Raw genomic sequence first — 57,671 nt, 5'->3', positions numbered from 1 at the left:
CCCCCCTCTCAGATTAGATACAGTTTATTGAACTGTATCTTTTCCTTCAAGTCTCACTGAACACTCCGCATGTGTCGTCTTGGGAATAGGAACATGATCACTCCTGTATATCATACGACCTCAATCACTTCAAACATCTCTTTTCAACTTGTTCTACCCAACCTGGAATTGAATCTAAGCGATGTGTAATTGAGCCATGGCTAATCTGAAGCACCATATCACCTTTATCGCTACTGTTATCAATGACAATTAGATGATCGATTAGGTGCATGTTGTTAAGTAAATTCTGAATTGAAGTGTCATGCCTTCTGATAATGTCCTCAGTTGGAATATGATGTCCGCCATTTCTAACTCGCGCTGCAACTCGTTCTATATTTAAATGATAATCACCCAAACCTACATAAAACATCGTAATTTCAAACTTATTGGCCTTAGCATCCCGCATGAGACGAATGGCGTTGCCACCTGCCAATGTAGTTTCAACCGAAAAGTCTCTACCATGACGAATACAGTCTCTAGCCAATTTGATGGCCTCTTTGCCTGCAGATACTTTTCGGCTTTCAGGATGCAAAGAATCTATCCCTCGTGCCAAAGCATCCGGATCAATGTTCACACTGATTCCTAGTCGATCAACGATCAGATTTCGAATCGTACTTTTACCGCTGCCATTATTACCAGCAAATATATACATAATTGGCGTTGGTTCATGCATGAGAAGCATCCGAATTGACAACAGGAACAATATCCCCATTGTTATATTCCTTCACAATTTGACCTTCTATGGTTTTGTATACAATGTAAGTGTCATTAGCTTTTGCGTCCAGCTTGGCACGATCTCCGGTGAGCTTAATAAGCTTCTCTAAATATTTAAATTTATCCATGGGCTTCACCTTCCTATCATCAGTATCGACGTCTAAATTAAATTATAACACAGCAGAACGATTTGACTTCACACCTTGATTGCATGTCAGTATTCTTCACCCGCAATTCTTAATAAAACAATCTTCGTTATCCAATTCAACTTGGCTTAACAACTTGAAAATTTAGTGAGAAGAGATATTTTTATTCTCCAAACACATCTCATCTCATTTTCGGGTTATCATAGAATTGAAGCAGGCTTACGTTTTCTAAAGTCTAATAGGGATATATTTATGTACAATTGTATTGTGTCAGTATAAACATGTTCTCTAATGAATCGCATACTTTTATCGTACTCATCATCTGTGAAACAAGCAATTAAATAAAAAGCATTCTTATATTTGGTAGATCGCATATATTCCGTTAATTGCTTTTCATATCCTTTTTTTAAATAAGAACTGCTTGCCCTCTTTATTTCTACTAGAACCTTTTCATCTTCGTTACTATTTTTATATAACTTAAAATCAACTTTCCCATTTCCCAATGCAGCCTCTCTAGTAATTTCTACTTCCTGATTATAAAAGTAAGCATCCATTATATTTTCTAAAATTAGCTGTATACGTTCTTCTTTTACTGGAACATCGTTCTCCCAAAATAATTTATATAAATTTCCGTAATGTATTCTTTCTGTGATATATTCCAACATTGAAGAAACTTCACCGGTAAGTTTAATATGCTTTGTTTTATATTGCTCTTGAATATCAAGAGGGAGTAATTCAAAATAGTAGTCTATGTTAATACCCAATCTTTCTTCTATGATTGTCTTTCCAAGTTTACGATTATTATATACAGAATCAATAAACAGAAAGTCTGTATCTGTAAACAAAGAATCTGAATAATAAAAGATATCGTAAAAGTGACTCTCATGTTCTTCTATGGAAAACTCACAACATTCTTCAAATTCTGCTTGACTAGCTTCTTGAATTAATAAATGACATCTTTCATCAAAATAAATTTGATTAAACTCCGGCAATTCCTTTTGCAAATCTGCCATATAATCAATGAATTTATACAAAACAAATTCATGAATCGCATTCATTTGATGATAAAATGTGTCTCCTGTCCAGTAGTATAATTCTTCAAGTGTTTTTACACATTTATGATATTTTTCTCTGTATAAATACTTTGGGAGAATTTCTTCAATTATATCCCCAATATCCGTTTCTTCATTAAATACTTCCACCTTTAAAAAATGGTGAACTATATAATTATATACGTCTTGGTAACCAGTCTCAAACAGAATCAGCTAATTACCTCCCTTCAATTACCCCGCCCTATTTATTACCTGATCTGCTCCAAAAGCAAATTCTTTACTTCAAGCGCTTGTTATGTCTCAGTTCGCAAACAATTTAATTAAGTTTCTTCATACTTTTTCAACGAAATTCTAAATACCGGCCAATGTTGCAGAATTTAGATACGGCTGTCCAAAATGATATGTTGTATTTAGAAGCTGCTCTCCTACGATTCGATTAAACTTACTAACATCGATTATGCTTCTATCTTCCAATTCCTGTTCTACGGATTTCCCATATATGAATTCATATTCCTTCATCCCTTGTTTCAACCAAAATGTATCATAAAATGACGTACTATATGCTCGAAGCCAATCCCACATGATATCCTTATCTGCAATATTCGGATTCTCTAAATGACATCTGTGACATAGCAGTATAAGATTTGAATCCTCATCTTTACCACCCAAAGCTTCAGGAACAATATGACAACGTTCTAGTGAATTTTCGTACATAACAACATTTGTATGAAAATGAAATATTTGATTTGATTCTTATCACTTCCGGTGCTTCATGCCTCTTATTGTAGCCACAATCCAAACTATAGCTAAAATGTATGCAATAATATCTGTGATCAAGTAGTTCATTTTAAGCAAAACAAAGAAAGTGACAATAAACAATATTGGGAGAAGGATAGCTATGGCAGTGACTAGCCTTTTACAATTTTTGTCTTCCAAACTCTCTTACCACATTAAATCTTCTTTTTTTTGCCGGTGATCTTATCTATAATGAACATAAATACACAGAACAAAAGGGACATAATCAACATGTCTAGTATAGTTACACCCGAGTCACTTTTTATGACAAAGAACATAATAATCTGTAAAATCAAAGATATCACAAAAAGTGATATGTATCTAATGCTATTCATGCAACACCATTCCCTTCGATGAGTAACTTTACTGTCCTATGCAACGGACACTAAACCAAGCCAAACTAGCAGCAAGTCCTACAACTCCGCCTTTAATTGCATTTTTTCCGATGATTTTGATGATTTCAACGGCTAACTTATCCCACAATTTCTTTTCGATCATTTCTGTCATTGCGCCAGTTAAAAGACCGATTCCTGTAAAGTCAATAATTTGGTTGGCAACACAAGATCCCCATGAAGCCGTGGAAAATCCCCCATCTTCTGGATGAGGCACTCCCTTTAGGTTATTTGCTGTTAGTTGCTCACCGTTTGCAAGCTTAACAAATGCCGAGATGGTTGCAACATTATCAGATCCGAACTTCTGAGCAATTTCCCCCTCATTCAATACATACTTGCCGTCTTTTTTCACAGATGCCTCTTCAAAAATGAATTTCAGGTCAGATGCTACTTGAGCTGATTCCAAATACTCAGCCGGAACGATATCACGTACATCAGCATCTTTCACAGTAGTGCCCATCATGCTAAACTTGTCTTCGCCAATTTCGATCATGTGACCTTGATTTTGTGACCCCACTTGCCGTTTTGATTCTGATGCTGCAACAGCCATCGGTGCAAACATCGAAAATGCCATACTCACACTTAACAACGTTCCGATCCATTTTCTCTTCAAACAACTCGCCTCCATATTTTATTGGAGAAGATTACCCTCTATACATGGAAGGACTCTGTATCACGATAAACTACATACGCAACTGTATGTAATGATACATCATCTATTTCTAAGGTGATTTAAAGAGTACCCTCACGTAGCGAGTATATAATATGTTGCATATATTCCATATTTTAGTGATTTGAGAAACAAAAAGTAAAAGCAAGCAGCTTTTTGGGTGCTTACGCTATGCTTATACTATATCACCAAGGGAAAACTCCCTTTTAAGTGATTACGAGCCGATAATCCACGGCGCGCCGCCTCCAAATTGTGCTACAGTAACACCTGTGATAGCCAGTGAAACAATAATACGAGCAGCCTTATAAAAAATAATTTTTTTCATGTTGTCTATCTCCTTTTCTGAATTATTTGCTCAACATATTCAGGGCTGTTCTTAACTTTTGAATCACTACATTAGTTGTTTCAACATCACCATTAGCAGCATCTGTCATCAACCCTAATACCTCATAAGCTTTCCTATCTAATGAAATTTTCTTATATTCTAATGCGCTTTGAATATAGCTGTCGAAAGCTTCTTCAATGTTTTCTTTTTGTAGCAAATCCCCTTTAAGCTTATAGTAATGAGCAAGTTTTGAACGTTTGTCAGGAGTAGTACGATAATCTTCAATGGATCTTGTCATTTCGTTTTCATAGGTAATCAATTTTTCCGCTGCGGTGTAATTTTGTTTGAAAAGATATAAATCCATTAGCATAGTTACTGAATAGATGAGATTATATTCGGAGTGATTTTGCAAGTAATTTTCAAGTTGTAAAATGCCAAAATCGATATTTCCTGTTTTTGCACGTAAACATCCATTCATCAAATCAATGTTGTCTTTAATATAGGGGAAAGAATATTTGTTATACTCACTAAGGTATTTTTGACTATTCTCGTAGGCACCGAGATAATAATAGCAATTACAAATGTTGAAAAGTGCATTAGCCTTATATTCTTCAGTTATTGTATTATCATTATCAACAACATATTCGCTAAATCTTATTGAATTGTCATAATGCATTAAGCTGAAAGCATGAACTCCTAATGAATAATAAAGTGTAATTTTTTCAATATCGTTTAAAAAACTTTCGTAGTTCAAAATATAATGGCCTGATTGGTACGTTTCCTCCAATCTACTGAAATCATTCCGTTCGATCATATATTTTTTGTACAATCCTTTTGCAATATAGGGCATTATTCCATGTGAGCGTGAGTAGTCGATGATGAGGTTATACAGAGATAGTTTAATAGAGGTATCTTCTATGGAGTCGATGTGTTGATATAGCTTCTCGGTTAAGTCAATGCTGTCTTCGTTCGGAGATTCAAGGTATTTGTTCGTAACTTTCCTAATTAGTTCAGCACTACTTCCTTCTGCAATCGCTGTTTGAAGCATGCCCAGCAATATTTCAGCCCTTTTCTCAATCTCAGCATAATAATCAATCAATGTTTCAAAGGGGATACCCAATGCTGTTGCCAACGGATATGCGGTCGAAAATTCTGGTCGTTTTACATCGCCGTTCTCAATTCTAGATATCGTACCTTTGTTAATGCCTGACAGCTCTGATAACTGCGTTAATGTCATATTCGATGCACGTCTAGTGTCTTGGATAAGTTCTCCGATTGCTTTTATGATCGGCGCTGCCTTCAATATCAGCCCTCCTTCTCCTGAAATAATATCCTATATTTTACCATGTTATGAATGGTGTGTAAATTGAGCGTTATTCTGAGGTGAACATAACTTAAAAGGAGCGAGAAAATAAACTGGTATCCATAGACTGGACACTTTAGAAAGAAAGATGTTCAGGCTGTGAGTATCTTTCGTATTCTCACATCCAATGCGCAGCCTTTTCACCACGAACGACCTTACCTTTTGTTTAGACAGTTCATAAAAAAATGGGATCTGTTGATAAAATTTGAATCGTTGTTTACCTCTAATTCAGTAAAAGGACATTAAAGAAGACGCCTAGGAATTTCCTGACGTCTTCTGATTACTTGGGCTGATCTCCGATCAATTTTCACATCAATTATGTTCTTCGAACAACCCTGACACCACATATTTATTATTATAACGTACTACGCCGTAGTTCATAAAAATATTGCACAATGGGATGCTTTACCTTCATCTTCTCAGCCATGTTTAAAATCCGCTTTTTTCCAACTCGTCTATCCACCAAAGCCAGAATATTCAATAAGATATCATCGCTCTCTATGCTTTCCTCTATAGAAATGGATAAAAACTTACTTGCTGCAACGATAAAATTTGATTTACTTAATGATGACTGTGCTGACAAAAGCTCTTTTGCATATCCGGACATTTTTCTACTTCTAGCAATTACGATTAGACGATCCTCGGGAGCACCCTTGGTATCCTTTCTAACCGCTTCAATTTCTTCATTGCTGATCGGAATTTGGATATCTGAATCATTCTTAATTTCCTGCTCCGTCTGATACCATTTGATCAAGCTCGTTTTATCACTCATATTGAATACATTCTTTTTATCTACCGAAATATAACAAATACCTGCTTTATCAGGTGAATAACGGTAACCTGTTGCTCGGTATTCAACCCTTCCATGTAACGCAGGACAGAGAAAGCTCTCCAGTTGTTGCTTCAATTTGCTCCAGGACATGTAATCCCCCTATATTCTACTAGAATTCCTTCCCCCATATTATCACATCTTTATTCGATTTTTAGTACGTGTATATTGCGAATGTCCGAAAAGGCTGGACAATAAAACGAATAAATTGTTATTCGATTATTACAAGCAATGCAACGATACGTATAAACAACGACAAACAAATAAAGGGCCTTCTCAATTAAACACGATACGGTGATACACGTGTGTACAACATCCCAACCACTTCCCCTTCACACTTGCTGCTACAATAAAATACGACCCACACGAAAAGGCAGGCTTTATTTATAGATGATTGATTTTTGCAGAGAGATTATGCCATTATTAAACAAGGATCTGCTGTAACATTACTAAGGAGGGATGATTTTGACGACAGGATACACAAAGTTTGTGCCAATTAATTTGAAGGCTGTGGTCACAAGTGTAGATTTAGTTGCGAAACAAGTCTCCACAGATATTTTTTTTCAAGGGAGTTGGATTGCTGCACTTACAATAAATTTAGCTGAAAATACTATACACAAGATTGGAAGTTTCGACGAAGTGAACAAACAATTTGGACTGAATGAAGAGTTTATTGTCATGAGGATTCAAGACAGGGTTGTTTCAATTATTGAAAACGGCACTACTAATCCTAAGGACTTTCCGATTTAATTTTTTGTGCTTATGATCACCACATTAGGAATATAGCACCACAACATTATGTCAAATACTTAATGATGACTAAGCCGACAAAAGCTCTTTTGCATATCCGGACATTTTTCTACTTCTAGCAATTACGATTAGACGATCCTCGGGAGCACCCTTGGTATCCTTTCTAACCGCTTCAATTTCTTCATTGCTGATCGGAATTTGGATATCTGAATCATTCTTAATTTCCTGCTCCGTTTGGTACCATTTAATTAAGCTAGTTTTATCACTCATATTGAATACATTCTTTTTATCTACCGAAATATAACAAATGCCTGCTTTATCAGGTGAATAACGGTAACCTGTTGCTCGGTATTCAACCCTTCCATGTAACGCAGGACAGAGAAAGCTCTCCAGTTGTTGCTTCAATTTGCTCCAGGACATGTAATCCCCCTATATTCTACTAGAATTCCTTCCCCCATATTATCACATCTTTATTCGATTTTTAGTACGTGTATATTGCGAATGTCCGAAAAGGCTGGACAACAAAAAGCCGCCTCCCTTATTGGAGAGGCAGCTCGTTCAATTCCAACCCCGTACTCAACCCATTCCATGTTCCTTTATTTCAAACACCCCGGTCTCTTTCCATCTGAGATCAACTGATTGATCGCTTCGATTAATTGCGGAAGCTCACGCATCGTACTAATTGTAAAATCTGCACCATATTGCATAAAGTTTTGCTTCGTCTTCGAGATCATCTCGGCTTTTTCTGCCTCGGACAGGCCTTCGAATTGCGCTTGGCTGAGTCCCATCTCGGAACTGCCGACAGCAACACCAACCGACCACACTCCAGCATGGACTCCCTCTTTCACATCCGATGCCGTATCGCCCACTTTGACCACTTTCCAGCATGCGGAGAGCTTAAGCTCCTCCATATTGCGATGGATCATGTAAGGATATGGTCTGCCATAAGAATTCGTTTCACTAGGTGTGACCAGATGATCGGGACTGTACCCCTTTTCCTTCGCGATAGGTACGATCACATCCATCATCGTGCGGGTATAGCCTGTTGTAGAGCCAAACTTCAATCCTTGCGCTCGCAAGGTTTCGATGGTATCCACTACACCTGGAATCGGATCTGTGTATTCAGCTAGTGAGGACATTAACGCAGGCTCAAATGCCGCATAGAGCTGCTCCACATCCTGTTCTGTAAATGGCTTCCCATATTGGTCTTCCCATAATGCCGAAACTCTGGGCATCGACAGCATCGCCCGAATATGATCGATTTTCAGCATCCCCATAGGTGTTCTAGCCTCATCCATTGTCACCTCGATACCTGCCTGCTTGAAGATATCGATGAATACATTCACAGGTGCAAAACATCCGAAATCGATGGCCGTACCCGCCCAATCCAATATGATTCCTTCTACTTTATTCATGGTTGCAATGCTCCTTCATATATTGCTCAATAATACGGCATAACTCATCAATGTCTTCCTCATAGATTTCCCCGATGTTCCCAATACGGAACGTATCCAAATTCGTCAACTTCCCTGGATAAATAACATAGCCTCTTGCTTTCACATATTGATAGAATTCGGCGAATTGAAATTGTTCGTTTGGAAACAGAAAGGTCGTAATAATTGGCGACTGGTAGTCCGCTTTAATGTAAGCTGTCATGCCAACCTTCGCAAGTCTCTCCCTGAGCAGCAGGTTATTGTGCTGATAGCGAGCTTGTCTTGCTGCGACTCCACCTTCTTCTTGCAGTTCATCCAATGCCTTGGAGAATGCAGCAACGACATGAGTTGGTGAGGTAAAACGCCATTTCCCGTCCTTGTCCATACACTTCCATTGATCATACAAATCAAGAGCCAAGCTGCGCGCAATCCCTTGACATTGCTGCAATTGATCAAGCTTAGCAATAACAAAACCAAAGCCAGGAACACCTTGAATGCATTTGTTCGCACTGCTGATTACATAATCAATATGAAGACCAGCAACATCGATCTCAATACCGCCAAAGCTGCTCATCGCATCCACAATGAACGTTTTTCCATAAGCTTTTGCCAGCTTCGAGACCCTATCAATCGGATTCAGTATCCCTGTAGTTGTCTCGCAGTGAACCATTGCAATATGCGTAATCTCTGGATCAGCTTCAAGCATGACCCCCAGTTCCGTCATATCCGGATACTTATCATAGTCTGCCTTATGCTCGACATACGACAGCCCTATCACTTGTGCCATCTGTATCATGCGTTCCCCATAAGCGCCGTTGGAGATGATTAGAACCTTATGTTCGGGAGCAATCACGGATGTCATCACCGATTCTACGGCAAAGGTTCCGCTGCCCTGCATCAATACAACTGTATACTGCTCCGAATCCACTCCTGCAATCGTCAATAACTGGGATCTTATTTTCTGCGTAATCGATTTATAGTCATCATCCCACGTGCAGCGATCAAGCAACATTTCATGCTTAACGGATTGGGTCGTCGTCAACGGTCCTGGGGTCAATAATTTGTAGTTATTCATCATGATCCCTCCCCCTATTGTTATGAATTATTTAGCATCTTTAAAAAACTGCTGATGTTCCTTCAATAACTCTACGGTTAATGGCTGATCGAACTTCATCGGGTTCGTTGGCTTATTGACCGCATCTGTGGACTCCCCTTTGTACAAGGCAACAGGATAGTTCGTAATCAAATCTTTTCTTGCATCCTTACTAATCGTCTCCGCCATTTTCATGGCAAGATCCGTCACTTCGTTGTTCTTATTGATAACTGCAATGGACTCTGTCAACGAATAATTCCCTTCGATAGGATCAATATAATCAATCGGAGCTCCTTTTTCGTGTGCACGTACCGCCTGATGACGGAGTCCAAATCCAGCAGCTACTTCTCCCGCTTCAACTTTCTTAATCGGCCCGGAACCGGATTTTTCTATATGCTGGCCTGCATTGGCAATGAGATCATGGAGTACAATCTTCCCTTCCTCCGGTCCATAAGCACTGATGATAGCCTGTATAAGCAGCCAAGCTGTAGAGGAATCGAATACATTTGGAATCGACACCAAATCCTTATATTCAGGCTTCGTTAAATCTTTGATCGATTGGGGAGCCTGCAGCCCTTTTTGCTTCAACACTTCCGTATTCACAAAGATAGATCCTGTATTTGCCAAAATAGGCGTGTAGTAGGACGGATACGAATCCATAGCTCCTGTTTCAAATGTTAAGTCTTTATACATCTTGTATTGGCTCTGTGAACTGTCTAGGAAATACGAGCTCATGGTCACAAGATCGGCCTCAATCTTATCCCCTTCAGCCATCAGCTTGCCGCCTAATTCTGACGTCCCCATCGATTGGAGTTGATACTGTCCTTCATAGCCTGCGGATTTCAGTGCAGACTCCATCGCTGTTACGGCTTCTTCATCTGCGTTGGTGTAGATAATCACTTGCTTCGATTCCTTTGCACTGCCAGCACCACAGCCTGCCAATACCACCAACATGCTTATTGCCATTAATGACAAGAGCACCATCCTGGATCTTTTTGACATTCCAACCATCGTAATCCCTCGCTTTTATTATTATTTAGGCATATCATAGATAAGTTTCAAGCCTGTTTAACGATGAATCGAAAATCTCTTTTGCCCATAATCACATAGCAGTTTCACAATCAGATTGCTGAAGAAGATCAGCATCGACAATACGAAAATGTCATTGAATTTGGCAAAATGCTGAAGCTCCTTGATTTTACTAGCAACGACAGCGGTTTGGGTGGATACGAGAAATATGATGCCGCTGATCGTAACCATCGCATTGAGGAAATAATATCCCAGCATCTCGATCACCGTCGCAGCCGAATTAGGCAGGACTACTCGATAGACCGTCTTGAACCAGCTATCTCCAAGTAGTTCTCCCGTCGTTTCCCAAGAAGGATTCATCTTGGAGAGCGAATTCTTCGCCATCAAATAAGGTGTTGTAAAGAAATGCACGATATTGCACAGCACGATGATCGTAACGGTCCCTTTCAAGCTGCTTCCATTAAATAAGAGCAAGTAAGAGATACCAAGAACCATGCCAGGCACCGTATTCGTGATCATCGAAGCCATATCGGTGAGTGATCTTGCCCTTAATGAAGTCCGTACATTGAGAAGCGCAGCACAATAAGCAACCAACGTACCAAATACGGAAGTTAACACGGCAATCCAGATCGAGTTCCGATATACCTTCGTTAAATCACTGGATTGAAGTACACTTAGGACATGTTTTGATGTAAAAGTAAGATCATAAGGATATCGGCTCAACCACGGCGCGATAAACATGATGGCGAATATCGACAGCATCATAAAGACGATGACAGAAGACACGGTCACGAAGCTAATATCGCGCAGTCGATGTGTGGGCAGCTCGATTTCTCCAAGTTGATCATAGTGAAAGTTGAGCTTCTCTAAAGACTGCAGCAGCCATATTGCGAATATTGCTGGCACAAGCATGAGCACCGCGATGACAGCCCCCTGATTCAGATCAGGAATGGAGCCCAGCATGACTTGATATAACTGGCTAGCCACCACCGAATAGGTTCCGCCCACCGACGCCGGTATTCCAAAGTCCGTAAAGCTTAGGATAAAGGAAAGCACAAATGCCCCGCCCAATGCCCCTGCCAACGGTCGAAGAATCGTATTCGCAAAGCTTCTTAACGGTCTGTCGCCCATCAGATGAGACACGATAATAAACTTTTTATCCATATATTTAAATGCGTTATGAATCAATAAAAAGGCTGGCGGAAGTGTATAAATGACGTAACCGATCAGCAATCCATTAAAGCCATAGATATCGAACAAATTTTGTCCTGCAAGCTTGGTCAGCAATCCCTGATTGCCAAGTGAATACATCATGGCAAATCCATACGTAATTGTCGGAAGCAGCATGGGAAGAACGATTGTCGTCTTCAGCATGCCTTTGAAGGTCCGATGAGCACGTGTACAGTGAATCGTGTACGCAGGGATGAATGCCAATATTGTTGTTAGGATTGCAGTCACAGTTGATACCTTTATACTGTTCAAGGCAGCTATCATCATCTCATCGTTCATCCAAATCGAGCGGTAATTGGCAAATGAAAAGCCTTGGTCTGTCTCGAAGGATCGAATAAATAGGACAAGCAGCGGCAAGAACAAAATAACGGCGAACAAAAAGAATATGGCGATGAGCAGAATCCGCATTTCCGGCTTTACTTTATGCATATCGCTCACCAAACAGATTGAATATATTCTGCCGCTTAATCTGCAACTGCTTGATAATAAACTGTTTTACAAACTCATTACTCGGCTGCCCAATAATCTCTCTCGGCGTACCATATTGCGAGATTGTGCCTTGATTGATAATCAAAATTTTATCGGAAAGGGTTAATGCTTCCTCAGGGTCATGGGTAACAATGATCGTCGTGAGCTTGAACTCCCTGGCAATGGATTGGATCCGTTGTTTGATCGATTCTTTAATGACTCCATCCAATGCGCTGAGCGGTTCGTCTAGCAGCAGGATCTTCGGCTTCGTAACCAAAGTTCTAGCTAAAGCCACTCTCTGCTTCTGTCCGCCTGATAATTCACTGATTCGCTTGCTTAGATGCGGCTTCAGTTCCAAAAAATCAATATAGTCTTGAACCTCCCGCTCGCTCACGCTTCCTTTCTTATTGCGCAACCCATAGATGATATTCTCGTAAGCATTCAGATTCGGAAATAACGCATAATCCTGAAATACGATATTAAAGCCGCGCTTTTTCATGGATACATGTGTCATGTCCAAGCCGTTATACATAATGCTGCCATGATCCAGCTTCGTTAGGCCAAGAATAATATTAAGCAGTGTCGTTTTCCCGCTCCCGCTTGGGCCGAGAAGCGATACAATCTCGCCAGATCCTATCGCTAAGCTGATATCTTGGAGCACCATTTTGCCGTCAAATTGTTTGCTGATATGTTGCAGCTTAAGCAATCGGCTCACCTCCCTTAGTCACACCCCCATTATATAAATCAATGATCAAAGCAAATGCAGTTTTATGTAAATGTTGCGTAAATCATGCATATATATTTCATATCTTTTGCATATATTGTGCGCCATGTTTAATGTTCAGTTAAATATATAGTCCATTTATTGAATGTGAACGGTGCAGTCGGTACACTGTAGGTACAATATCAATCGATAATAGGTGAACTTATGCTGCCACTTGAAAGACAACAAAGAATTATAGAATTGCTTGCCATCAAAAAGGTGCTTAAACTGCCAGAGCTGGCAGCCGAATTAGCGATCTCCGTGGATACACTGCGACGAGATCTGAATCTATTGACCAAGCAAGGGAAGATCGAAAAGATATATGGCGGTATTAAAATCGTGGAGTCGAAGTATGGAGAATCCTCCATGGATGAGCGGATGGTTAGCTTATTTGAGGCAAAAGAAAACATCGGTAAAATATGCAGCGAGATGATCGACGATGGGGATTGCATCTATATTGACAGCGGCTCCACCACCTATCACATCGCCAAGTTTATTAAAAACAAGAGCAATCTCACGGTGGTCACCAACTCCATCCCCGTGATCAGTGAGCTCATGAATACCGATGTTGAACTGATTATTATCGGAGGAAAAATCCGCAAAGAAGAACATTCCGTAGTCGCGTACGATTATATTTTTAATTTTCATGAATTAAATATTCGAAAAGCATTTATCTGCTGCAGCGGCATTACGGTGGAACGAGGGATCTCGGATTACAATTTGGAGGAAGCGATTACACGCAAGAAGATGATCGAACTGTCCAAAGAAGTGTATATCGCGGCAGACAGCACCAAATTCGGGAAAGACGTTAAGATTGCCATTACACCACTAGATAATGTGAACGCCATTATTACCGATGCGAATATCGATCCCCGTTACCCGCCGCAATTTAAGTCGATACGAACGAAGCTAATCCTTGCAGATTAACAGGCTTGCGGACGGATAAAAACATACTGCTCGTACATTGAAGCGGAGCATAGCACTAACTGGCTTATTTACCATCAGGAGAAAGATGGGGCATGGAAACCACATGCTTATGTATTGAGTCAGGTAATCATGAAAAAGAGGGGTCATCGCCCCTCATTACTATTTATACCAATACGTACTTGATTTAATTGTCCTTACGCACCATCACTGCCACCGATTCCACATGCATGGTCTGTGGGAACATGCTATTGGGGTAGAAGAAAAAACTTACGTGCCGATGGTTTCTAGTACGGTCGGCTTCGCCTTGTATAGTAATTCGGAGCAATTCAAAGAAAACGGAAGACTGAAAAAGTAGGAATTTATCTGTTTTTTTGTGATGTTCCACGGAAGCAAAATCACCGCTCAAGGCTTAATTTGCCCGAATACAGCGATCGAGGGGCTAAACTGTTTCACAAAATTCTAGGGTTTGGTGCATATGTCAAAGGGATCTAAATTTTTTTACTACCGGTATCCAGGATTATGAAAATAAGTCGAGTTTTAGCGATAAGCTAGTTAGTATTGCGGTGGGGTTAATAGCCTTACGCAGTGCGTGGAAAGCAGCGCGAAACAAGAAAAACCACCGGGATTAGGTTGGTCGCCTTGCAATCCGATGGTTTTTCGATCATTTGATTAAAACGCCGTAGTCGCCCACAAGCTTTTGTTAAGAGTCACGATGCTGGATACATCGTGCTTTTTTTATTTTACGCTTCTTAAAAAATCGTTGACGTGTACATGGTATGAGGATTTGCATTCTTTTCCTTACACATTATTAAATCTTACCTAAGGAATGTAGTACATTTAAATAATGCTCATAATAATCGTTACCTAAAGCACAATCCTCAGGGCGAATACCTTTAAGAATAATGAGTTCCCATAATATTTTTTCACATATACCCTGCATGGTAAACCCTGAAATAGTTTTTTGGTCGGCGCTCTCCAGTATGATATGAATCCGCTTTCCTTCTTTGATTTCTTTCCAAATTTCCTCTGATTTTGTACGAGATAATCCTTCCGGATGAACATAAGTAGAATTTACATGCGACATTTCTATGTGAATTTCTTTTTCATATTGAGTATATAGAGTGGATAAAAAATCGACATCGTTTATTACAAAATATTTAACAATTTGATCAAAGTTAACACAATGGTCCTTCTTCAAGTCGTCAAAGAATGTTTTATCATCCATCTCAACTGCTTTATAATTCGTCATCAATATTTCTTGAACTGCGGATATACTGTATGATGTTGGTAAATTAGACTCTTTAAATTTATGATCAAGTTCGTTTAGCATACAAGCTCCTTAATTTAAAAGAATGAATGTCCACCTGTTCTATCATGCGTATGATAGTGTGCATAATAGAAGAATCCAGGAAGTTGGTCGCAAGTTAGCTCAGGACCTTTCGATTCTTTACCTCCTCCAGCTGTTCGAGCAACTAAATCTGCATAAGCGGATGATTTAGACCACACATTCTGCTCGGCTTTAACAAGCATAGGATTTACCAATCTAAATGCCGCTGCCTCCAAAGACATACCATCACCAACCCAAACTTTCCCCCCTATTATTTTTGCCATGAAATGATTAGCAGTTTTATCTTCTCGTAATTTGGATAAAACACCTGCTTCATTAAGAGCAACATAAGTTACTCCTGCAATCAACATTGCCGTTCCAGCAGCAAGCAATTGACCTAAAAGCCATTCGCCGATGATAACACCGATTGGAACAAACCACACCAAAGTAGGTACAAATTTATCCTGATTAATATCATATGTTTTATTTGTCTCTACATCAATAAATGTGGCATTAATTTCGCCGTCTTCTTTAATGTCATTAATAACAACGCTATAAGTTCTTCCTGTTTCATTCGTTAGTTCAGATTTTTCATTGGTCGTTAAAACGATTTTACCTGTTTTCTTATCAACTTTCATATTTCCAGTAACTTTTTCGTTTTCATTAAAATACGAGCTGTAAGAACTATTCACTGGTTCACGGAGACTAGTTTCAATTACCAGTTCCTGATCATTGTCTGAAATCACTTGATAATTCGAAGCGAAAGAATCTGTTTGATGGCTTTCTGCGTATACTTGGGGTTGGACTGAGAAACATAAAAACATAACTGTTGCAAGAATACTAGCTACTAAAGTTCTCATGATAGATTTCGAAATTCTCAAAAACGACACCACCTATTTTCTGGGATTTTTGTTCAAATTTAATATATCATGAATGTATATTCTTGGGAAGTTTTATTTTTTATGGTATTATAGGCGCTTTTTATTCTATCATTAAATATCTCCATGTATCTTATAAAGAGCGTAAAATATCTTGTGTAAATAGATATATAGCAAAAAGGAAGACCTTTTTTTCTAGATTGAGCTACCACACTACAATCCAAAGAGAAGAGATGTTAGACATTTTATTGGTGAAAGTAAGAATGGGCAGAGACTTCAGAATACATCTGAGTTTCTATCCATTTCTTTGTTCATTTACAATTACATTGTGAAGTTGTAAAAGGTATTAGTTATTATTAGTGATTAAGCTATCGTTCTCCGTTAGTTTAATGACAAATATATGCTGGTTTTACCTCGTTTTAAAGCGAGATAGTTGCTGGCTGCGCTGTTCAGTTGGCTAGTGCAGGGTTGTCTGCTGATTCCGCTTCTTCGAAATAACTCCTGCCGGTTCGAGGGCCGAATGTATAAGTTCGTGTTTCTCTATCCTGCTTGCGACATAAGCCCTATCCCATGAATCGTATCTAACTGCATAATTGATTGCCCATGTTGCGAGATTGATCCCTGTATACAACCGACATTGTTAGAACGATACATCATAAGAAAGTCGATACTTCTTTTTAATTTCATAATAACCCCAATTATGTAAATGTGCCATATCTTCTTTAACGAATAATGGCATTAGCGCCAAATCGATATAATACCGGAACAAAGGCTGTTGATTGTCCTTTTTGCTGAAAGGCTTGATGGTTTCTTCGCGCGTGCCCACCTGAAGCCGCGAACATGTATGCTGGCAGAATCATTGGAGATGCACTTTACATTCTAATCTGAACAAGGGTGAATCTCCTGAGTGCCTCTTCGAGGAAGGGGTAGAGCCTGATGAAATGATCCGGCCTATCCTCGAAAATTTGAGAGTTAAAACAGACCCGCAATGAACCGCCTTTTCACCACGAACGACCTCACCATTGATTTAACAAGTTCATTAAAAATGGGTTTAGATATATCCGGTTTCATGACTTAAGGCATACATCTACTACAATTCTGATTAACCAGGGAGTGCACGCCAAAATTATCTCGGAGCGGAGCGTCTTGGTCATGGCTGCATTACAACAACAATGAATCTCTATGGACACGCTCTCCGATCTGCCGATAAAGCATTTACGGATAAATTTCTGTATTTGAGTCGTTGTTTACATCTAATTCAGTACAAGAACATTAAAGAAGACGCCTGGGATTTTCCTGGCGTCTTCTGATTACTTGGGCTAAACCCCGATCAATTTTTGCATCAAATTTACATCAATTAGGGTCTTCGATTTCTCTATTACTAATATTTAATTACTGTTTCACGTCAAGAAATCAAATAAACATAAGGGATTCACTGTGCTGTTCTATCCCTACTCAGCAAAGCCACCGATTCCACATGTGTCGTCTGCGGGAACATATCCACCGGCTGTACCTCAATGACACGGTAGCCACCATCCGCCAACACTTGCAAATCGCGAGCAAGCGTCGACGGATTGCATGACACGTACACCATGCGCTCTGGGCGCATGGCGAGCATCGTATCGAGCAACGCGGGATCGCAGCCCTTGCGCGGCGGGTCGACGACGATGACGTCAGGCGTTACGCCCTGCTCCTTCCAGCGCGGGATAACGTCTTCTGCTGCGCCGACGGCGAATTCCGCATTCGTCACCCCATTCAACTCGGCATTGCGGCGTGCATCGGCGATCGCTTCCTCGACGATCTCAACACCGAGTACCCGCTTCGCGCGCTGCGCAAGGAACAACGAGATTGTCCCGATGCCACAGTACGCATCAATAACGGTCTCGTTCCCTGTCAGACCCGCATACTCGACAGCCTTCTCATACAGCACTTCCGTTTGGACCGGATTTACTTGGTAGAAGGAGCGAGCAGAGATTTTGAACGCAATATCTCCGATATAATCCGTAATATATTCTGAGCCCCATAATACACGGGTTTTATCTCCCATAATAACATTCGTGCGCTTTGTATTAATGCTCTGGCAAACGCTCTTCAACTGCGGCAAGGCCTCAGCAAGCTCGGCTACGATCTTCTCCTGATGCGGCAGCTTGTCCCCATTCGTCACGAAGGTGATCATCAGCTCATTCGTGCGGAACCCGACACGCATCATCACATGGCGCAGTAGCCCTGTATGCTGCTCCTCATTATACGGCGCAATGCCGTATTTCCGTACAACTTGCTTCACCGCACGCATCGCGTCGTCATTCATTTCATGCTGGATCAGGCTCGTATCCGTATCAATGATCCGATGGCTCGCCTTCGCGAAGTAACCGCCGATCAGTTCGCCAGTACGCTCATTTTTACCGATCGGCATTTGGCTCTTATTCCGATAGCGCCAAGGCTGCTCCATTCCAATCGTCGGCCATACCTTGATCGGATCTTCTTGAACCACAGCTGTGACACTTAGGCCGCTCAGACTCTGTTCTTCGCTAGCCTTATCCGCCGCCACCGCATTCCCTTGTTCAATATCAGGCTCAGAAGCGTGGGAGGCATCACCAGAAGCGACACCAATTTCATCTCCGGTCTCACCTGTGCCTATCTGCTCCACTTGGAACTTCCCAATGCGCTCCAGCACGTCGACGACATGCTGCCGCTTCCAGACCAGTTGCTCACTGTACGCCATATGCTGCAACTGACAGCCGCCATATACATTCGCCGGATGCTCCAACTCCACACGATGCGGGCTGTCTGCAAGGCGCTCCAGCACCTTCGCATATCCGTACTGCTTTTTCACCTTCAGCACAAGTGCACGCACCTGTTCACCCGGCAATGCCCCTTGTACGAACAGCGTGAAGCCGTCAGCACGGCCCACTCCGTCACCGTCATGCGTCAATCCGATAATATCCAGTATAACCTCATCGTTTTTCTGTACCGGAGCACTGTGCACGCGTGCATGTGCCGCGCGTCCACCCACCGCTTCCTGTGAACGCGTCGCAGATGCAGACTGTCCTCCATTTCGGCGCATCGGCCGCTTGCCTTGCTTGTTTCCTTTCACCCTAGTTGCCCTCCTGTTATGTGCTCACAAAACCCATCTATTTTGAATGCTATTCGCATTGCTTGCTATCATCATATGTTCATGCTCTTTCTTATGTCGGTAAATCACAACCTAACTACATCTTCCACAACGAACGAAAGCAGTTCAAAACGAATCAGAACGAGCAAATCCGCTCCTACACAGCCTCGATAATGCCAGTCATATTGTACCCTGCTTGCTCCGTATATAGATCATGGCACCATCATACCATAATCCACCCGCCAACAAGAAGTGCTCCTGCATTGTCCTGGCTGCATCATCCGTTTCCACACCAAAAAAGATAACCGCAAAGCGCGCTCTCCCCGCACAATTGCCATCGCCTCTTGCTTCAACAACAAAACGGCTTGACCCGTGCCCCTTACGGCAGCAAGTCAAGCCGAACATTCCATGCGATAGAGAAATGACATTCTCAAACCAACACCTTTATCCCTAAGCACAGGTACATGAAAGTAACCGTTATTTACCGAACGTACCTTATGCCTTATGACACAATCACTTCACTTCCATGCTTACGAACTCCTACGCATAAGTTGCATCTGGGTTATCTGCAAAAATGCGCAAATGCCCTGGCAGCACCTTGAACGTCGCCGGCAGCAATCCGCCGAATTCACCGTCCAAATTGAGCTGCACTGCATCCGGCGATGTAACCGTAACCCGATTCGTTTGCTTGTGAATGACAAGCGGATCATGAATATGCTCTCCCCGAAGAGCCATACTAGCTACACGAACGAACTCCACAAGATTGCAGCGCTTCAGCATAATGACATCGAAAAGACCATCATCAATCTTCGCCTCGGGCGCCAGCTTCTCGAAGCCGCCAACCGAGTTCGTATTCGTAATCAAGAACAGCATAAACTCCTCATGATAGACGCCGTGACCCTCCAGCTCTATGCGCAGCTCAGTCGGGCGCAGACGCGTCATCTTCTCCAGCCCTTTCATATAGTAGGCAAGCTGTCCGATGACCGTCTTCAGCTTGCTGGGCACTTCGTACGTCAGCTCCGTCAAGGAGCCCCCGCCCGCAATATTGATGAAATACTTCTCGTTCGATTGCCCAAGGTCTATTACGCGAGTCGCCTGACGTGTAATAATTGAGCAGGCATACTCCCAATTGCGCGGAATGCCGAGCGCACGCGCGAAATCATTCGTCGTTCCGAGCGGAATAATGCCAAGCGGCGGCCGCTCCGGCTTGTCCGCCATTCCGTTGATAACCTCATTGAGCGTACCATCCCCGCCCGCTGCGATAATCATATCGTACCCGTTATCGATCGCCTCTGCCGCACTTGCTGTTGCGTCCCCTTCGCCTTCCGTCGCATGCGTCGTTGTCTCGATGCCCGCTGCATCCAGCATCTGCAATATATCCGCCAACCGCTTTCGGCCTTCCTCTCGGCCAGATGTCGGATTATAAATAAGTCTTGCTCTCTTTACCATGAATACTTCACCCATTTACAATCTATTCACGTTCAATCGATTTCACAACCTGCCACCAAAGGCTCAAGTGCAATCCGCCGGCCGTCATTCGATCCGTTTCTTTCCGTTCAGCATACCTATATCCAAGCAACCTAATATTAAGATTCATACTACCATATCCAGTTCTATTACTTCCATAGCACGACCAACTCACAATTAAAATGCTGCTAAGATGTACGTGCTTCCATCAGTCTCAGTAGACGAACAGCCTCCTGCTGCAGCCACTTGCTTAAGGCCGGATGAGGCAGCAGCGCCTCCCCATCGTACAGAACCGATACATCTTTAAACCGCTCTGGAATAACGTGAGAGGTGAAATAGCCCCGACTGAGAAATACCGGAACGACTGCTACACGGCGCTCCATGATCCGTTCCTCGAGCGCATCCGCCCCAATACGAAGAGTATCCCTGCCACCAACGAAATCCAGCGGAACGGCAAGCTGCTCGGCTCTGCCGCCCCATCCCATTTCATTTTGGCTGCTCGTCAATACATGCGATAAGCGCTGTACCGCATCTGCAATATCCTCACAGCAGAGCAGCGCATGCGAAGCACCTGCACAAGCCCCCCGCTGTACAAGATGGCGCGCCAGCCGCCTCAAACTGGAATGCCAGCGTGAAGTAAAAGGTTCATATCGGCTGCCGTGCGCCACTAGCAATACTGCATCTGCATGGGGACGTACGCCAAGCCCGCGCAGCCGTGCCTCAATCATGTCTAGAAGGAGTTCCTCCTGACCTTCCGATCGTACAAACAAGCCGCTATCGTCACTCCATTGCTCTTCATTCATTTTACGATATGGGGAACTAGCTGTTACTTCTCTCGATGGTTCCGCACAATCCACACAAGCAACGCCACTATTTATACGATCAATCGGGGCCTCTGCCAACGGAACAACATCCCCACCGTCAAGCGGACGGCCATAATAGACGCAAGCCTGAACTTGGAAAGGCTCCAAATCTGTCTCACAGAGCGGAGCAGGCTTCACGCCTAATGCATATGCTATCTCATCCGCATGCGTACTACCCGCAGACACGAACAAGGGGATGACCCCAATGTGGTTCACCCCTTGCGCTTCCAATGTATCAATGCCATATTGTATATCTCGTCCTGGCACACATTCCAAGTAGGAAGATGCGACGGCAACCCCTTGAGGCCATTGTGCCTGTGCGATTGCTTCTTCCACCAGTGTAACCCAGGATTCATCTCTTGAACCGTGGCTGATAATAAGCAGTCCCGGCTTCATCAGATTATTTACCTAAGCGTTCCAATGCCATTTTATAACCATCATTGCCGTAATTCAAACAGCGCTTCACACGCGATATTGTAGCTGTACTTGCTCCGGTCTCCGCTTCAATCTGATTGTACGTACAGCCTTTGCCCAACATGCGAGCAACTTCCAACCGCTGGGATAAGGATTGAATTTCATTTACCGTGCACAGATCATCAAAGAAAATATAACACTCTTCCACTGATTTCAGCGTCATAACCGCCTCAAACAGCTGGTCGATCGACTTATCGTTCAATTTTTTCAATTGCAACCTTATCCACCCCTACATCAATGCTTGTTACCATCATTGTACTTCCTTTGTCAGACCTTTTCAAGCGTTACAGTTGTCCTGCGTTAGTGAATTACTGTAAAAATATAGCGCTTCCATAAAAGATTGGGCGTCCGCCTACGGGCGATCGTCCAATCGAGTTGTTCGCCTATCACATACATTATATTATCCCATATGAATGCAGAAAGCACTAAACAATATTGATTGAAGCATGTCTATGAATAAGCACACCTGCCATACTTATAAGAAAAAGGTCGTGATGATATGAATAACCCTCGCCACCACGAGAGGGCACCCTTACCATCGCAGTTGATGAACGTGCCGACACTGCCGACGCGGCAAGGAGACAAGGCACATATTCGTAGCTTTAGCCCTGATCCGACTTCATACTCCCCTTCATTCGCACCGCCATCTCCTATAGAGACTACCGCCATCGTTCCATTTAGTCAGGCAGCAGAATCTCCAATTACCACAGTCGTAACCGAGGCTGCAGAGGCCAAAAAAAGCGGCTTCTCCATTGGTGACATCAAGCAGGTCATTGATCGAATGGGCGGAATCGATGGCATCGTAGAAACGATGGGCAAGGTACAAAAAGTCATGAACAGTGTATCTCAGATTGCTCCTGTCGCGAAGCTGCTTATGGGCACACTCCTCCCAGGCAAAAAGAAGGACGAAGAAGAAGAGGAAGAAATTGAATATACGCCCAAGCGCAGGCGCCGCCGCAGACGGACGACAGGCAATAACCGAACACCATCCTTCGGTAAGCAGCGCCAACGCACCAACAGGCCACCACGCCGTCGATAATCGAACCAAAGCAAAGAGCCGGCTCTCCATTGAGAGAGCCGGCTCTTTGTGCCTCTATATTAAAAGAACAAATCGACTATTTTGAATACAATCATCGCAAGTGCCGCACATATCGGAATCGTAATGAACCAAGTCACTACAATTCGTCCTGCAACGCCCCACTTCACCGCCGAGAAACGCTTGGCGGAGCCTACCCCCAAGATCGCGGAGGTAATAGCATGCGTAGTGCTAATAGGCAAATGCGTCAGCGTTGCCGACATAATAACCGAGGCTGCAGACAAGTCTGCGGCAAAACCGTTAATCGGTTCGATTTTGAAAATCTTCGTTCCCATTGTCTTAATGATCTTCCAGCCGCCTATCGAAGTACCGAGAGCCATTGCAGTTGCAGCGGCAAGCTTAACCCAGAGCTGCACTTCCATTTCGGTCTGTAATTGTGCAGTGACAAGCGCGAACGTAATAATCCCCATTGCCTTCTGCGCGTCATTCGTACCATGTGTGAATGATTGCAGAGCTGCCGTAATAATTTGACAGGTTCGGAACCCTTTATTTACGGTATGTGGACTGTGATTGCCGAAAATCCACTTTAGCAGCGTCATAACAATATAACCGACAGCGAACGCAATAATTGGCGAAATAATAAGACCGAGGACGATATTTTTAAATCCGCCCAAGTTCAAATAGTCGGAGCCGGCACCGATGAACACTGCCCCTGCCAATGCGCCAATAAGCGCATGCGAGGAAGATGACGGAATACCGAACCACCAAGTAACCAAGTTCCATATTATGGCTGAAATAAGTGTCGCCATAACGATTTCAAGTCCATTCTCCAGCTTTGCTGGATCGGCAATGCTGCCGCCTATCGTCTTGGCAACCCCTGTAAAGGTCAGCGCCCCGGCAAAGTTCATCACAGCGGCCATCAAAATGGCAACACGCGGCGGAAGCGCCCTCGTTGACACCGACGTGGCGATCGCATTCGCCGTATCGTGGAAGCCGTTAATAAAGTCAAAGGCAAGCGCCAAGAAAATAACGACGCCCACGATAATCATCGTAATATCCATATTCATTATCTATGTGATTGCACAGCACTACCCATCGTCCGTCCGCGCAATCCCTACCTCCTTCGTACACTAAAGCTAGCTTATTATACGTGATACGACAGTTACTAGGAATTCCGCATAACGATCGATTCAAGCTGCTTCGCAACATCTTCACAGCTGTCCGTCGTTTCCTCAAGACGCTCGTATACGTCCTTGCGTTTGATCAATTCGATTGGATCCTTTACATCAGCGAACAAGGCACGGACACCACGGCGGTAAATATCATCCGCGGAGTTCTCCAATTCATTGACGCGCACGTTATGCTCGCGGATAGCAAGCAATTTCTTCTGCGACAACAAACGAATTGCCTTCTGTATTTCATAAGTACTGCGCTTGATGACATCAGCGAACAGTACGACAATTTCATCACGTTCAATCATTTGGTACATGTCGAAACGCGAAGCACTGGCCTCCATCCCATCAAGAACATCGTCAAGCGCTGTCGTAAGCGCCATAATGTCCTCGCGCTCAATCGGCGTAATAAATGTTTTATTGAGCTCTGTCAAGATCGTATGTACATAGACGTCACATTTACTTTCCAGATCCTTCATTTCTTTCGTAAACGCCAAGACATCCGTCAAATCTTCTACACCTTGTGCGAACGTTTCTGCCGCTTGAACGAGCGTATCCGCCATGTTTTGCAGCGTTTCGAAAAACACGTCCTTTTTCTTGAACATTCCCGAGATCTCCTTTGCAACAAAAATTGCATGTGATGTAATCTTCTAAACCTTACATATCTTATCATAGGATACCGTGGTTTTGTAAAGAAATCGTAAACCAAACGTGAGCAAATGTCGAAACTTTAGCCCTATTCATCGCCAGAATTTCTCTCTTATTCGACAATTTTCGTCGTTTTTCATAAAAAGTACGGCAAAATACCGTTCTCACGCCGTTTTTCGCTCACTATTCAATTTTTCCCATAAAGGAATGTTAGATATGGCATAGACAGGAATGAAACAACATGCTATACCTGACATACGGTATAGTTTCCGCCTTTTTTTGAAAAGACATACATAAAAACCACATGCAATTCTCCCTGTCTAAAAATAAAAAAGACGAAGCGATATAGCCTTCCGGCTGCTGCTTTCGTCTCAGTTCCTTTACGTTCCGTTTTAATCCGCCGCTCACTTATATGCTCCAATTCGCCCATTCTTCCTGACGCTTCTCCCAGCGCTTCAGCCACTGGAGCGTGCAGGTGAACAGCTTTTCCCGATGCTTGCCATCCGAGTACGTATGGTCGGCTTGAAACACAATTTCCTTATCGCATTGTCCGTCACTGCGCAGCCAGAATACCTTCTGGTACAGGAAGCTGTAATCGGCCGGAATAACGTCATCACTCGTACCGTGCACGAGCAGCACATCGCCGTTGAACTTGCGTGCTTCTTGGAGCGGTTGATGGACGCCAAGCGCATTAAAATAGGCAGGTGCAAAGGAATACCCCAAATAATCCGCCGAGCCTTGCGTCATTGCTATGTCATATTGCTCACGTCCTACGATACGCACAATATCGTTGAATGGGTAAGCAACAGGCGACCAGAGGACAAGCCGCTTAATGCGCTGATCGCGCACCGCCGTCAATATCGCCACAGCCCCGCCCAAGCTGTGACCAATGAGCGTTACCCGCTGTGGATCAACATCTCCGCATCCAAGCGCATAGTCCAGAATAGATTGCGTTTGGCTGATCATGTCATCCAATCCAGTGTGTCCGTAATCGCCCGTGCTCTCTCCGCAGCCCGCGAAGTCGAAGCGCACGACGATATGACCTTCGCCTGCAAGCCTGCGCGCCGCATTGACGAATAACCGGTCAACCCCAATCCGGCTGCCCACGAAGCCATGACAAATGATTGTCACAGGAGCGCGCCGCTTCACACCGCGCTCATATGGTGCCCGCTCCTCAGGATAATGAATCGTCGCCGCTAACCGCTCTTCTTGCCATCGTATATCGATATGTCGCTCCATCAATAATCCCCTGCCTTCCTCCGCTCTCAGGTACGGGCAACGCACCTGGATTCATTTATTTCATATAATTCCGATTAATATACTATGTTTTATCAAAGTGTACTCCCTCTGTTCCCACTCTGTCAAGAGAATAAGACAAGAAAAAACCGCAATACCGATGTTCCGGCATTACGGTTTTCAACTGCAAGCGCTCCTTATTATCCATTTCCAAGGAGCTGACCACTTCTTCATCCAATTAACAGCATGTAAGCTTACCTGCAATCCGTTCCAGAACTGGAAAAGCTCATCCCAGTCATTTTCTCCGCATCAATCATATAGGCCGTACAAACGCTGCATCATCTGATGCGTTTCAAGCGTTCCTTCTGTCATCCCCGCATGCATGTGTCCTGCGGCAAGACCATAATCGTCTGTGTCTTCGGATTCATCCGGCGAGGATGCGCGATTAGCGGTATATGCTTGTTTAATTGCAGATGCTTCCTCAGGACCTCGCGATTGTTCTTGATTCAAATAAAGCTTCGTAAGTCCTTGTTCCGATCCGCGATTCTCTTCCATCCTTGTCACCCTCCTGCCGTATGTAATGATTGGAGCATACGACATTATTATGGGGCGCAAGGTTAATTTTATTCGCGATCCGATGGACGATCAGACATGATCCCATAGCACAGCATTGTCGTAATTTGGTCAGACAGTGTGCGAACGTTCATCCGCTTATCCAAATTGCCTGGCTGGAGAAAGAACTGCTTCATCGACACAATGTAACGAACAACCAAATGCGGGGACAGCTCCTTGCGAATATCTCCCCGTTGTTGTCCTCGAAATATCGCCGCTTCGAACTCAGGAATGACATGCGCCTCCTGATAGGCCATCATTTTCGCAAACAGATTTGGATAGTACTGTGTTAAATCGTTAATAAACGTCAGGGATATACGATCGAAGGGCTGATACTTCAGTAGAAGATCGAATAGTTCGTATATGTTCCCCGCCTCGTCCATGACCCGCAGCAAATATTGATGGCTTTCATGAGCCATTCGGTCTGTAATCGCCTCAAGCAGCCCTTCTTTGCTCTGAAAATATTTATATATCGTCATTTTCGCAACAGGAACCGCCTCCGCGATCTGCTCCATGCTCGTATCCTGAATCCCCCGTTCGAAAAACAGCCGCTGTCCTGCATCCATAATCGCGATCGCTTTACTGTTCAACTGGCGAATCGTCCCCTTTCCGTACGGACATAACTCGGGGGCTATGCCGTTAGCAGGGACATCACCTTCCCTTTACAGATCCCGCTTCGACAGCACAAGCCAACCGAAGAACAGTCCGCCTGCATATATCCCTATCGTAATAAATATGCCCTGCCAAGGCAAGCTGCCTGAGTCGAATAAATCCTTGCCATTGAACACCGTGAACAAGCTGACATCAGACAGCCAGGCAAGCGATTGCTGCATACCCGACAGGAGATGGAAGAGGAATGATAAAATGACGATTCCAATACTTAGTGACATGCCTGCTCGCTCGGAAGTTACAAATACGGTCATCACATACCCGATTCCAGCAAAAGCTAGTGCCGCCAGCAAGCCCGCAGCCGTAAACACGAGCAGCAAACCTGCATCTGCTACCGTACTGAACATATTGCCAAACCATAATGTCACCCCATAGCTGACAGCCGCAATCAGGAGAAAAGCAACAAGATGCGCGCTGGCCTTGCCTAGAAACAGCTTGCCGCGTGATACAGGCAATGTGAACATAAAATCAACCGTGCCCCGATCCCTTTCCCGAGCTACTGTGGACGAAGCCCACATCGCAGCGAAAATGCCCAGCAGCATCATGTAGAACACCAACGGTTCCCCTGCCATCCAGCCCTCAAAGCTGCCGAACATCTCTACATGCATGCCGAATCCCTCCAGCAAGGCTGGCGGAAACTGCTTCAACGCCTCAAGTAAAGAGGTATTGGTCATGTAGACATCGCCCAGACCAGCGAACATCATTTGGAACACAAGAATAATACTTGCCCATATAAAAAAGCTGCGTCGATTCGTCCTCCATTCATAGCAGAACACCCGCCACATTACGCCTCTCCCCCTTTGCGCTCATCAGAACGCTCACGTGAATGCCCAATTTGCGGTGAGTGCTCTTCTGTTATCTCCTGTTGATGCTTTGCCTGCGATAGCTGCTCTTCCGTACGCTCCGAGGAATGCTTCGCCTGCGATAGCTGCTTCACTTGACCTTGCGCAGGAATTCCTCCATTCCCTCTCACATCGTACTCTGCCATGAACAGCTCCTCCAAGGAAGGCTGCTCGATTCGTACATCCTTCAATTCATATGCGGCAATTCGCTGCAAAGCCAGATGAAGATCGCCCTGCAATAGCAAACGGTGCTCGATTCCATCGTATACAGCATCCGGATCAATATCCCGTAGCTGGTAAGCCTCGATGCAGTCGCCTTGCCGCTTGAATTGAACATGGGCAATCCGTTGATCCTTGCCTGGAATAGCGTCCACCTCGCATACCCGCAGCAATTTCCCTTCACGGATGAAGGCGACACGGCTGCACAGCTTCTCTACCTCGCTCAAGATATGTGTGGAGAAGAAGATCGTAGCTCCACGATCATGATATTCCTTTAGAATCTGGAAAAAGGTGTGCTGCATGAGCGGATCAAGTCCTGATGTCGGTTCATCCAGAACGATTAAATCAGGTTGATGAAGCAGGCACTGCACGATCCCAAGCTTCTTGCGATTGCCAAGCGAATACGATTTTACACGCTTGCTGACATCCAGCTTTAGCCGTTCAGCTAAGTTCATCGCATGGGTATCTTGCAGTGACAAGCCATTCATGCGAGCAGCAAAATCGAGCACTTCCTTGCCCGTTACATCTTCGTTGTAATGCACCTCCGATGGCAGATACCCAATTTTTCTCCGCACATCAGGACGCTCCCTACGCATGACTTCTCCGAACAACTCCACCGTACCGGTCGTTGGACGAAGCAACTGCATCATCGTTCGAAGCGTAGTAGACTTTCCTGCTCCATTTGGTCCAATAAATCCGAAAATTTCTCCCTGCTTCACTTCCAGATTGACATCATCGATACCGCGCTGTACTCCGTACCTTTTCGTTAGATTGCTCAGCTTGATCACGTTCATGCGACACCCCCCAATCTATACTTTAAACCGTTTGTTAGTACATCATATTCCGTTCATGGCGAAATTTACAATGTTGTTTTATACTCAATACTAATAAAAAGTATATCCCTTTCACTCAAAAGCTCTTTCCTGCTCATCATTTCATTTTGGTTGATTTTTATACGCACTGCATAAAAAAAGAGGAGCATCGCTCCTCTTCCCCATCTGTCCTATTTTGAATGTTCAACCAACCGTTCTGACTTCGCACTGATATCATTCCGATATTGCATGCCATTAAATTGGATGAGGCGGACAGCCTCATATGCCTTCGCTTTAGCTGCCGCTACATGATCGCCTATGCCGACAACGCCCAGCACACGGCCTCCAGCCGTTCGCCAAGTACCATCCTCATCACGCGATGTACCTGCGTGGAACAGCAGCGCATTAACGGATGCTGCATCCAATCCCGTAATGACATCCCCCTTGCTCACCTCACCAGGGTAGCCGGCTGCTGCTACGATCACGCATACAGCAGCATGGTCATGCCATTCCAGCTCGATGTCGTTCAGCTTACCTTCCGAGACTGCCCATAGCACCTTGAACAGATCAGTCTTCATTCTTGGCAGCACCGACTGCGTCTCCGGATCGCCAAAACGCGCATTAAACTCAATCACCTTCGGCTCCCCCTCCGGTGTAATCATCAAGCCTGCAAACAACAAGCCATGGAAGGAACGTCCTTCCGCCACCATTGCCTTTGCTGCCGGTTCAATGATTGTCCTGCATGCCTTCTCTATAACGGATGACGAGAATTGCGGCAATGGGCTGTAAGTGCCCATACCGCCAGTGTTCGGTCCGCAATCGCCATCGAAAATCGGCTTATGATCCTGTGCAGGCTCACATAGTCGCACCGTTTCACCGTCGACGAAGGCAAGGATCGACATTTCCTCGCCCTGCATGAACTCCTCAATGACAACCTTGCTGCCGGAAGCGCCGAATTTGCTATCTACCATGACCTCCTGCAGCACGTGAGCTGCTTCCTCATGGGTCTGAGCAATGACCACACCCTTGCCTGCTGCAAGCCCGTCAGCCTTAATCACAACCGGCAATGTATGCTTTTCAATATACGCCAGCGCTTCATTGAAATCATCAAACGCAGCGTATGCCGCAGTCGGAATGCCGTACTTGCAGAGCAGGTGCTTCATGAACACTTTACTCCACTCAATCTCTGCCGCCTTCCGGTCGGGACCGAATACCCGCAAGCCATGAGCCTTCAATACGTCGACAATACCGCCTGCTAATGGATCGTCAGGACCGATGACAACGAGATCAATCGCCTGTTCAGCGGCATATTTGGCGATGCCTTCGTAATCGTTCACAGCCAATGGTACGCATTCGGCAAGTTCAGCAATGCCTGCGTTGCCCGGCGCGCACAGCACCTGTTCCACCTGCGGACTGTTGCAAAGCGCCCATACAAGCGCATGCTCACGACCGCCGCTGCCGACGACCAACACTTTTTTCCCAATGTGCTCCATGTACATGAACGCCTCCTTAATGCTTAAAGTGACGTACGCCTGTCATTACCATGGCGATGCCATGCTCATTTGCTACTTGGATGGAATCATTGTCACGAACAGATCCCCCCGGCTGGATAACAGCTGTAATCCCAGCTTCAGCAGCCAAGGCCAACGTATCTTCCATTGGGAAGAATGCATCGGACGCAAGCACCGCACCGCGCGCCTTCTCGCCCGCTTGTTCGATTGCGATGCGAGCTGCACCTACACGGTTCATTTGTCCCGCACCTACGCCTACTGTCATGCCATCCTTCACAAGCACGATCGCATTCGATTTTACATGCTTCACAACGTTCCAGCCGAACAAGAGCTGCTCTAATTCTTCCGGAGACGGCTCGCGCTCAGTTGCGACCTGAACACTGTCTGCATTCAAGGAATGCAAGTCGATGTCCTGTACAAGGACGCCGCCGTCAACAGTCGTCAATTGACGGGATGGAACACGCTGCTCAGGGGACGGGACCGCTCCGATTTTCAGTAGACGAATGTTCTTTTTCTGCGTAAGCACCTCAAGCGCTTCCTCCGTGTAGCTAGGCGCAATTACGATTTCAAGGAAAATTTCATGCAAAAGGCGTGCTGTTTCTCCGTCAATCTCCCGATTTGAAGCAACGATTCCGCCGAATATGGACGTCGGATCGGACTCATACGCCTTTTGGTACGCCTCCAACACCGTATCGCCAATCCCTACACCGCACGGATTCATATGCTTCACAGCCACTACCGCTGGAGCTCGAAACTCACTGACAATCGCAAGCGCGGCGTTAGCATCATTAATATTATTGTAGGACAACTCCTTGCCGTGCAGTTGCTCCGCAGTCGTAATACTGCCCGCGCCAGCCAATGGGCGACGATAGAAAGCTGCATTTTGGTGCGGATTCTCCCCATAGCGAAGCGGCTGCTCCAGCTCATAAGTTACAGTCAACCGCTCTGGCCATTGTTCTCCGACCTGAGCCGTCAAATATTCAGCAATAAGGGAATCATATGCGGACGTATGGCGGAATACCTTGGCCGCAAGACGGCGGCGCGTTTCGATTGTGGTATCTCCGTTTGCACGAACTTCCTCGAGTATAGTGCCATAATCCGCAGCGTCAACGACAACCGTGACATCAGCATGATTTTTGGCAGCAGAACGCAGCATCGTCGGTCCGCCGATATCTATATTTTCAATTGCATCCTCATAGGATACGCCTGATTTCGCAATCGTCTGCTGGAATGGATACAGGTTAACTACGACCAGATCAATCGTAGACAAACCGAGCTCGTCCAACTGCTGCATATGAGCCGGATTGCTGCGCATCGCCAGCAGACCGCTGTGCACAGCTGGATGAAGCGTCTTAACCCGACCGTCCAAAATTTCCGGAAACTCTGTAACATCAGAAATCCCAGTCACCGGAACTTGCTCCTGCTCAAGCAATGATTTCGTACCGCCTGTCGAAATAATCTGCACACCCGCTTCAGCCAGGCTGCGCGCAAATGCTACAACGCCCGTTTTATCGGATACACTGATAAGCGCTCTTCGAATCGCCATGTTGTCCTCTCCCCTGCTAAACTTTGGCATTTTAGTTAAAAATCATTGAAATGCGTTACCGGATAGAAGTCTATATCATGACTCCCTATCAGCATGTCTTCACACCACTTCACATCGTAGAACACCACATCACAAACATCGCATCATACAGCATCTCATGACATACGTTTCAGCATATAAATCGCATAAATATCGCACCACATTGCAGAACATCACACATATCACATAAATATCACATCAACATCAGCTCGTATCCAATCCAATAATCCCATCAACGTCCTTCACCAGTGGAAAAACTGATGATTTGTCTTTCAAATAGTGGACACAATTTTGCAAAGACGATAATTTCTTTACATCTAAAAAAACACAACATATAGTTAATCAAGTTGTAAAACATCTATATTTGGACATTTGTTCATTTAAAGCAAGATATCCCTGTTTGTCTACCTTTGTGTGGACATTTTCATCGTTTGTCCTCAAGAGGACTACAAAAACAGAGTATCTAGTAACGCTACTCGCTGGATAATGACGAGAGCACTTTGTATCGCTATCCACTGGATATTAAAGAGAGTATTTAGTAACGCTATCATACTGGACATTGACGAGAGTATTTAGTATCGCTATTCTTCCACTGGACATTGACGAGTGCATTTGTAATGCTGCTCACATTGACGGTAAATGTTTCGTGACGCTATTCGTTTTTCACTGAATACTTCCATGGGTGTATTTATGATCCCGCCACAAGGCTATACGCTGGCAGATTTCACAAGGCTCCGAGCTATCATTTGCTGCACCACTTGCGGGTACAGTGCATGCTCAGCTTGTTGGATACGCGCAGACAAGGTGTCTTCCGTATCATCAGGCATAACGGCAACAACCTGCTGAGCCAGGATCGGCCCCGTATCCATACCTTCATCAACAAGATGCACCGTAACCCCCGTTACCTTCACGCCGTAATGCAGCGCTTGGCGTACTGCATGCATGCCCGGAAATGACGGCAAAAGCGAGGGGTGAATGTTGACCATTCGCCCTTCATAGGCACGCAGCAATACCGGCGTAACAAGGCGCATATATCCTGCCAGTACAACGAAATCGATTTGATGCTTGCGCAGCAGTCGAAGTACATCCTGCTCGTATTCCTCACGAGAAGCATACTTTTTCGGTTCGAATAAGGCTGCTTTCACCCCCGCCAGCTTCGCCCGCTCAATGACACGCGCCTGCGGCTTATCGCATACTAGCAAGGCGATGTCTCCACCCAGCAGCTGCTCTCTGGCTGCATCAATCAGCGCTTGAAAGTTGGAGCCGGAACCAGAAGCAAATACAGCGATTCGAGGTACTCGTTGCCCATGAGATTCCGCTGTCTTCATGTCTCCTGCCATGTATCCCGGTGTAACTTCACCCGTATTTACTACCATGTCTTCTGCCATACTTTTTGTCATTTTCCCTGCCATGCCTTCTGTCATTTCCTCTGCTACGCCTTCTGTTACATCTTCTGTTACGTCTTCTGTTACGTCTTCTATTACGTCTTCTGTTATATCTTCTGTTACGCCTTCTGCTACGTCTTCTGCTACGTCTTCTGTTACGCCTTCTGCTACGTCTTCTGTTACGCCTTCTGCTACGTTTTCAGCTATATCTTCTAATACACCTTCCGCCATATCTTCTTGCCTTCCGGATTCCCGCATTACAGGCCTACCCCCGGGATGCGAACTTGGCGACTGCCTTCCGTTACCTTGCCAATGCGATATACAGCCTCTCCCTGATCCTCAAGGCTGTGGATCGCCGCTTCCGCCTCCTCTTCCCCAACGACAATGACCATGCCAATTCCCATATTGAACGTAGTGAACAGCTCTGAAGCGGTAAGCTTGCCAATTTCACTGCACCAGGTGAATACAGGATGAATCGGCCATGAGCCATAATCGATCTCAACAGCCGTACCTTCTGGGAGCACGCGAGGAATATTTTCTAAAAAGCCTCCGCCAGTAATATGAGCGGCACCCTTTACATTTACTTGCTTCATCAATTCGAGCATGGATCGCACATAAATTCGCGTTGGAGTCAGCAGCACTTCGCCAAGCGCACCGCTGCCATCTGGCGCAATGTCAGTCAAGCCCAGCCCGCCTTGCTCCAGCAGCAGCTTGCGCACAAGGGAGAAACCATTGCTATGCAAGCCGCTAGAAGCAAGCCCCAACACAACATCGCCAGGACGGATCGATTCGCCCGTAATTACCCGACTCTTATCTACCACGCCAACGCTGAATCCGGCGATGTCATACTCCTCCAGTGCATACATACCCGGCATCTCGGCTGTTTCTCCGCCAATAAGAGCACAGCCTGACTGTGCGCAACCTTCGGCAATGCCGCTTACGATCGCCTCGATACGCTCTGGCACAACCTTGCCGCAAGCCAAATAATCAAGGAAGAAGAGCGGCTTTGCGCCTTGAACGACAATATCATTTACACACATGGCTACTGCGTCAATGCCGATCGTATCGTGCTTATCAAGCGCGAACGCAAGCTTCAGCTTCGTACCCACTCCATCCGTACCGGATACGAGAATCGGCTCCTTGTAACGCTGAATGTCGAGCTGGAACATGGCTCCAAACCCACCCAAATCGGTAAGCACTCCTGGCGTAAACGTGCGGCGAACATGTTTCTTCATTCGTTCGACTGCTTCATTACCTGCTGCGATATCGACACCCGCTTGTTTGTAGGCTTCTGACATAATCGTGCGTCTCCTCTCTCCCTGTAAGCAGGACAGGAATGCAGCTTGCATCCCCGTCCATCATCGCTAATGTGAATTCACCAATTATTAAAAAGCAAGTGCTATTAGCAGCCACAGCCTGTTCGCTCGTTGCCTGCTCCGGCTGCAGCATCTGTATATAAATTCGTCGGATACTCCTGATCGAAGCAAGCTAGGCAAAGTCCGCCCTTGGACTCCTCCGCGAACGCACCCCCGATAGCCTCAATCATGCCGTCTTGGCTTAAAAAAGCGAGTGAGTCTGCCCCAACCAGCTCGCACATCTCTTCAACCGTGTGCGATGACGCAATCAAATCCTCGCTGCGCGGTGTATCGATCCCGTAGAAGCACGGATACTTGAACGGCGGCGAAGCGATGCGCAGGTGAACCTCCAGCGCCCCAGCTTCGCGCAGCATGCGCACAATCCGGCGCGACGTCGTGCCGCGGACAACCGAGTCGTCAATCAGAACGACTCGCTTGCCCTCTACGACACTGCGCACAGCGCTTAGCTTCATCTTCACGCCCTGCTCACGCAGCGCTTGGCTTGGCTGAATGAATGTCCGGCCTGTATATTTGCTCTTAATCAAGCCCATCTCATATGGAATACCTGTTAGCTCCGCATAGCCGATGGCTGCCGATATACTGGAATCCGGCACACCGCTCACAATATCAGCTTCTACAAACGCCTCCCTTGCAAGCTGCATGCCCATCCGCTTGCGTGCTGTATGCAAATTGACATCATGAAGCTGGCTGTCCGGTCTGGAAAAGTAAATGAACTCCATCGCGCACAGCGCGCGCCGCTGCAGCGGTGCGAAGCGTTCGGAACGATGGCCGAGCGCATCGACAATAAGCAATTCCCCTGGCTCCAAGGCGCGAACCATTTCCGCTCCGACCGCTTCAAGCGCACACGACTCAGAGGCGAACACATAGCTGTCACCTAGTCTGCCGAGAACAAGCGGCCGCAAGCCGTTCGGGTCGGATGCTGCAAGCAGCTTGTCGTTCGTCATAATGAGAAACGCGAAGCCGCCTACCAGCTCGCTCAGCGCTTCCTTCGCCGCGCGAACGAGATCGTGCTCTGAACGGGCAATAAGATGAGCAATTACTTCCGTATCGCTGGTCGTTTGGAAAATGGAGCCCTTCTTCTCCAGCTCATGCCGAATCTTAGGCGCATTGACGATATTCCCGTTCGTTGCGACCGCCAGATCTCCATCTCGCGTCTTGAACACAAGCGGCTGCGCATTCGCAAGCCGGCTGTCGCCCGAGGTCGAGTAACGCACATGGCCGATCGCCCGGTCGCCGCGCATCTCCTGCAGGCGATTCGCGTCGAACACTTCCTTCACAAGTCCCATTTCGCGATGGTAGTGGAACGACTGGCCGTCGGACGTGCACATGCCCGCACTCTCTTCGCCGCGATGCTGGAGCGTATGCAAGCCGTAGTACACCATTGAGGCGGCCTCTTCATAGCCAAATACCCCGAATACGCCGCATTCTTCCTTCAAGCGGTCGAACGGCCCGTCTTTGCCGCTGCCTTCGTTATAGTAGGCTCCTGTCACTTCATGAGACATGGAATCGCATCCTTCCATCCCTGTTCTGCTTGCTTCCAAGGCATATCCAAAGCATCCATTCCATTTACCCGAACTTGGATTCGTTCACCCCCGACCGTACCAATGCCCTCAACCGGAACACCGGCTGCCTCGCAGCGGGCCTTTACCTCCTCAAGCTGCTCCGCGCTCACTGACAGCAAAATGCGAGATTGGCTTTCACTAAACAATGCGATGTCTGTTCTCAGCTCCACAGTATTCAACTCAAGCGCTGCGCCGACTTGGCCGCCAATACAGCATTCCGCAAGAGCAGCCGCAATGCCGCCATCCGATACATCATGAGCGGATTGCACAAGCCCTGCTTGAATAAGCTGCAAAACCGTTGCCAGCAAGCGCGATTCCGCATCCAAATCCAACTGAGGCGGACGGCCTTCAACCTTGCCATGCAGGACGGCTTGGAATTCACTGCCGCCGATCTCCGCCTTCGTGCGGCCAAGAAGCAGAACTGCATCTCCCTCCCGCTTGAATGCTTGCGTCGTAATATGCTGCGTATCATGAACGAGCCCGACCATACCAACGACCGGCGTCGGATAGATAGCTCCCTTTGCATTTTCGTTATATAAACTGACGTTTCCGCCGATTACCGGCGTATTCAACACGCGGCAGGCCTCAGCCATACCGTCGACCGCCTGTTCCATCTGCCAGAAGTTCTCTGGTTTCTCTGGATTGCCAAAGTTCAAATTATCCGTGATCGCAAGCGGCTCACCGCCTGAGCATACAATGTTGCGCGCTGCCTCGCAGACTGCAATTCGGCCGCCCATGTATGGATCAAGCATCACGTAGCGGCCATTGCAATCCGTCGTCATCGCAAGTGCCTTGTTCGTTCCGCGAACGAGCACGACTGCCGCATCCGAGCCCGGCGCTACTGCTGTACTTGTGCGAACCATCGTATCGTACTGACGATATACCCATTCCTTGCTTGCCACGGATGGCGAGCCAAGCACCTTCAACAGCGCTTCGTTCAACGCGTCAACACCGCTTACTTCCTGGTAAGCCGTTGTGTCCACAGAAGCATTGGCCTCATAATAAGCAGGCACTTGAGAAGGCTTATGGTATATCGGACATTCATCCACAAGTCCGTTTACCGGCATATCGCCAACAACCTCGCCGCCATACAGCAGGCGCAGGCGCCCATCATCCGTAACGCGGCCAACTTTGCAGCAAATAACGCCCCAGCGCTCGAAGATTTCCATCGCAATCGGCTCATTATGCTCTTCAATGACGAACAGCATCCGCTCCTGCGATTCGGACAGCATCATTTCATAAGGTGTCATGCCAAACTCACGCTGCGGAACCTCGTTCAAATTCAGCTCAAGCCCATTGCCCGCCTTGCTCGCCATTTCCGCGCTCGAGCAAGTCAGACCGGCTGCGCCCATATCCTGAATCCCGATCACGATGCCGGAAGCTATCAGCTCCAGACAGGACTCCATGACCAGCTTTTCCATGAACGGGTCGCCCACCTGTACCGCCGGACGTTTCGCTTCCGACTGCTCTGTCAGCTCCTCCGACGCGAATGTCGCGCCATGAATGCCATCGCGGCCTGTCGGCGGCCCCACATAATACACCGGATTGCCGATACCGCTTGCTACGCCCTTCTGAATATCCTTGTGGTCAATCAGCCCGACGCACATCGCGTTGACGAGCGGATTTCCTGCATAGCTGTCATCGAAAACGACCTCGCCGCCTACCGTTGGAATGCCGATACAGTTGCCATAGCCGGCAATGCCTGCAACGACATGTTCAAACAAATATTTCACCCGCTCATCCTGCAAGCTGCCAAAGCGCAGCGAATTCAACAGGGCAACCGGACGCGCTCCCATCGAGAAAATATCACGGATAATCCCGCCTACTCCTGTTGCCGCACCTTGGAACGGCTCGATTGCAGAAGGATGGTTATGGCTCTCAATTTTAAAAACGACCGCTTGCTCATCGCCGATGTCCACGATGCCTGCGCCTTCTCCCGGACCAACCAATACGCGTTCGCCAGTCGTCGGGAATCGCTTTAGCAGCGGCTTTGAATTTTTATAAGCACAGTGCTCAGACCACATCACACTGAATACGCCAATTTCGGTATAGTTCGGCTTCCGGCCGAGCAGCTCGCATATATGCGCATACTCGTCTTCCGTCACACCCATTGTCCGGTACAGCTTCTGCTCTTCTATCTGCTCAGCAGTCGGTTCCTGGCCCATATGGCGCAAGCCCTCCGCTATGGATTCTTCCTTCTGTCGAGCAAGGCGCGCTGCCGCCTGTTCTTGTGCCGTCGTATTAGTGAGCGTTGACTGCATGTTGCTCCCTCCAAGCATGTAAAATGGATGTAAACAAGCGAATGCCATCTGCTGAACCAAGCAGCTCGCTAACCGCGCGTTCTGGATGCGGCATCATGCCGAGCACATTGCCCGCTTCATTGCAAATGCCTGCAATATTCTCAAGCGAACCGTTCGGATTCTGCTCATACGTAAAAATGATTTGGTTCTGCTGCTTCAGCTTCGCCAGCGTCTCTTCATCACAGTAATAATTGCCCTCGCCATGTGCGATTGGAATATTCAAAATATCGCCCTCGTTATAGTCCATCGTGAACGGCGTATCTGCACGCGTTACACGAATAGGCGCTGCATGACAGCGGAACTTCAATCCTTCGTTCCTCCGCAGCGTCCCTGGAAGCAAGCCCGCTTCCGTCAAAATTTGAAATCCATTGCAAATGCCAAGCACATAAGCGCCTGCCTCAGCCGCCTTCGCAACAGCATTCATGACAGGGGCGAATCTTGCGATTGCTCCACTGCGCAAATAGTCGCCATACGAGAAGCCGCCTGGAATAACAATAAGATCATATCCGTTCAAGTCCGACTCCGTATGCCATACCCGCTCTACAACCACATTCAGCGTATCCTGCACGGCATGGACACAGTCTAAGTCACAATTCGATCCGGGAAATACGAGCACCGCTGCCTTCATCGCCTATTCCTCCAACTCGTACCGATAGTCTTCAACGACTGGATTCGCCAGCAGCTTCTCGCACATTTGCTCCACTTGCGCCGCAGCCTGCTCACGATTATCCGCGATAATGTTGAACTCCATATATTTGCCTATGCGCACCTGCTCCACACTGCTGTACCCCATCGTGTGCACCGCTTGCTCCACAGCAGCTCCCTGCGGATCCAACACGCCTGCCTTAGTCGTTACGAATACCTTCACCTTCATCCCTATTTCCCCCTCATTCGTCCATACTGGTCTGTAATCAGAATCAAATGTTTATGCTTCGATCCATTGTTGCTCCGTAATGCGCTCAAACAGTTCGACATAGCGGCTGCGCGTCGCCTCCACAACCTCTGACGGAAGCACTGGCGGCGTTCCGCATTTATCCCACCCGCTCGCAGCCAAATAACGGCGTACGGGTTCTTTGTCCAAACTGTCGATATCGCGATCCAGCACGTACTGATCCGCTGACCAGAACCGTGAGGAGTCTGGCGTGAACAGCTCATCTATAATTACGAGCTCTCCGTCGATCATTCCGAATTCAAATTTGCAATCGGCGAGCAAAATGCCCTTGGATGCGCACAGTTCTGCCGCATACATGTACAGCTCGATGCTGATCCGGCGCAGCTTCTCCGCGAGATCTGTGCCGAGATCCTCGCACATGACCGCGAACGGCACATCTTCGTCGTGTCCCTCATCATGCTTGCGGGACGGTGTAAATATCGGCTCCGGCAGCTTCTCATTCATGCGAAGGCCTGCAGGCAGCTCAATTCCGTTGACAGCTTGATGGGCAGTATACTGCCGCCAGCCGCCGCCGGTAATATAGCCTCTAACGACGCATTCAAAGTCAATGCGCTTTGCTCGGCGAGCAATGGTCATTCGATCTTGTAGGGAACGTAAAATTGCGGATAAATCCTGAGGTTCGAGATACATATCTCGGCTATCGCGGCAAGCTTGCCGCTCTTCTGCCAAATCCTGAACTTCGCCTTGGCGCAGCGCATGTTCGCAATGTAAATCCGGGTGTGGGTCTTGGTTTGAGTTCTGGTGCATAGCCTGTAGCGATTCAGTGCCGCTGTGCACAACATCGGGATAAAGCGCTCCGGATTGGCACTGCTCCAAATGCTTCGCCTGAACAGACTGCAAACCTAACTCATCAAGCGATACAACATGATTCGCGATCAGGTGCTTCGTCTGCTCGAACCAAAATTGGCTCAGCTTGTTCAGTACCTTTCCTTTGCCGGGCACCTCCGGCTTCAACACGGCATCGAATGCAGAAATCCGATCCGATACAACAATCAGCAAATGGTCTGGGTCCAGCTCATACAGTTCGCGCACTTTTCCACGATGGAGAAGTGGCAGCGGAACGATGTCTGCTGCAGTCGCATATTGAATGTTTGAAGACATCTCCTGTGCTCCTTTCGGCATAACGCCCATGTAGTCAAAAGCGCGTGTCCAAATCAATCCGCTCGCCTTAAACAGCAGATACATTGAACAACCTCTAAAGGAACCCTCCCATATTTTCGCACCCGCTGCAGCGGTCTCTTCCGATCGTGGGTGGAGGGAAGGAAGAGACCGCCCGCATGCGGCTGTCAGAGGGACAGCCTACGGGAGCATCCTATGCATCATCTCAGGGGGATGCATAGGGTTATGCAATAACCTTAATCAAGCAAGCCGACTTGGCGGAAAATCGTATCCACATTTTTCAAATGCCATGCAGGGTTGAACGCATCCGCGATCTCCTCTGCACTCAGTACGGCCGTAATTTCCGGCGTGTTCTCGATAATGTCGCGGAAGCTGCGCTGCTCTTCCCATGCCTGCATCGCACGAGGCTGCACCGTGTCATAAGCCTGTTCACGCGCCCAGCCCTTGTCGATCAGCTTCGTCATCACGCGGCCGGAGAACGGAACGTCGAAGGTGCGCTGCATATTGCGCTTCATATTCTCTGGGAACACCGTCAAATTTTTCACAATGTTCATGAAGCGGTTCAGCATATAGTTCATCAGCATCGTCGCATCCGGTAAAATGATGCGTTCTACCGAGCTGTGTGAAATATCGCGCTCATGCCAGAGCGGCACATCCTCATAAGCGGTCAGCATGTACCCGCGCATTACGCGGGACAAGCCGGAAATATTTTCGCAGCCGATCGGATTGCGCTTATGCGGCATCGCCGACGAGCCCTTTTGGCCTTTTGCGAAGGCTTCCTCAACCTCGCGGAACTCACTCTTTTGCAGGGCACGAATTTCGGTAGCAAACTTATCAAGCGATGTCGCGATAAGCGCAAGCGATGCCATGTACTCGGCATGACGGTCACGCTGCAGCGTTTGCGTCGAAATCGGCGCTGGCTTCGTACCGAGCTTCGCGCATACGAATTTCTCTACGGATGGATCGATATTCGCATACGTTCCAACCGCACCGGACATTTTTCCGAACTCAACGCCGTCCGCCGCGTGACGGAACCGCTCCAGGTTGCGGAGCATTTCCGCATACCAGAGGGCCATCTTCAGGCCGAAAGTTGTCGGCTCGGCATGCACGCCGTGCGTACGTCCCATCATTGGCGTATCTTTATATTCAAGTGCTTTATTTTTCAGAATCTCAATGAAATTCAGCAAGTCGCGTTCAATAATCTCATTCGCCTGCTTCATCAAATACCCGAGCGCGGTATCCACGACATCTGTCGACGTTAAGCCGTAGTGAACCCATTTTCGCTCTTCGCCGAGTGTCTCGGATACCGCGCGAGTAAAGGCAATAACGTCATGGCGCGTTTCTGCTTCAATTTCATAAATCCGTTCGATATCGAAGCTTGCATGCTCGCGGAGCTTCTTTACGTCTTCGTGCGGGATGACACCAAGATCAGCCCATGCCTCACACGCGCACAGTTCCACCTCAAGCCAAGCCTTAAATTTATTCTCTTCCGTCCAAATCGCCCGCATCTCCGGGCGCGAATACCGTTCAATCATCGTTCGCATTCCTCCACAAGTCCGTTAAATTCATCCATTCGAGCGCAGCAGCGATGTCCGGCCCTAGTATGTTAATATGCCCCATCTTGCGCTTCGCCTTCGCTTCCGACTTGCCGTACCAGTGCAGCTTCGGCGTCACGCCAAGGCGGCTGGCTGCCGGATCGTCGGCACGGAACCATTGTATCATGTCCACAGCGTCTTCGCCGAGCAAGTTGACCATAATAACAGGGGTGTGGAGCTCTGTGCTGCCAAGCGGCAAATTGCAAATGGCTCGAAGATGCTGCTCGAACTGCGAAGTGCGGCAGGCATCCATCGTATAGTGGCCCGAATTGTGCGGTCGCGGAGCAAGCTCATTGACGAGCAAGCGCCCATCAGCAGTTAGGAACATCTCCACAGCGATGAGCCCGACAACATTGAGCGATTCCGCAATACGGCGTGCAAGCCGCTCTGCCTCTTCCTGTACGTGCTGCGGAATGCGAGCCGGTACGATGGACATGTGCAAAATGTGATGCCGATGAATGTTCTCCGCTACCGGGAAGACGGCGATCTCGCCGCGCGGGCTGCGCGCCGCGATGACGGACAGCTCCAGCTCGAACGGGATGAACTCCTCCAGAACGAGCTCTGGCGTAAGTGCGGACAGCGCTTGATACGCCTCCTTCGCCTCATCCGGGTGACGAATGATGCGCTGACCCTTGCCGTCATAACCGCCGGTCGCGGTCTTCAGCACGCCTGCGCCGCCGAACGCTTCCAGCCTCTCCTGAATTTCGGCTGCCGATCCGATGGCTGCATACGGCGCCACCGGCACATTCGCTGCCGCGAGCGCTTCTTTCTCCCGCAAGCGGTGCTGTGTAATCCGCAGCAAATGACTGCCCTGCGGCACATACGCTTCCTGTTCCAAGCGTTCCACAATTTCAGCTGAGACATTTTCGAACTCGTACGTAATGACATCCGAACGCTTGCCTAGCTCATGCGCGGCAGCCGCATCGTCGTAAGCAGCCGTTATCATATCGGCGGCGGCTCCGCACGGCGCGTCCTGCGCCGGATCAAGCGCTGTGAAGCGGTAGCCTAGGCGCACGCCCTCAAGCGCCAGCATGCGGCCCAATTGGCCGCCGCCCAGCACGCCGATCGTCGCACCGGGGACAAGCACCGGTGCGTCCGCACGGCTCGGGCGCTCCTGCGGCAGCGTGCGGCCGTTCACAGGCGCGCTCATTCGAGCGCCCCCGTGTCCTGCACCTGCTGCCGAATCGCTTCCCTGCGCGCCGCAACGCGCGCGCGCAATGCCTCATCGTGCATGCCAAGCATCTGCACGGCCAGCAGCCCGGCGTTCGACGCACCCGCCGGTCCAATGGCGACGGTCGCCACGGGTACGCCCGCCGGCATCTGTACGATGGACAAAAGCGAGTCCATCCCATTCAGATGCGACGACTTCACCGGCACACCGATAACCGGCAGCACCGTCTTCGCCGCTACCATGCCCGGCAGGTGCGCCGCGCCTCCCGCTCCGGCAATGATGACGCGGACTCCTCTCGCCTCTGCCGTCTCGGCATAGCGGAACATCTCGTCTGGCGTGCGATGCGCGGACACCACCTTTTTCTCATAGGCAACGCCCATCTCCTCCAATATCTCGCACGCCTTCTTCATCGTATCCCAATCGGACTTGCTTCCCATAATGACGCCTACTACCGGCACACAGCCCTGCCCCTGGCTCGCTGCGTTCGCCATCGCAATCACCCGCTTTCGACAATGTCCAACCAATCTGTCTTGATGCGCCGCTATAGCGGCATGAACATAAAAAAACGTTCAGGCTTCTCCCCCGAACGCATCATCGACATGCTATGAGAAATGAGCAAACAAGCGGATCACTCCCGCTTCGGCAGGAATCGAATGTTCACCACCACAACCGTCACCTTCCGGTGGCGTGCGGCAGCGAGAACAGTCTTCTGCCTGTTCGTCATTCTCGTAGTCCAAAAATTTACGGTTCTTGGGTAGAAACTTCCGGCCATATTCCCGGAATTATACGAGCAACAATATTCGGTTTATCCTTCTTGTGCCTCCAGTTTAACAAGGCTTAACATGGCGTGTCAACAATTAAATGCGAATATTTTAATATATTATTTAATAAACGTTCGTATTTAGACGAAGGTTTTATTGTTAACCACGTTAAATATTCGGATTTGGCGAACATTTCGCCCTCTTTCCCCTCACATACAAATAAGCCAACAACAGGCCATCCCTGCTGTTGGCTTATCCCTTTACGTTCTCATAATGATTTGCTTATCGTAAGCCACAATTTCTTCTCTATCGCAACGATTACGGTCAACCATAACGATCAGCATCGCATTATAACTATCCATTATTATTTAATTACCAGTACAGGCACCTTGGCGTGCTGCACGACATGATGGCTCACGCTGCCAAGCACAAACTCCTTCAACCCGCTAAGACCGCGGCTGCCGATAATGACGAGATCCGCATTGAACTCATCCGCCTCGTCGATGATCGCTTGGCCTGGAGGGCCTTGCTGCAGAATAACCCCGGCTCGGTCGCCAAGCGACGCAACCTTGCCCTCTGCTTCCTTCTGCAATCGCTCCGCATATTCGTACAGTTCTTCATTCGTTTCTGCTGAAGCCGTTGCATAGGCCGAACCCACAAAGTATTGCGGGAACTGAAATACATGCACGACACGTACTTGAGACTCCTCATTCGCCTCTGCAAGCCCAATCGCGTGCTGCAATGCCTTGCGAGCCGGCTCCGATCCATCATATGCAACAAGAATGCGTTGAAATTTCATAAATCCCACCACGCTTCCCCATAATGTACTAATGCTGTGCTTATTATTTAACCAAATCGAACCAAAATAAAACCGAAAACAAAAATATTTACCAGCAAAATAAACGGTACGCCTGCCGTAAAGGTAACATGCTGCGTCTTATGGCGCTTGTTGTACATGGCGGTCAACACCCCTAACGCACCGCCGAGCCAAGCCGCTAGGAACAGCTTGCGCTCTGGAATGCGGCGTCGATGCTTCTGTGCCCGCTGCTTATCCACAACCATCATTTGATATCCGATCACATTTATAATAAGCAAGTAAATGAATACGATCCAAGTCCAGTCCTTCATCCTATGTTACTGCCTCCCTCCTGTCCCTATTATACAATGGGGGCAATCCAAAAGTCCGCTGCCAATCATCTGTATGACGCAACATATCAAATAGGCACTTCGTCTGTATGTACGAAAGGAGTGAGTCAGCCGTATGCGCAAATGCATCATTCTATTTACAATTGCCTGCAGTATCTTTTTCGTTACCGCCTGTCAGACTGTGCAGCAGCATACATCCAAAATGCCTCCTGACACTCCAATGGAAGCCTCTTCTATGAGTTGGCCGTACAGCCGTATGATTTTTTTCAATCATCTCATTTATGTAGGCAGCGACGAGAAAGTCGACAAGGTGGATGAATTGCTTGGAGAAATCGAACATTCCTCGGATAAAGAGGAGGCAGTGAAAGGAAATAGCTTCTCGAATTACTACCCAGTAGGTACCAAGCTGTACAAAATGAAAGGCACGAGCGAGAATGAAGCCATTGCAGTAGAAACCGAAAAAGATGAATTCAAGAAGGCTTACCGTAAAAAAATATAGCCAATCGGACAATGGCCGCATCTCCAGCGCCTTAGTTCATTTTTTTCAACAGTTCATCCTTACTGATGAGTACCTTGCTTTTTTGATTTTGATAGACAGCAGGCACGTTTTCGTTGCCCTCCTGCAAATTCTGCGCTGAAACTTTCAGGAAAATAGAAGTATTCTCATTTACAACACGATACGTACCATCCGTATTTATTTTCAAAAATAGGATCGACTCATCACCGTATTGCAAAGGAGTTGTATCATCGGAAACAACAATGGCTTCCCCGTCGCTTCCGCCCATTTGGGTTACATGAATGAACGTGTTTTTGATAGCGGCGTCCCCTTTTAATACATTCGATACTTGAACGACTGATACCGTTCGATACGTTTCTGGTGCGCTATTTGCAGCTTTCTTCACGTCATTCGCTTGAACAATTTGCCCCTCGACAATCAGATCCACATCGCTGGCTAATGCTTCGTAACTTTTATACCCATAGGCCCAGCTCACGTCGAAATGAACAACAGGAATGAAAGGATTGGCTTGGGACAATGCTTTCATCTCCCCATACTTCTTTTTAATCGTTTCTTTATCGGCAGAGGTCGGCGATGTGTTCGTTCTCGCAAGCGAACCGTCAGACCAGAAGGTATTGGATCTCATTACAGAGGACTCATTATCATTATGTGCCAGCCCTAATGCATGACCTAATTCATGCGTCGCAATCCCCTCAACGATCGATGACGTGTATCGAGTTTGGCTCGTGTAATACTCATTCACCCAAGCGCGCGTTTTTGTGGCAATTCCATTGGCGTATGTCGTATAGCAAATGCCGTCCCAATCATTGTCTTTCGTTGGCGAAACCTTTTTATTCCCTGTCCGAAAATCAAATTTCGTTCCTTTTCCCATCGATACGCTTCCCGTTCCATTCCATCGACTGGCGCCCGTGTTCCAGATCCCCTCGTAAAACGAATTCGATCCATCGTTGTAATACTGAATATGATTTGAATTAAACTTCCATGGGTTTTCCGGCGTTGCTGCATGTACAGTTCCAGCAAATGCAAAAATGAGGGTTAAAGAAAAAGCTGCCTTTGCAAATCTCTTTTTCATTTCCAATCCTCCCGCATCTGATTTAGAAAGCAATTCACTTTCTAAGCTGCAAATCATTTTCATGCAATCCGATTAATATATATATGCCTTTACCGATCAATATTTCATTTCATCCTATATTTTTCGTGCAGCAAAAAAGACACACCGACCGCAACCCTACTAAGCTTGATCCTGTGTGTCTCTTTCTTGTGTTCGGTTATTTCTTATTCGTGTGATCTACGATTCCAATTGGAGACTTCAGCGCTGCTTGACGCTCTGCCTCTGTCATCCAGCCGAGATCCGTCATGCGCTTCAATACAACATACTGCCGCTGGAGAGCCAGCTTCATATTCTTCGCTGGGGAATAGCGCTCCGGTGCCTTGAGTAATCCAACGAGAATGGCTGCTTCTGCCTTGTTAATCGTAGGGAGGTCACCATTCACTCGGGTTGTTTTGCCGAAATAATAACGTGCTGCATTCTCGATCCCGTATTGTCCATGTCCGAAATATACTTTATTCAAGTACATTTCTAGAATCTCTTGCTTGCTATAATTCAACTCCAGATTGGCTGCTATCGTCATCTCCTTCATTTTGCGGGAAAATGTCTTATCATGCGTTAAGAACAGGTTGCGCGCCAACTGCATCGAAATCGTGCTGCCTCCCTGTGCCTTCTGCTGCTTCGTCACATTAATCCAGACCGACCGTGCCAGTCCGATCGGATCGATGCCAGGATGCAGCTTGAAGCGATGATCCTCAATGGCCATTAGCTCTTGTGGAATAAAGGGGGCCATATGGTCGAGCTGAACCATGCGCTGTCCATTGGCCGTTGTTGCTTCCAATGCAATTTGCTCACGGAACGTGGTGAGCTTGCCTTGATCGATCCATACTGTGCCTGTTGCCGCCATTCCAACCCATCCGATAATCGGAGTAAGAATTGCAACGAGCAAGCTATATATGACCCAACGCTTCCACTTCATTCCCTGTGGCGTATGAGCAGGTTGTGCGATTGTCTCAGATTGTTCATGCAGCATAGTGGATTCTTTCTTATTAGGAAAATGAATACGAGGCTTATCTTGCATCACATTCGGTATCTTGCGATGTGCAGTTGTCTCCTGAACAGGAAGAGGCATAAATACCGATGCGTGAACCAGATGTCCTTTTCTTTGTTTTTTCATTCGTAACCGCCTCCCCTTCTTATATGTAAGAGCTATTTTCAGATTTGAAACACAACCCTTACGTATAGTGTATACGTTGACCGCATGCCATGACATCGAATTGACTTGCAGCCAGCTTACAATGATGAAAGAAAAGAGTGAAAGTAAAACAGAAAACGCCTTATCTATGAAATAGAAGACGAACGAGTTACGAGAAATGTTGTTGGTATATTTTTCTTGTTGCAAAATGATATGAATGTATGCTAAATTAAGGTTCTGTTGAGCAAATAATATGGCGGTCGTGGCGAAGTGGTTAACGCATCGGATTGTGGCTCCGACACTCGAGGGTTCGATTCCCTTCGATCGCCCCATATCATTTGCCGATGTGGTGGAATTGGCAGACACGCCGCACTCAAAATGCGGTGCCGAGAGGCTTGCCGGTTCGAGTCCGGCCATCGGTATACGACAAAAAAGAGTTATCAAATTGCGTTAAGCGATTTGATAACTCTTTTTTTATACACATTCACTTCATTTTTCTATTAGCATTCTCAACCCGGAAAACATGTACACTACGTTTTTATCGTCATCCAATGCAACTGACATTTTTGTCTCTTTATTTTGAACGAAACGGAAATCACGTGCTGATTTATCCCATTTCACTTCAAGTCCCTGAATGTCCATATGGAACAATTTTTTGGCAATCGGCGCAGCTATTTCTTTCACTTCTTTTTCTGTTACTGCCTTGTCTGCTTGTTTTCGCGCAACGTCATATACATACTCTATCTTTCCTGTTTTTGCTTCAACAGCCAGAGTAATATGATCACCTTTGAGCTTCCACGTATCACTTTTGGTGACTTTGATGCCACCATAATAACCAAGCTCGGCTTTCTTTACCTCAAATTCCTGATCTAAAGCTGTTTTCACTGCATCCGCTGCCGTTTTAAGTAATTTCGGTTCTAGCTCGTTCTTGTCTACCTTGATAACGGCTGCACCAATATAATTTTTATTCTTTGATTGCTCCTGTGGATATTTTATCCAAGAAATCACGAAGTCTTTTCCCTCTAGCAAATAAAGGGTACTGTAAACCTTCCCCTTGTCATAGCTCTGAGTGATTTGAACCTCTTTATGAAATGCATAGGCTTTCTTGGCGTACATCCCTTTCAACTTGTTCAGCAATTCCTTTTGATCATCCTTGCTCACTTTATCAAGAGATTGAATCCCCTTAATATTGATCAGTTCCCCTGTACCTGGTTTAAAATTTACTTCGTATAATTCGTCTGCCGAAGGAACCGTCGCCAGATCAAAATGGATGTTTAAAGGCATTCTCGAACTTCAACTTTATTTCTTTCCCTGCAAATTGATTCACGGCCTTTTGCAGATTGGCAGCAACCTTTTTATCAATTTGAACACTGTTGCTTGATGCTTGTTCTTGCTTCTTTCCTCCTGCTGCTTCGGCTCCTGCAAAGGCCGGGCCCGCAAGTGTAACGAACATACTGGATACGATCATAGATGCTAGAATTGCTTTTTTTATTATTCATTTTATTTCCTCCTATGTATGATTGCATGGATATTTCCTTCTATACTAACACGTAAATCCCAATATTTTACTTAACTTTCTTTGAATATAATTTAAGAAAAAATCAAAAACTAAATGCGAATATCCAAATTTAAAAGAGTTATCAAATTGCGCTATGCAATTCAACAACTCTTTCATATTCAAACCTGCCCTATTCAGAACCCACTTAACGCTCTGACACCTGATGTTAAGAACACTATGTTCTTATTAGCGTCAAGTGCTACTCTCAATACGGGTTGTTTGTCTTTAATGAAGTAGTAATTTTTAAAGGTGCTGTCCCACTTTACTTCTAAATCCGAAATGTCCATATTGAATAATTCCTTGGCAAGCGGAGCAACCGATTCTTTTGCATCCTTTTCCGTAATCCCCTTGTTAGTCGTTACCGCTTTACGTGTTTTATGAAATACGTTAGTGACCTTTCCCTCCTCCATTTCAAGCGATACGTCCTTATCTTCAAGTGTCCATGTAAAGCGTCTTAGATTAGCGGATGTAACTTCCAAATCATGATTGAATACCGTTTTTATTGATCCGATTGCCGTTTCCAACAACTTCGGATCGAGCTCTTCCTTGGTGAACTTTATTGTAAATGCACTAACTTCATTTTTTGGCATTTTAGGAGTATTCTCTTTGAAGAAATATACCTCGAAGTCTTTCCCTGTCAACTGATACGACAAAGGCACACCTAGCTTTTCTTTTTTACCATCATAGTCTCGCATCATGATCACTTCTTTATTGAAAACATAATTTTTATTTGCATATGCTTTTTTTAACACTTTCAAGATCTTCTCCTGATCCTCTTTACTGATTGTATCGATTGTGACCTTTTCATCAACCTGCCATATACCACCACTTTCAACATTAAAGCGAACAGCATATTTTCCGTCTACGGATTCAACCTTTGCACTCATAGATAATTCTATCTTCTCGCCGAAATTTTTCAGCTTGATCTCTTTCCCCGCATATACTTTGATAGCTTTTTGCAGCTTGGCGGCCAGCTTCTGATCGATTTGAACCTTCTTGTTATCCGTTTGCTTCTGTTCTTGCGCAGCCTCAGCCCCTGCTGGAATCGGGCCTGCCACGGCAACCAACATACTGGATACGATCATAGACGCTAGAAATGCTTTTTTTAGATTCATTTTATATCCTCCCACTTATTAATATATGAGTACTCTCTTCATGCTTACATTGACAATTAGATTCAACTTAATTCGCTTATTGCCCCTACTTGGTTTCCCGCAATCGCTCTAACATTTCTTGCCCCTTGATCTGAAGCTCGGCAACTGCATCGTCCAGCGTTTTCTCTTTGTCAATTAATGATTTCAGCGCATTCGACAATAACGAATCGAATTCAGCTTGGAAACCCGGTGGAATGCTTTTTTTATCTGACACACTGCTAGCTTGCATTGGCTTCAGGAGGTAAAAAGCATCCGTTTCCCGCCCTCTAAAATCCTTGAAGTTGTCTGATCGCGTAGGTAGCTTAGCGTATACTGCCTTCCCAGCAACCTGCGCCATTTCCGGTCCATTCACGAATTTGACGAATTCCCAAGCTGCCCGCTTGTTCGGAGAATCCGCAGATATGGCATAGATCTCCGACAATTTCACGTAAGCCGATTCATCAGGCTTTGCAGGATTAACCGGTGCGGCTGCGATGCCCCAGTCGATCTCCGGTGTCTTCGAGTAATATGTAATATCCCGCAAGAAGAAAGCAAACCACGGCGCCTGAATCGTCATTGCCGCTTGGCCCATGTAGAACAATTCGTTCGATCGGCTATACTGTTTCAAATCTCCGGTATATTCGTATCCTTCGAGTTGCTCGCCCTCCTCCAACGGGGGAGGAGCATAGGCCGCTTTATTGCGGACGGAATTCGTCGCCATCTTTATTGATTCCTTCCAACCATCTGAATCTATCAACAGCTTGCCTGATTTCGCATCAACCAGTTTAAGTGCCGATGCTGCGGCGATATCGTACAACAAACTTGCTGCCCCTCTCGTCTGATACAATCCGTACACTTGCTTTTTTCCCGAATCGACGCTCGAAAATCTCTCTGCTAAATCAAGGAGCTCCTTCCATGTCATTTTCCCGTTTGGCGGCTCGATTTGATGCTTCTTGAACAAGTTGCTATTATAATAGATGACATTCGTTTCGAAGGAAGGAGTAAGCCCGTACAGCTTCCCATTCCCTTTTGCCCGCAGCCTGTCGATAAGACCAGGCATAAATCCGTCCAACTTGTATTGATCCTGGTTGATGGCCGGCTCTATGTCATACAACCTTCCTTCTTGAGCAAAGGCTTCGAACATGCTTTCATTCAAAAACAGCACATCCGGCTTAACTTTATCGAGCAGCTTTTTCTTTTCATCAGTCAAATTGAATGCCTCGTTTTTTTCGGCTTCGTCGAACAATTCTGCTTCACTGATAACCTCAATATCGATGTCGGGATTCATCATCTTAAAGAAGTTCCCGTAGTCACTATAAAATCGATCTTCATCTTGATAGACGACCCTGATCTTCCCCTTGCCATCCTTTAATGGCGCAAGCTCTGACCGTTCTCCGAAGCAGCCGCTTAAGAGAGACATGATCGTCAGCAGCATAATGACGGTCTTCCCATTCTTCAACACGTACTACACTCTCCCTATTTTCCCTCATCCTTGTTTGCAGATTCTCGCGCTTTCAAGAGCAGTTCCTGCGCTTTTACCTCCAACGCGGCAGTTGCTTCATCAACTGATTTCTCGTTCGCGACGACGGCTAACAGCTCCTCACGAAGCGGTTTATAAAATAACCTGAAGAACTCGAATGGAAGACTTTCATATAGGCTGCTCTCCTGCCTGATCTTCGGCATATAAAATGCATCCGTACTTCTGCCCTTGATATCCTTCATATAACCGTTACGTGAAGGAAGCTTGCCTTCCAGTGTTCGCGAACGGGCCTGCGCCATCTCCGCGCCATTCACGAATTTGACGAATTCCCAGGCTGCCCGCTTGTTGGCTGAGTCGGCCGCAATTGCATAGATGGGAGCAAAGCTAATGGATGAAGAATCCATCGCAGAATCTACCGGAGCCGTAACTACATCCCAATCTTGCTTGGTTAATACAAGCTCCCGAGTTTTGTAAGCGCTACCTATCGTCATAGCAGTTTGATCTCTAAGTTTTTGAGAGTAAATTTGGCCTTCAGGATGCAAAAATACAGATTTGCTGCGTACAGCATCCGTTACCTGCTTGATTGCTTTTTTCCAGCCATCTGAGTTCAGAAGCACCTTCTCTCCCTTCGGGTCGAGCAGCTTCAATCCGGAGGAATCGGCAATTTTGTACAAAATGGCTCCTATATTCCCATACCATTCATAGAACCCGTACACCTTATTGTCTCCGCTTCCGATATTGGCAAATCTCGCTGACAAATCAAACATTTCCTGCCAGGTCATATTGTTCTTCGGCGGTTCGATTTGATGCTCCTTGAACAACGCTGCGTTATAGTACAAAACTTCCCTATCCACATAAGGAGCAAGCCCATATAGCTTGCCGTTGCCTAAGCTTTTGATTCTGTCGATCAGCCCTGGCAAAAAGCCCTTCATATCATAGTCGTCCTGCCGGATCATTTCTTCCAACTCGTATAATCTGCCAGCTTCAGCAAATGATTGAAACGTTTTCGCATCACCCAGCTTTATTACGTCCGCGCCGGAGTTCTCCAACAGCTTCTTTATTTCCGCATCCCAATCCTCTGCACGAATCGTTTTCCCGAGATTTAGAAGCACCTGACTCTCGGGGATAACCTCGACCTCAATCTGCGGATATTTCATATGGAAATACTTTCCGTAGTCGTGGTAAAAGGCTTCCTCATCCTGATAGATCACCTTGATTTTGCTTGGCTGCAAAGGCTCCAGCACTTCCTTCTTGCCAAAGCAGCCGCTCATTAAGGAAACGATCATTAGCAGCAAAATCACAATTTTCCATCTGTTATGCATATTTCTAGCTCCCTCTTTGTTCAAGCTCAGTTTGCAATGACCCCTGTAATTCTTTTAGTTGAAAACTCAAGGGTAAAAAGCTTACGAAGCATCTTTTATGGCTTTTTCTCAGATCTCCGTAAGCTTTTATGAGTACCTCTTGCCCCTGTATCTCCTGCGCGGCTACCGCTTCGTTCACTGACTTCTAGTTATCGATAACGGCTCGCAGCTCTTCCAGCAGCGGCTTTCATTGGAGCACATGTTTTTAGTCTAATAACGTCTAATTTCCAACTATTAACCTTGAGCCGCTCGATATGATGTACACCGGTTTCTTATCAACATCCAACGCTGCTTTCAATATCGTTTTTTTATCTTTAACAAAGTAATAATCTTTAAACAGGTTGTCCCACTTCACTTCATATCCCGAAATATCGATATTAAATAATTCCTTGGCAAGCGGACCGATCACTTCCTTTGCATCTTTTTCCGTAACCTCTTGGTCGGTCGTTACCTTTTTCCTTGTATTATGATACACATTCAGGATCTTTCCGTTTTTTTTGTCTATCTCAAGCGATACATCGTTATCCTTAAGTAATAACATTTGAACCTTGTCCCCAATAGAATGAAGTTGGGCATCTGTTATTTCAAAATCATGATCAAATGCCGTTTTTATCGCTTTTGCTGCCATTTCCAACGATTTCGAATCAATATCCTCCTTGGCAAGCTTTATTACAACTCTACTCACAAATTCCGCCTTACCCCATACTTCCCAATTTGCTTCAAAGTCCTTCCCTGTCAACTGGTACGAAAAATAATCATCTTTTAGTTTTTCATTTTTACCATCGTAAAGGCGACGCAGAACTACTTCTTTATCAAGAACGTATGTTTTCTTCGCGTATGCTCCTTTCAGCGCTTTCAGGATCTTCTCCTGAGCCGCTTTACTGATTTTATCGAGTGGAATCGTTCCGTTTACCCCCGATACTGCACCTTTTTTATAATCGAAGCGAACGACATACTTTCCATCAAGCGATTTAACCTGTGCCTCTGTATTAAATGTAGACTCGGCAGCGTCCTGCAACTTTACCTCTTTCCCCGCAAATTGCTTTACCGCTTTTTGCAGCTTGGCGGCCATCGTTTTATCGATCAGAATCTTCTTATTATCCGTTTGCTTCTGCTCTTGCGCAGCCTCAGCTCCTGCAGGAATTGGGCCTGCCACGGCAACTAACACACTGGATACGATCATAGTTGCTAGAATTGCTTTTTTCATATTCATTTTATTTTCTCCTATGTATTCATTTAATAATAAAATCAAAAACGAAATGTCAATATCCAAAAGTAAAGAGTTATCAAATTTCGTATTTCGTCATGAATTCAATAACTCTTTTATATTCAAACCTGTCTTATTCAGAATCCGTATAATGCTCCGACACCTGCTATTATGGACACTACGTTCTTATCGGCGTCCAGTGCTGCCCTCAGAACCGGTTTTTTGTCTTTAATGAAGTAGTAATTTTCAAATGAGCTGCCCCACTTCACTTCTAATCCGGTAATGTCCATATTGAATAATTCCTTGGCAAGCGGAGCAACCACGTCTTTAGCCTCTTTTTCCGTCATTTTTTTGTTAGTCGTTACCGCTTTGCGCGTTTTATGAAATACGTTTGTGAGCTCTCCCCTCTCAATTTCAATCAATGCATCCTTATCCTCAAGTATCCATCTAAAACCATTTATTAGTTTAGCGTCTGTAACTTCAAAATCATGATTGAATGCCGTTTTTGTCGCTTTTGCTGCCGTTTCCAGGAGTTTCGGATCAAGCTCTTCCTTGGTAAACCGTATCTTAAAACCACCAACAGTACCTGTTAGCTCTTTAGTGGAATTTTCCTTTAAAAAGGAAACATCAAAGTCTTTCCCTGTCAACGTATACGATAAATTCACACCTAATTTTTCTTTTTCACCATCATATCCTCGATGCATGATCACTTCTTTATTAAAGGCATATGATTTATTTTCATATGCTTTTTTTAACACTTTCAAGATTACCCCCTGATCCTCTTTACTGATTTTTTCGATTGTAACCTTTTCATCAATCCCCCATATTTTACCGCCTTCAATGTTAAAACGGATAGCGTATTTTCCGTCTACGGATTCAACCTTTGCACTCGGAGATAATTCTATCTTCTCGCCGACTTTCTTCAGCTTGATCTCTTCCCCTGTATATACTTTGATTGCTTTTTGCAGCTTGGCGGCCAGCTTCTGGTCGATTTGAATCTTCTTATTGTCCGTTTGCTTCTGCTCTTGCGCAGCTTCGGCTCCTGCAGGAATCGGGCCTGCCACGGCAACTAACACACTGGATACGATCATAGTTGCTAGAATTGCTTTTTTCATATTCATTTTATTTCCTCCTATGTATGAATATATGGGTTCTATATTTATGCTAACATTGAATAAATAAGATTCAACTTAACATGATCTGAATATAATTTAAGAATAAAATCAGAAATGAAATGCGAACGACCAACTCAGTTATGCCTGAATGCCAGTTGGGAACTGATATTTGTTGTTATATATTCCTTCTCTACCCGCACACAAAAAAAAGTTATCGAATTGTATAACGCAATTCGATAACTCTTTTTATTTCATCCATAACTATGAATGTTTAAGTATTTTCCCTCATCCGTTCTGCATTCAATTTCTCTTGGAATTCCTTCTGCAAAAGCGAGTGCTTCATTTGTAATCGAAATATGTGTAAGGGAATACGCTTACAAACAACTTCATTTCCATAAGCAAATATAAACATCAATATTAGGATTTCATAACTTTTAATGGATGAATATGAACAAGTGAGGAACAGAATTATGACTTGGAGTGTATAAGTTGTAGATGGTTTTTAGCTTGCCTATATTGTATGAGGCACTGAATCTCAATGAATAAATGCTATACGATTCAATTATCTTTGCTACTTATCAACGCTGTGGATAACTTCGTTATTTTGCGAATTATCAAATTATATCTCAGACTTATCCTATGTTATGAACACGTTTTCAACAGAAAATGTGGATGGAAGGGCTTATTTATAAGAAATTATACACTTTAAAAAGTTATCCCTCTGTGCATATCTCTGCAACATTATACCTATTCATTGTTGTGGATAAGCTGTGGACAACAAATAACCCACCAACTAAAATAGTTAGTGGGTTATTCTTATTGCTTGGCGACGTCCTACTCTCCCGGGACCCTGCGGTCCAAGTACCATCGGCGCTGGAGGGCTTAACGGTCGTGTTCGGGATGGGTACGTGTGGAACCCCTCCGCCATCGCCACCAAACAGCATTGGCTTAATGCCAATATGAAGTTCAAGGTCATACCTTGAAAACTGAATGCGAAAGTTCGTGTTAAGATTTTCATCCGGGGCTCCCCGAAAAGTATTCGGTGTTGCTGCAACGCTTCACGTCACTTTTTGGGGGCTAATTAGGATAAGCCCTCGACCGATTAGTATTGGTCAGCTCCACACATTGCTGTGCTTCCACCTCCAACCTATCTACCTCGTCGTCTTCAAGGGGTCTTACTAATTGGGAAATCTCATCTTGAGGGGGGCT

At 45.9% G+C, this 57,671-nt stretch carries 52 protein-coding genes, 2 tRNA genes, 2 rRNA genes, 1 pseudogene and 1 riboswitch; of the genes and pseudogenes, 6 read left to right on the top strand and 51 right to left on the bottom strand.

Translation table 11 applies throughout. From position 1 onward, the window contains the following. Window positions 1–124: 124 nt before the first annotated feature. The 7 genes from ACQ5BJ_RS22820 to ACQ5BJ_RS22790 form a co-directional block, all read right to left on the bottom strand. Window positions 125–712 (bottom strand): zeta toxin family protein, encoded by a 588-nt coding sequence (locus ACQ5BJ_RS22820; RefSeq protein WP_430112500.1) that lies wholly within the window; start codon window positions 710–712, stop codon window positions 125–127. Continuing rightward, window positions 705–881, bottom strand: a complete 177-nt coding sequence (locus ACQ5BJ_RS22815; protein WP_163976940.1) for a hypothetical protein — start codon at window positions 879–881, stop codon at window positions 705–707. Before ACQ5BJ_RS22815 ends, ACQ5BJ_RS22820 begins: the two co-directional genes overlap by 8 nt. Before the next feature lie 218 nt (window positions 882–1,099). Beyond that, window positions 1,100–2,101 carry a hypothetical protein gene (locus ACQ5BJ_RS22810; RefSeq protein WP_430112498.1) on the bottom strand — a complete coding sequence of 334 codons (1,002 nt, stop codon included), beginning with the start codon at window positions 2,099–2,101 and terminating at the stop codon, window positions 1,100–1,102. 201 nt (window positions 2,102–2,302) lie between these two features. Continuing rightward, the gene (locus tag ACQ5BJ_RS22805; protein WP_430112496.1) at window positions 2,303–2,665 is read right to left on the bottom strand and encodes an HNH endonuclease; all 363 of its coding nucleotides are present in this window, start codon (window positions 2,663–2,665) and stop codon (window positions 2,303–2,305) included. Window positions 2,666–3,109: 444 nt separating this feature from the next. Continuing rightward, the gene (locus ACQ5BJ_RS22800) at window positions 3,110–3,751 is read right to left on the bottom strand and encodes a hypothetical protein (RefSeq protein WP_430112494.1); all 642 of its coding nucleotides are present in this window, start codon (window positions 3,749–3,751) and stop codon (window positions 3,110–3,112) included. A 404-nt stretch (window positions 3,752–4,155) separates the two neighbouring features. Next, window positions 4,156–5,436 (bottom strand): helix-turn-helix domain-containing protein, encoded by a 1,281-nt coding sequence (locus ACQ5BJ_RS22795; RefSeq protein ID WP_289354671.1) that lies wholly within the window; start codon window positions 5,434–5,436, stop codon window positions 4,156–4,158. A gap of 415 nt (window positions 5,437–5,851) precedes the next feature. Continuing rightward, on the bottom strand, window positions 5,852–6,418 hold the full coding sequence (locus tag ACQ5BJ_RS22790; RefSeq protein WP_430112492.1) for an SF0329 family protein: 567 nt from the start codon (window positions 6,416–6,418) through the stop codon (window positions 5,852–5,854). A gap of 372 nt (window positions 6,419–6,790) precedes the next feature. On the opposite strand from ACQ5BJ_RS22790, the gene ACQ5BJ_RS22785 reads away from it, so the two are divergent. Further along, window positions 6,791–7,075 (top strand): hypothetical protein, encoded by a 285-nt coding sequence (locus tag ACQ5BJ_RS22785; protein WP_197267385.1) that lies wholly within the window; start codon window positions 6,791–6,793, stop codon window positions 7,073–7,075. A gap of 72 nt (window positions 7,076–7,147) precedes the next feature. Here the strand turns inward: ACQ5BJ_RS22785 and ACQ5BJ_RS22780 are convergent. From ACQ5BJ_RS22780 to ACQ5BJ_RS22755, 6 genes and pseudogenes are all read right to left on the bottom strand, one after another. Then, window positions 7,148–7,495: pseudogene (locus ACQ5BJ_RS22780) on the bottom strand (SF0329 family protein); the annotation flags it as partial. Between the two features lie 176 nt (window positions 7,496–7,671). Then, a complete protein-coding gene (phnX, locus tag ACQ5BJ_RS22775; RefSeq protein ID WP_430112489.1) occupies window positions 7,672–8,490 on the bottom strand; it encodes a phosphonoacetaldehyde hydrolase in 819 nt (272 codons plus the stop codon). Next, window positions 8,483–9,583, bottom strand: a complete 1,101-nt coding sequence (phnW, locus tag ACQ5BJ_RS22770) for a 2-aminoethylphosphonate--pyruvate transaminase (RefSeq protein ID WP_430112679.1) — start codon at window positions 9,581–9,583, stop codon at window positions 8,483–8,485. The genes phnX and phnW overlap by 8 nt, the downstream gene beginning before the upstream one ends. Before the next feature lie 27 nt (window positions 9,584–9,610). Further along, the gene (locus ACQ5BJ_RS22765) at window positions 9,611–10,585 is read right to left on the bottom strand and encodes an extracellular solute-binding protein (protein WP_430112676.1); all 975 of its coding nucleotides are present in this window, start codon (window positions 10,583–10,585) and stop codon (window positions 9,611–9,613) included. A gap of 84 nt (window positions 10,586–10,669) precedes the next feature. Beyond that, a complete protein-coding gene (locus ACQ5BJ_RS22760; protein WP_430112487.1) occupies window positions 10,670–12,289 on the bottom strand; it encodes an ABC transporter permease subunit in 1,620 nt (539 codons plus the stop codon). Next, a complete protein-coding gene (locus ACQ5BJ_RS22755; RefSeq protein ID WP_430112485.1) occupies window positions 12,282–13,034 on the bottom strand; it encodes an ABC transporter ATP-binding protein in 753 nt (250 codons plus the stop codon). The genes ACQ5BJ_RS22760 and ACQ5BJ_RS22755 overlap by 8 nt, the downstream gene beginning before the upstream one ends. A 222-nt stretch (window positions 13,035–13,256) precedes the next feature. On the opposite strand from ACQ5BJ_RS22755, the gene ACQ5BJ_RS22750 reads away from it, so the two are divergent. After that, window positions 13,257–14,018 (top strand): DeoR/GlpR family DNA-binding transcription regulator, encoded by a 762-nt coding sequence (locus ACQ5BJ_RS22750; protein ID WP_268600553.1) that lies wholly within the window; start codon window positions 13,257–13,259, stop codon window positions 14,016–14,018. 808 nt (window positions 14,019–14,826) lie between these two features. Here the strand turns inward: ACQ5BJ_RS22750 and ACQ5BJ_RS22745 are convergent. The 6 genes from ACQ5BJ_RS22745 to ACQ5BJ_RS22720 all read right to left on the bottom strand — a co-directional run bounded on the left by ACQ5BJ_RS22745 (window position 14,827) and on the right by ACQ5BJ_RS22720 (window position 22,356). Next, complete coding sequence (locus ACQ5BJ_RS22745) at window positions 14,827–15,348, bottom strand: hypothetical protein (RefSeq protein ID WP_005543089.1); 522 nt, start codon at window positions 15,346–15,348, stop codon at window positions 14,827–14,829. 14 nt (window positions 15,349–15,362) lie between these two features. After that, window positions 15,363–16,226 (bottom strand): SAR2788 family putative toxin, encoded by an 864-nt coding sequence (locus ACQ5BJ_RS22740; protein WP_005543091.1) that lies wholly within the window; start codon window positions 16,224–16,226, stop codon window positions 15,363–15,365. A gap of 1,429 nt (window positions 16,227–17,655) precedes the next feature. After that, a complete protein-coding gene (gene rlmD / locus ACQ5BJ_RS22735; protein WP_430112482.1) occupies window positions 17,656–19,317 on the bottom strand; it encodes a 23S rRNA (uracil(1939)-C(5))-methyltransferase RlmD in 1,662 nt (553 codons plus the stop codon). Between the two features lie 558 nt (window positions 19,318–19,875). Further along, a complete protein-coding gene (locus ACQ5BJ_RS22730; RefSeq protein WP_040734869.1) occupies window positions 19,876–20,784 on the bottom strand; it encodes a diacylglycerol kinase in 909 nt (302 codons plus the stop codon). Between the two features lie 206 nt (window positions 20,785–20,990). Beyond that, window positions 20,991–22,061, bottom strand: coding sequence for a sirohydrochlorin chelatase (locus tag ACQ5BJ_RS22725; protein ID WP_430112480.1), 1,071 nt, complete (start codon window positions 22,059–22,061; stop codon window positions 20,991–20,993). A gap of 4 nt (window positions 22,062–22,065) precedes the next feature. After that, a complete protein-coding gene (locus ACQ5BJ_RS22720; RefSeq protein WP_005543099.1) occupies window positions 22,066–22,356 on the bottom strand; it encodes a YerC/YecD family TrpR-related protein in 291 nt (96 codons plus the stop codon). A 282-nt stretch (window positions 22,357–22,638) separates the two neighbouring features. Between ACQ5BJ_RS22720 and ACQ5BJ_RS22715 the strand changes: the two genes are divergently transcribed. After that, complete coding sequence (locus ACQ5BJ_RS22715; protein ID WP_005543101.1) at window positions 22,639–23,178, top strand: hypothetical protein; 540 nt, start codon at window positions 22,639–22,641, stop codon at window positions 23,176–23,178. Window positions 23,179–23,237: 59 nt separating this feature from the next. Here ACQ5BJ_RS22715 and ACQ5BJ_RS22710 read toward each other — a convergent pair whose 3' ends face one another. From ACQ5BJ_RS22710 to ACQ5BJ_RS22610, 21 genes are all read right to left on the bottom strand, one after another. Further along, window positions 23,238–24,236 (bottom strand): inorganic phosphate transporter, encoded by a 999-nt coding sequence (locus tag ACQ5BJ_RS22710; RefSeq protein ID WP_040735182.1) that lies wholly within the window; start codon window positions 24,234–24,236, stop codon window positions 23,238–23,240. 104 nt (window positions 24,237–24,340) lie between these two features. Beyond that, complete coding sequence (locus tag ACQ5BJ_RS22705; RefSeq protein WP_005543105.1) at window positions 24,341–24,952, bottom strand: DUF47 domain-containing protein; 612 nt, start codon at window positions 24,950–24,952, stop codon at window positions 24,341–24,343. Window positions 24,953–25,403: 451 nt separating this feature from the next. Further along, window positions 25,404–26,234, bottom strand: a complete 831-nt coding sequence (locus ACQ5BJ_RS22700; protein WP_005543106.1) for an alpha/beta hydrolase family protein — start codon at window positions 26,232–26,234, stop codon at window positions 25,404–25,406. Between the two features lie 306 nt (window positions 26,235–26,540). Beyond that, complete coding sequence (locus tag ACQ5BJ_RS22695) at window positions 26,541–26,786, bottom strand: hypothetical protein (protein WP_005543109.1); 246 nt, start codon at window positions 26,784–26,786, stop codon at window positions 26,541–26,543. A gap of 68 nt (window positions 26,787–26,854) precedes the next feature. Next, the gene (locus ACQ5BJ_RS22690) at window positions 26,855–27,433 is read right to left on the bottom strand and encodes a TetR/AcrR family transcriptional regulator (RefSeq protein ID WP_289354663.1); all 579 of its coding nucleotides are present in this window, start codon (window positions 27,431–27,433) and stop codon (window positions 26,855–26,857) included. A gap of 72 nt (window positions 27,434–27,505) precedes the next feature. Continuing rightward, complete coding sequence (locus tag ACQ5BJ_RS22685) at window positions 27,506–28,297, bottom strand: ABC transporter permease subunit (RefSeq protein WP_430112476.1); 792 nt, start codon at window positions 28,295–28,297, stop codon at window positions 27,506–27,508. After that, window positions 28,297–29,367 (bottom strand): ABC transporter ATP-binding protein, encoded by a 1,071-nt coding sequence (locus ACQ5BJ_RS22680; protein WP_289354661.1) that lies wholly within the window; start codon window positions 29,365–29,367, stop codon window positions 28,297–28,299. Before ACQ5BJ_RS22680 ends, ACQ5BJ_RS22685 begins: the two co-directional genes overlap by 1 nt. Before the next feature lie 209 nt (window positions 29,368–29,576). After that, entirely contained in the window at window positions 29,577–30,884 is a 1,308-nt protein-coding gene (gene purD, locus ACQ5BJ_RS22675; protein WP_430112473.1) for a phosphoribosylamine--glycine ligase, read from the bottom strand. A 10-nt stretch (window positions 30,885–30,894) separates the two neighbouring features. After that, the gene (gene purH / locus ACQ5BJ_RS22670) at window positions 30,895–32,442 is read right to left on the bottom strand and encodes a bifunctional phosphoribosylaminoimidazolecarboxamide formyltransferase/IMP cyclohydrolase (protein WP_430112471.1); all 1,548 of its coding nucleotides are present in this window, start codon (window positions 32,440–32,442) and stop codon (window positions 30,895–30,897) included. A 746-nt stretch (window positions 32,443–33,188) separates the two neighbouring features. Further along, the gene (gene purN, locus ACQ5BJ_RS22665) at window positions 33,189–33,809 is read right to left on the bottom strand and encodes a phosphoribosylglycinamide formyltransferase (RefSeq protein ID WP_289354771.1); all 621 of its coding nucleotides are present in this window, start codon (window positions 33,807–33,809) and stop codon (window positions 33,189–33,191) included. A gap of 314 nt (window positions 33,810–34,123) precedes the next feature. Then, entirely contained in the window at window positions 34,124–35,164 is a 1,041-nt protein-coding gene (gene purM / locus ACQ5BJ_RS22660) for a phosphoribosylformylglycinamidine cyclo-ligase (protein WP_268620137.1), read from the bottom strand. Between the two features lie 104 nt (window positions 35,165–35,268). Further along, entirely contained in the window at window positions 35,269–36,744 is a 1,476-nt protein-coding gene (gene purF / locus ACQ5BJ_RS22655) for an amidophosphoribosyltransferase (RefSeq protein WP_430112469.1), read from the bottom strand. After that, complete coding sequence (gene purL / locus ACQ5BJ_RS22650; protein ID WP_430112673.1) at window positions 36,729–38,969, bottom strand: phosphoribosylformylglycinamidine synthase subunit PurL; 2,241 nt, start codon at window positions 38,967–38,969, stop codon at window positions 36,729–36,731. The genes purF and purL overlap by 16 nt, the downstream gene beginning before the upstream one ends. A gap of 76 nt (window positions 38,970–39,045) precedes the next feature. Then, window positions 39,046–39,732, bottom strand: a complete 687-nt coding sequence (gene purQ, locus ACQ5BJ_RS22645) for a phosphoribosylformylglycinamidine synthase subunit PurQ (protein ID WP_005543121.1) — start codon at window positions 39,730–39,732, stop codon at window positions 39,046–39,048. Between the two features lie 3 nt (window positions 39,733–39,735). Beyond that, complete coding sequence (gene purS, locus ACQ5BJ_RS22640) at window positions 39,736–39,978, bottom strand: phosphoribosylformylglycinamidine synthase subunit PurS (protein WP_005543122.1); 243 nt, start codon at window positions 39,976–39,978, stop codon at window positions 39,736–39,738. A gap of 51 nt (window positions 39,979–40,029) precedes the next feature. Then, entirely contained in the window at window positions 40,030–41,241 is a 1,212-nt protein-coding gene (locus ACQ5BJ_RS22635; RefSeq protein ID WP_430113420.1) for a phosphoribosylaminoimidazolesuccinocarboxamide synthase, read from the bottom strand. Between the two features lie 170 nt (window positions 41,242–41,411). Further along, window positions 41,412–42,710, bottom strand: coding sequence for an adenylosuccinate lyase (gene purB, locus ACQ5BJ_RS22630; protein ID WP_005543124.1), 1,299 nt, complete (start codon window positions 42,708–42,710; stop codon window positions 41,412–41,414). After that, window positions 42,703–43,920, bottom strand: a complete 1,218-nt coding sequence (gene purK, locus ACQ5BJ_RS22625; RefSeq protein WP_430112466.1) for a 5-(carboxyamino)imidazole ribonucleotide synthase — start codon at window positions 43,918–43,920, stop codon at window positions 42,703–42,705. The genes purB and purK overlap by 8 nt, the downstream gene beginning before the upstream one ends. Beyond that, entirely contained in the window at window positions 43,917–44,432 is a 516-nt protein-coding gene (gene purE / locus ACQ5BJ_RS22620; RefSeq protein ID WP_268620141.1) for a 5-(carboxyamino)imidazole ribonucleotide mutase, read from the bottom strand. The genes purK and purE overlap by 4 nt, the downstream gene beginning before the upstream one ends. 218 nt (window positions 44,433–44,650) lie before the next feature. Then, window positions 44,651–44,751, bottom strand: a riboswitch (purine riboswitch). Between the two features lie 315 nt (window positions 44,752–45,066). Next, window positions 45,067–45,501: a universal stress protein gene (locus tag ACQ5BJ_RS22615; RefSeq protein ID WP_005543131.1), complete on the bottom strand. Its 435-nt coding sequence runs from the start codon at window positions 45,499–45,501 to the stop codon at window positions 45,067–45,069. 47 nt (window positions 45,502–45,548) lie between these two features. Continuing rightward, window positions 45,549–45,830: a DUF1294 domain-containing protein gene (locus ACQ5BJ_RS22610; RefSeq protein ID WP_005543132.1), complete on the bottom strand. Its 282-nt coding sequence runs from the start codon at window positions 45,828–45,830 to the stop codon at window positions 45,549–45,551. A gap of 133 nt (window positions 45,831–45,963) precedes the next feature. Between ACQ5BJ_RS22610 and ACQ5BJ_RS22605 the strand changes: the two genes are divergently transcribed. Continuing rightward, on the top strand, window positions 45,964–46,347 hold the full coding sequence (locus ACQ5BJ_RS22605; protein ID WP_262866360.1) for a hypothetical protein: 384 nt from the start codon (window positions 45,964–45,966) through the stop codon (window positions 46,345–46,347). Window positions 46,348–46,378: 31 nt separating this feature from the next. Here the strand turns inward: ACQ5BJ_RS22605 and ACQ5BJ_RS22600 are convergent, their stop codons facing one another. Both ACQ5BJ_RS22600 and ACQ5BJ_RS22595 read right to left on the bottom strand, forming a co-directional pair. Continuing rightward, window positions 46,379–47,437, bottom strand: coding sequence for a matrixin family metalloprotease (locus ACQ5BJ_RS22600; protein WP_430112464.1), 1,059 nt, complete (start codon window positions 47,435–47,437; stop codon window positions 46,379–46,381). 196 nt (window positions 47,438–47,633) lie between these two features. Next, entirely contained in the window at window positions 47,634–48,590 is a 957-nt protein-coding gene (locus tag ACQ5BJ_RS22595; RefSeq protein WP_005543138.1) for a transglycosylase domain-containing protein, read from the bottom strand. 274 nt (window positions 48,591–48,864) lie between these two features. Here ACQ5BJ_RS22595 and ACQ5BJ_RS22590 point away from each other — a divergent pair. Next, a tRNA-His gene (locus ACQ5BJ_RS22590) sits at window positions 48,865–48,940 on the top strand. An 8-nt stretch (window positions 48,941–48,948) separates the two neighbouring features. Then, window positions 48,949–49,030: transfer RNA gene (locus ACQ5BJ_RS22585), tRNA-Leu, on the top strand. Between the two features lie 67 nt (window positions 49,031–49,097). Here ACQ5BJ_RS22585 and ACQ5BJ_RS22580 read toward each other — a convergent pair. The 9 genes from ACQ5BJ_RS22580 to ACQ5BJ_RS22540 all read right to left on the bottom strand — a co-directional run. Next, entirely contained in the window at window positions 49,098–49,892 is a 795-nt protein-coding gene (locus ACQ5BJ_RS22580; protein ID WP_430112462.1) for a hypothetical protein, read from the bottom strand. Next, window positions 49,870–50,076: a hypothetical protein gene (locus ACQ5BJ_RS22575; RefSeq protein WP_430112460.1), complete on the bottom strand. Its 207-nt coding sequence runs from the start codon at window positions 50,074–50,076 to the stop codon at window positions 49,870–49,872. The genes ACQ5BJ_RS22580 and ACQ5BJ_RS22575 overlap by 23 nt, the downstream gene beginning before the upstream one ends. A gap of 224 nt (window positions 50,077–50,300) precedes the next feature. Then, window positions 50,301–51,281: a hypothetical protein gene (locus tag ACQ5BJ_RS22570; protein WP_005543141.1), complete on the bottom strand. Its 981-nt coding sequence runs from the start codon at window positions 51,279–51,281 to the stop codon at window positions 50,301–50,303. Window positions 51,282–51,366: 85 nt separating this feature from the next. Then, a complete protein-coding gene (locus ACQ5BJ_RS22565) occupies window positions 51,367–52,761 on the bottom strand; it encodes an ABC transporter substrate-binding protein (RefSeq protein ID WP_430112457.1) in 1,395 nt (464 codons plus the stop codon). 14 nt (window positions 52,762–52,775) lie between these two features. Beyond that, window positions 52,776–54,101 carry an ABC transporter substrate-binding protein gene (locus ACQ5BJ_RS22560; RefSeq protein WP_430112455.1) on the bottom strand — a complete coding sequence of 442 codons (1,326 nt, stop codon included), beginning with the start codon at window positions 54,099–54,101 and terminating at the stop codon, window positions 52,776–52,778. A 259-nt stretch (window positions 54,102–54,360) separates the two neighbouring features. Further along, window positions 54,361–55,353 carry a hypothetical protein gene (locus ACQ5BJ_RS22555; protein WP_262866363.1) on the bottom strand — a complete coding sequence of 331 codons (993 nt, stop codon included), beginning with the start codon at window positions 55,351–55,353 and terminating at the stop codon, window positions 54,361–54,363. Between the two features lie 131 nt (window positions 55,354–55,484). Beyond that, window positions 55,485–56,468 (bottom strand): hypothetical protein, encoded by a 984-nt coding sequence (locus tag ACQ5BJ_RS22550; RefSeq protein WP_430112453.1) that lies wholly within the window; start codon window positions 56,466–56,468, stop codon window positions 55,485–55,487. A gap of 815 nt (window positions 56,469–57,283) precedes the next feature. Then, window positions 57,284–57,400, bottom strand: a 5S ribosomal RNA gene (gene rrf, locus ACQ5BJ_RS22545). 144 nt (window positions 57,401–57,544) lie between these two features. Further along, window positions 57,545–57,671, bottom strand: a 23S ribosomal RNA gene (locus tag ACQ5BJ_RS22540); the annotation flags it as partial.

The sequence above is a fragment of the Paenibacillus sp. B1-35 genome, assembly GCF_050474385.1.
Classification (GTDB): domain Bacteria; phylum Bacillota; class Bacilli; order Paenibacillales; family Paenibacillaceae; genus Paenibacillus_B; species Paenibacillus_B alvei.
The sequence above is the reverse complement of the archived record's forward strand: the minus strand, read 5'-3'. Positions and strand labels throughout refer to the sequence as shown.

Coding starts and splice junctions, on each gene's coding strand:
- ACQ5BJ_RS22725 (WP_430112480.1), bottom strand. CDS start 22,061: ATGAAGCCGGGACTGCTTATTATCAGCCACGGTTCAAGAGATGAATCC.
- ACQ5BJ_RS22595 (WP_005543138.1), bottom strand. CDS start 48,590: ATGAAAAAACAAAGAAAAGGACATCTGGTTCACGCATCGGTATTTATG.
- purD (WP_430112473.1), bottom strand. CDS start 30,884: ATGTACATGGAGCACATTGGGAAAAAAGTGTTGGTCGTCGGCAGCGGC.
- ACQ5BJ_RS22815 (WP_163976940.1), bottom strand. CDS start 881: ATGGATAAATTTAAATATTTAGAGAAGCTTATTAAGCTCACCGGAGAT.
- ACQ5BJ_RS22610 (WP_005543132.1), bottom strand. CDS start 45,830: ATGAAGGACTGGACTTGGATCGTATTCATTTACTTGCTTATTATAAAT.
- ACQ5BJ_RS22805 (WP_430112496.1), bottom strand. CDS start 2,665: ATGTACGAAAATTCACTAGAACGTTGTCATATTGTTCCTGAAGCTTTG.
- ACQ5BJ_RS22580 (WP_430112462.1), bottom strand. CDS start 49,892: ATGCCTTTAAACATCCATTTTGATCTGGCGACGGTTCCTTCGGCAGAC.
- ACQ5BJ_RS22680 (WP_289354661.1), bottom strand. CDS start 29,367: ATGAACGTGATCAAGCTGAGCAATCTAACGAAAAGGTACGGAGTACAG.
- purQ (WP_005543121.1), bottom strand. CDS start 39,732: ATGAAGGCAGCGGTGCTCGTATTTCCCGGATCGAATTGTGACTTAGAC.
- purM (WP_268620137.1), bottom strand. CDS start 35,164: ATGTCAGAAGCCTACAAACAAGCGGGTGTCGATATCGCAGCAGGTAAT.
- ACQ5BJ_RS22765 (WP_430112676.1), bottom strand. CDS start 10,585: ATGGTGCTCTTGTCATTAATGGCAATAAGCATGTTGGTGGTATTGGCA.
- ACQ5BJ_RS22560 (WP_430112455.1), bottom strand. CDS start 54,101: ATGCATAACAGATGGAAAATTGTGATTTTGCTGCTAATGATCGTTTCC.
- purL (WP_430112673.1), bottom strand. CDS start 38,969: ATGGGCCAGGAACCGACTGCTGAGCAGATAGAAGAGCAGAAGCTGTAC.
- ACQ5BJ_RS22555 (WP_262866363.1), bottom strand. CDS start 55,353: ATGAATATGAAAAAAGCAATTCTAGCAACTATGATCGTATCCAGTGTG.
- purE (WP_268620141.1), bottom strand. CDS start 44,432: ATGGCGAACGCAGCGAGCCAGGGGCAGGGCTGTGTGCCGGTAGTAGGC.
- ACQ5BJ_RS22695 (WP_005543109.1), bottom strand. CDS start 26,786: ATGGAAGAGAATCGCGGATCGGAACAAGGACTTACGAAGCTTTATTTG.
- phnW (WP_430112679.1), bottom strand. CDS start 9,583: ATGAATAACTACAAATTATTGACCCCAGGACCGTTGACGACGACCCAA.
- ACQ5BJ_RS22710 (WP_040735182.1), bottom strand. CDS start 24,236: ATGGATATTACGATGATTATCGTGGGCGTCGTTATTTTCTTGGCGCTT.
- ACQ5BJ_RS22715 (WP_005543101.1), top strand. CDS start 22,639: ATGAATAACCCTCGCCACCACGAGAGGGCACCCTTACCATCGCAGTTG.
- ACQ5BJ_RS22820 (WP_430112500.1), bottom strand. CDS start 712: ATGCATGAACCAACGCCAATTATGTATATATTTGCTGGTAATAATGGC.
- ACQ5BJ_RS22570 (WP_005543141.1), bottom strand. CDS start 51,281: ATGAATCTAAAAAAAGCATTTCTAGCGTCTATGATCGTATCCAGTATG.
- purF (WP_430112469.1), bottom strand. CDS start 36,744: ATGTCTCATGAAGTGACAGGAGCCTACTATAACGAAGGCAGCGGCAAA.
- ACQ5BJ_RS22685 (WP_430112476.1), bottom strand. CDS start 28,297: ATGTGGCGGGTGTTCTGCTATGAATGGAGGACGAATCGACGCAGCTTT.
- ACQ5BJ_RS22745 (WP_005543089.1), bottom strand. CDS start 15,348: ATGCTAAACGAACTTGATCATAAATTTAAAGAGTCTAATTTACCAACA.
- ACQ5BJ_RS22705 (WP_005543105.1), bottom strand. CDS start 24,952: ATGTTCAAGAAAAAGGACGTGTTTTTCGAAACGCTGCAAAACATGGCG.
- purH (WP_430112471.1), bottom strand. CDS start 32,442: ATGGCGATTCGAAGAGCGCTTATCAGTGTATCCGATAAAACGGGCGTT.
- ACQ5BJ_RS22635 (WP_430113420.1), bottom strand. CDS start 41,241: ATGTATCTGCTGTTTAAGGCGAGCGGATTGATTTGGACACGCGCTTTT.
- ACQ5BJ_RS22550 (WP_430112453.1), bottom strand. CDS start 56,468: ATGAATATGAAAAAAGCAATTCTAGCAACTATGATCGTATCCAGTGTG.
- ACQ5BJ_RS22600 (WP_430112464.1), bottom strand. CDS start 47,437: ATGAAAAAGAGATTTGCAAAGGCAGCTTTTTCTTTAACCCTCATTTTT.
- purS (WP_005543122.1), bottom strand. CDS start 39,978: ATGAAGGTGAAGGTATTCGTAACGACTAAGGCAGGCGTGTTGGATCCG.
- ACQ5BJ_RS22750 (WP_268600553.1), top strand. CDS start 13,257: ATGCTGCCACTTGAAAGACAACAAAGAATTATAGAATTGCTTGCCATC.
- ACQ5BJ_RS22790 (WP_430112492.1), bottom strand. CDS start 6,418: ATGTCCTGGAGCAAATTGAAGCAACAACTGGAGAGCTTTCTCTGTCCT.
- ACQ5BJ_RS22700 (WP_005543106.1), bottom strand. CDS start 26,234: ATGGAGCGACATATCGATATACGATGGCAAGAAGAGCGGTTAGCGGCG.
- ACQ5BJ_RS22575 (WP_430112460.1), bottom strand. CDS start 50,076: ATGATCGTATCCAGTATGTTCGTTACACTTGCGGGCCCGGCCTTTGCA.
- ACQ5BJ_RS22730 (WP_040734869.1), bottom strand. CDS start 20,784: ATGGTAAAGAGAGCAAGACTTATTTATAATCCGACATCTGGCCGAGAG.
- ACQ5BJ_RS22760 (WP_430112487.1), bottom strand. CDS start 12,289: ATGCATAAAGTAAAGCCGGAAATGCGGATTCTGCTCATCGCCATATTC.
- ACQ5BJ_RS22615 (WP_005543131.1), bottom strand. CDS start 45,501: ATGAAATTTCAACGCATTCTTGTTGCATATGATGGATCGGAGCCGGCT.
- phnX (WP_430112489.1), bottom strand. CDS start 8,490: ATGAATAAAGTAGAAGGAATCATATTGGATTGGGCGGGTACGGCCATC.
- purB (WP_005543124.1), bottom strand. CDS start 42,710: ATGATTGAACGGTATTCGCGCCCGGAGATGCGGGCGATTTGGACGGAA.
- ACQ5BJ_RS22605 (WP_262866360.1), top strand. CDS start 45,964: ATGCGCAAATGCATCATTCTATTTACAATTGCCTGCAGTATCTTTTTC.
- purK (WP_430112466.1), bottom strand. CDS start 43,920: ATGAGCGCGCCTGTGAACGGCCGCACGCTGCCGCAGGAGCGCCCGAGC.
- purN (WP_289354771.1), bottom strand. CDS start 33,809: ATGAAGACAGCGGAATCTCATGGGCAACGAGTACCTCGAATCGCTGTA.